Below are 42,810 nucleotides of genomic sequence, written 5' to 3'. Positions count from 1 at the left end.
GACGGCGGCGTACGCCTCGTCCATGGACAGGGGGGCGTCGCGGACGCCGATCAGCCGGATGACGGCGGCGGGGCTGTCGTGGCTCACGTCCCGCAGATTACCTTTCCGGTGCGCCGCCGGGTTCGTCCGGTTCGAAGGTCGCGACGAGGGCGTCCGGGATGGAGCGGACGAGGTCGGGCCCGGTCAGCACCTCGTTCTCGCTGTCGTGGCTGCGCATCCGGACGGCGGAGGCCCGCGTGCCGTCGCGGAGCACGCCGACCACCATGCGGACGTCCTCGCGCGCCGGGTGGCTTCCGATGAACTCCTGCGCCTCGGCGGCGTCCTCGGGGATGTCGGCCTCCACGTCGGAGGGGAGGATGACGCGTTCGATGACGAGCGCGCAGCCGTCCACGGCGTCCGGCCAGACGATCGCGGCGAGGGCCTTTTCGAGGTCGTCCGGCTCGGGGAGCGCCTCCTGCTCGACGGGGACGAGGGCGTCGGCGTCGGCGGGGAGCTGGTCGGCGATGCCCGGCTCGGCTCGGCGCAGCTCGCCGCTCCGGACGAGCGCGTACAGCCGGGGGGCGGCGTCCCAGCCCGCCTGGGCCGAGTGGCGTTCGAGGTCGCGTACGACTTCTTCCAGAAGACTCACGCGCCCATCTTTCCCCCTTTGGGCTCGGGGACATGCGGGAACCCCCGCCCCAGTCGGTAAGTTGCTTCTACAGCACCGGCGGCCGGCCGGTGGGGGCGAAGTTCTCGATCGGAGGGGCCAGTGACCTTCCGGACTCCCGGATTCGGGCGCCGGCTCGGTACCGGACGGACGCGGCTGCTGCTGCCGGCGCTGGTGGCGCTCGCCGTGCTGCTCGTCGCGTTCATGGTCTTCACGGCCGTCTACACGAACGTGCTGTGGTACGACTCCATCGGCTTCTCCGAGGTCTACACGACCCAGTTGCAGGCGAAGGTGGTGCTGTTCTTCGGCGCCGGCCTGCTGATGACGCTGGTGGTCGGCGCGAACGTGGCGGTCGCGTACCGGCTGCGTCCCGCGTACCGGCCGCTGTCGGTGGAGCAGCAGGGGCTGGAGCGGTACCGCGCGGTGATCGACCCGCGCCGCAGGCTCATCTCCTGGACGCTGCTCGGCCTGCTCGGCATCCTGACGGGCTCGTCCGTGGCCGGCCAGTGGCCGGTGTGGCTGGCCTTCCTGAACCGGACGCCCTTCCACGTGAAGGACCCGCAGTTCCACAAGGACGTGTCGTTCTACGTCTTCACGTACCCGTTCCTGCGGCTCGTGCTGGGCGTGGTGTTCGCCACGGTGATCCTGTCCATCCTCGCCTCCGTGATGGTGCACTACCTGTACGGCGGGCTGCGGCTGCAGGGGCCGGGCGACAAGGCGAGCCCGCCCGCGCGGGCGCACCTGTCCGTGCTGTTCGGGGTGTTCATCCTGCTGAAGGCCGTCGCCTACTGGTTCGACCGGTACGGGCTGGTGCACTCCGAGCGGGGGGTGACGACCGGCGCGTCCTACACCGACGTGAACGCCCTGCTTCCGGCCAAGACCATCCTCATGATCATCGCGTTGCTGTGCGCGGCGATGTTCTTCAGCAACCTGCTGCGGCGCGGGATGATGCTGCCCGGCGTCGGGTTCACGCTCCTCGTCCTGTCGGCGATCCTGCTCGGCGGCGTGTACCCGCTGCTGATCCAGCAGTTCCAGGTGAAGCCGGACGAGCTGGCCAAGGAACGCGACTACATCCAGCGCAACATCGAGTTCACCCGCAAGGCGTACGGCGTGGACGGGGCGCGGGTCGTCCCGTACGGGACGCAGCCGGTGGCCGACAAGAAGGCCCTCCAGAAGGAGGCCGACGAGCTGGGCGGGGTGCGCGTCCTCGACCCGGCCGTGGTGGGCGAGACGTACCAGCAGCTCCAGCGGATCCGCCCGTTCTACCGGTTCCCCGACACCCTGGACGTCGACCGCTACCAGGTGGACGGCAAGCCCGTCGACACGATCGTCGCGCTGCGGGAGCTGTCCGGGGCGCCCGCCGGGCAGCGGAGCTGGGTGAAGGACCACATGGTCTACACCCACGGCTACGGATTCGTGTCCGCCTACGGCGACCGGTTCGACGCGGGACGGGTGCCCGACTTCATCACCAAGAACATGCCCGCCGACCAGGCCCAGAAGATCAGGGTCGGGAAGCCGGAGATCTACTTCGGGGAGCGCTCGCCGCGCTACTCGGTGGTCGGCGGACGCGGCCAGCAGGAGCTGAACTACCCCGACAACAACGAGTCGGGCCAGCAGAGCAGCACCTACGACGGCGAGGGCGGCGTCCCGATCGACTCGTTCCTCAACAAGCTGCTGTACTCGGCGAAGTTCCAGGACAAGAACCTCCTGCTGTCCGGCGCGATCAACAAGAACGCCAAGATCATGTACGACCGGTCGCCGCGGGAGCGGGTGCAGAAGGCCGCGCCCTGGCTCACCCTCGACGGCGACCCGTACCCGGCCGTCGTGAACGGCCGCATCCTGTGGATCGTGGACGGCTACACGACGTCCAACGGCTACCCGTACGCGGAGGAGACGAGCCTCGGCGAGGCGACCCGCGACACGATCACCGACACCCGGTCGGCGGTGGCGCGGCAGGCCGACGACCACATCAACTACATGCGGAACTCCGTCAAGGCCACCGTGGACGCCTACGACGGCAGCGTCCACCTCTACCAGTGGGACGAGAACGACCCGATCACCAAGACGTGGATGAAGGTGTTCGACCACACCGTCCAGCCGCGGTCGTCGATCCCGCCGGAGCTTGAGGCGCACTTCCGCTACCCGCAGGACCTGTTCAAAGTGCAGCGGAAGATCCTCACCAAGTACCACGTCACCGACCCGTCGGCGTTCTACAACGGCGAGGGCTTCTGGGAGGTGCCGGAGGACCCGTCCGCCAAGGACAAGCGGCAGCCGCCCTACTACCAGAGCCTGCGGATGCCGGGCCGGGCCGCCGAGTCGTTCTCGCTGACCACGGTGTTCAACCCGCGCGGCAACGCCCAGCTCGCCGCGTTCATGGCGGTCGGGTCGACGCCGGGGCAGGACTACGGGCAGATCGAGATCCTGCAGATGCCGCGGAACGCGCAGCCGGCCGGGCCGGGGCAGGTGCAGAACTCGTTCGAGACCGACGCCAAGGTGAAGAACGACCTGTTCGCGCTGAGACAGGGCGGGACGAAGACCGTCCCCGGCAACCTGCTGACGATCCCGTTCGGCGGGAGCCTGCTGTACGTCGAGCCGATGTACACGAAGGCGGCGGGCGGCAAGGAGCAGCAGCCGTACCCGATCCTCGGCAAGATCCTCGTCCGGTTCGGGGAGAGCATCGCCGCCGCCGACACCCTGGACGACGCGCTCGAACAGGTCCTCGGCGGCGCGGGCGTCGGTCCGCCGCCGCCGACGACGACCGCGCCGGGCGGGCAGCTCAGCGCGCAGGCGCAGAAGGCGATCAACGACCTGCGGACGGCCGTCCAGGACTACGAGAACGCGCAGAAGAAGGGCGACTACCCGGGCATGGGCGACGCCTGGAAGCGGATCAAGGACGCGCAGGCCGCGCTGGCGGCGGCGAGCGAGGCCAAGCCGTCCGCGCCCGCGACGCCGCCGGGCAGCCCGTCGCCGAGCCCCTCGGGGACGCCGTCCACGACGCCGTCCCCGAGCTAGGCCGGGCCACCGCGGGCTCAGCGGCGGCGCTTGCGGGCGCGGCGGATCGCGGCGGCGGCGCCGATCGCGGCGACGGTCGCGCCCGCCGCGGTCGCCATGGTGGCCTCCTTGCCGCCGACGCGGCGCCCGACGACGGCGTGCCGTCCGGCGGTCTCGTCCATCACGGCGCGGAGGGCGGCGGCGTTGTCGTACATCGGCTTCCACCCGGCGGCCCGCAGCCGCGCGCAGTCGACGACCCACGGGTAGGCGACGTAGTGGAGGTCGGTGGCGGGCGCGGGCGTCATGCCGAGCCGGTGGAGGCGCTGCGCCATCCCGAACGTGAGCGCGGCGGGCAGCTCGAAGCTGCGCTTGCCGGTGATCTCGGTGACCTCCTCGGGGCCGAGCCAGCCCTCGCAGCCGACCGCGAGCGGCCCGGTGAGCTCCTCGACGACCACGACCTCCAGGGCGGACGCGAGGTCTTCGAGGTGACAGAACTGCCAGCCGGGGGTGCTGCCCTTGACCGTCAGCAGCCGGGGCGCCTCGAAGTGCCGGGTGACGACGGTGTCGACGCCGGGCCCGGCGAGCGCCGCCGGACGGACGACGGTGACGTCCAGCCCGGGGTGCGTGACGGGCGCGGTCGCGGCCAGCTCCTCGATCTCCAGGTGGTCGCCCGCGATGCTGGTGCTGGCCTCGGCGAGGAGCGGGGAGTCCTCGGGCAGCGGCACCTCGTTGCCGGGCTCGGCCCCGTACACCATCGCGGACGTGACGAGCACGACCCGGCGGACCCGGGCCGCGGCCGCGGCGGTGACGACCGTCTGCGCCCCGCGGACGTTGTGGGTGCGGCGCTCGCGGGGGTCCACGTCCGGGGAGTGCTCGACGTCCAGGTTGACGATCACGTCGACGTCCGACAGCCGGTTGGACAGCAGCGGGTCGCGGATGTCGACGACACGCCAGGTGACGCCGGGCACGTCGCCGCGGTGCGCGTCGATGGCGACGATCTTGCGGATCTCCTCCCGTTCGGCGAGCCGGGCGGCGAGCAGCCGTCCCGCCCCGGTGGCCGCGCCGGTGACGGCGACGACCGGGCCCTTGCTACGCCGAGGGCGAACCTTGCCCGTTGCCACGGGGGTGCCCCCTTCCTTGTGTACGCGACCTTGCCCAGACCGGCTAACGTTGCGGATATGAGCCCATCATGCATCCCAGGGGCGAACCGATGAGCAACACTCCCTTCGGCTTCAACCGTCCAGGCGACGGCGACGACGACGACCGTTCCCAGGACCCATTCAAGGGCATGGGCGGCGACATGGCGCAGTTCGCCGACATGCTGCACCGGTTCGCCGACATGATCGGCGGCCAGGGTGCGGCCGGCGCCGCGGGCGGCGGCCCCCTGAACTGGGATCTGGCCAAGAACATCGCGCGGCACAGCGTGGTGGAGCAGGGCGACCCGTCGGTCGTCGACACCGAGCGCCGCCAGGTCGAGGAGGCGCTGCGCCTCGCCGACCTGTGGCTCGACGGCGCCACGACGCTGCCCGCGGGCATCCGGACGCCGCAGGCGTGGAGCCGCTCGGAGTGGATCGAGCAGACGCTCCCGGTGTGGGCGAAGGTCTGCGACCCGATCGCGGCCCGGATGGTCGAGTCCATGGGCGGGGCGCTCGGCGCCGGCGAGATCCCGGCGGACGTGCAGGCGATGGCCGGTCCGCTGATCGGGATGGTCAAGCAGATGGCGGGCGCGATGGTCGGCGGCCAGGCCGGGCAGGCGCTCGGCGCGCTGGCCCGCGAGGTGACCGGCTCCGCCGACGTCGGCCTGCCGCTCGCCCCGGACGGGGTGGGCGCGCTGCTGCCCGCGGGCGTCGAGGCGTTCGGCTCCGGGCTTGAGGTGTCCGGCGACGAGGTCCGGCTCTACCTGGCGCTGCGCGAGGCCGCGCACCAGCGGCTGTTCACGCACGTCCCGTGGCTGCGGTCGCACCTGCTCGGCGCGGTCGAGGAGTACGCGCGCGGCATCACGGTCGACCTGTCGGGCATCGAACAGGCCGTCCAGGGGCTCGACCTGTCGAACCCGGAGGCGCTGCAGGAGGCGCTCGGCAACGAGATCCAGCTCCAGCCGGAGGAGACGCCGCGGCAGAAGGCGGCGCTCGCCCGCCTGGAGACGGCGCTCGCGCTGGTCGAGGGCTGGGTCGACACGGTGGTGAACGAGGCCGCTAAGGAGCGGCTGCCCGGCGCGGTGAAGCTGGCCGAGGCGGTCCGGCGGCGGCGCGCGACCGGCGGCCCCGCCGAGCGGACGTTCGCGACGCTGGTCGGCCTGGAGCTGCGGCCCCGGCGGCTGCGCGAGGCCGCCACCCTGTGGCGGACGCTCACCGAGGTGCGCGGCGCCCAGGGCCGCGACGCCATCTGGGACCACCCCGACCTGCTCCCGACGTCCGACGACCTCGACGACCCGGAGGGGTTCGTCCACGGCCGCGACGAGCTTGAGGGCCTGTCCGACCTCGACCTGTCGAAGCTCACCAGGCCGGAAGACAAGCCGGACGACAAGCCCGACGATGAGCCCGGGGAGAAGCCCGACGACAAGGGCGAGGGCGACGGCGACGGCGGGCCCCGCGCATGAGCCGCCCGCGCGAGTCGCGCGTGTCGCACGTGCACGGCTGCGGGTACGCGCCGGGGTCGTCGGCGAACGCCGTCCGGCGGCGGGTCGCCCGCGCGAGCCTGTGCTGGCACCGCCCGGTCGACCAGGAGCGGCGGCGCCGCCATCCGGCCAACTCCCGGTATCCGCGCGTGGGCCGCACGTGACGCGGAGCGTCCTGCACGACGACGCCGTGCGGGTCCTGTCGTCGTGGACGGCGCCCGACTCCGGCCAGGAGAAGGCCCGCCTGGAGTTCCTCCGCCACCTGGAGGAGCATCCGGCGGACGGCCTGTGGCGGGAGTGCGCGGCCGGGCACATCACGGCCAGCGCCGCGGTGCTCGACCCGTCCAGGTCGCGCGTCCTGCTGACCCTGCACGCCAAGTTCAAGGCGTGGTTCCAGCTCGGCGGGCACTGCGAGCCGCGCGACGCGACGCTCGCGGGCGCGGCGCTGCGGGAGGCGACCGAGGAGTCCGGGATCGGCGGGCTGCGGCTGGTGCCGGGGCCCGTGCGGCTCGATCGGCACGCGGTCCGCTGCGAGGGCCGGGAGACCTGGCACCTGGACGTCCAGTACACGGTGATCGCCCCGGACGGCGCCCCGCACACGGTCAGCGACGAGTCCGAGGCGCTCGGCTGGTTCCCCGTGGACGAACTCCCCGAACCCACCGACGACGCCGTCCGGCGCCTCGTGGCGCGGGCGCGGGACGCGGGCTACGAGCCGACCGGATGACCATCCAGCAGCGCCGCGCGGGCGCGGGCGGCGGGCTACGAGCCGAGCGGGTGACCTTCGAGCAGCGCCCGGGTGTTCTCCCAGCCTTCCAGCCCCGGGTCGAGGAACCGCAGGTCGGCGGTTGTGCGGAGGCGGTGCCAGGGCGGTCCCTGCGGGACGAGCCCGGGCCGCGGCGCGGCGGCGCGCAGCCGGGCCAGCGCGTCCGGGGTGTCGAGGTCGACAGCGGTCTCCGTGCCGTCGAGGGCGGCGGCGAGCCAGCCGGGCAGCGGCAGCCGCGCGGCGAGGGCGACGAGCCCGCCGCCGGGGCGGGCCGCGCAGGCCGCGGACGGCGCGCTCCCGAGGGCGCGGAACAGCTTGCCGATCAGCAGCGGCGGCAGGTCGGGGGCGTCCGGCGCGACGAGCGCGGCGGTCTCGGCGCCGAGCGCGTGCAGCGCGGCGAACGCGCCCGCGAGCGTCGGCTCCCGGACGATCGGGGTGCCCGGCCAGGTCACGGCCTCCGCGTCCGGCTGGTCCGGCGGGTCGAGGACGAGGGCGGGCGTCACGAGTTCGAGCCCGGCGACGACCTCGTAGGCGTCTTCGAGCAGGGCGAGCCGGAACTCGTCCGGGTCGACGCCCGCGGGCACGGCGGAACCGCGGTCGGGCTGCGAACGGTCGGGCCTGGAGAGGACGGCGGCGAAGCGGGCCAGGGTCACCCGGCGGCCTCGTGCGGGAAGTCGTCCCCGTGCCGGACCCCCTCGGCGGCGATCTCGTCGTCCAGGGTGTCGGCCTCCAGCGGCAGGTGCGCGGCGGCGGCGACGCCCTCCAGGTAGCCGCGGGCGCGGTCGGCCTTCGGATAGTTGCCGACCAGCTCCCAGAAGTCGGCGCCGTGCCCCGGGATGAGCAGGTGCGCCAGCTCGTGGACGAGCACGTAGTCGACCACCCAGGACGGCATGCCGCGCAGCCGGGTGGACAGCCTGATCGTGCCGTCGTCGGGGGTGCACGATCCCCAGCGGGCGCGCTGGTTTGCGACCCAGCGGACGCTGACGGGGTCGGCGCGTCCGGCGAGGTAGCGCCTGGACAGGTCCCGGGCGCGCGACTGGAGGTCGGCGTCGGTGGGACGGCGGCGGCGCTCCCGCTCCTCAAGCCGCTCCAGGATGGTCGCGATCCACTGTTCCTCTTCGGCCTTGCTGAGCCTGGACGGAACCATCACCACCACCTTGTCGCCGTCGCGGTAGGCGGACACGGTTCGCCTGCGCCTGGCGCTGCGGCGGACCTCAACGTTAGGGGGCACGCCTGAACCGTACTCGAAATTTTGCCGCCCCCAAAGGGGGTGTTTGACGTCGGCGCAGGTCAGAGCCTCTGTTTTTACGAACCTCAGCGGTTTACCACAATGGTCCGCGGCGTGCCGCCCGGCGTTCACCCGGCCGGTGAAGGGGGGTTACTCGCCGGTGAAGCGTGGGGCGCGCCCCTCCCGTTGCGCCGCGAGCCCCTCCAGCATGTCCTTGGACGCCATCGTGACGGGCTGGGCGAGCGACTCCCAGCGCAGCGCCGACTCCTGGTCGGGGTGCCCGCCGCCGGCGAGCGCGACCTTGGTGAGCCGGGTCGCGATCGGCGCCTGCGCGGCCACCCGGTGGGCGACGGCGAGGGCCTCGTCGAGCACCTTCCCGTCCTCGACGGCGCGGTTGACGAGGCCGTGCCGCTCCGCCTCGGCGCCGGTGACGACCCGTCCGGCGAGCAGCATCTCGCGGGCGAGCGGCAGCCCGGCCACCTCGGGGAGCAGCCAGGTCGCGGCCATGCCGGGGTGCAGGCCGAGCGCGGTGAACGGCGCGAGGAGCTTCGCCCCGGCCGCCGCGTACCGAAGGTCGCAGGCGAGCGCGAGGCACAGCCCGGCGCCGACGGCGTGCCCGTTGACGGCGGCGATCGTCGGGACCTCCAGCTCGCGGATCGCGAGCCACGTCCGGTAGAAGGCGAGCATCCGGTCGCGCAGCGCGGGGACGGGGACCGCGTTCGCGTCGGCGAGCCAGGGCAGGTCGCCGCCGGAGCTGAACGCGCTTCCGGCGCCGGTCAGCACGACGCACCGCACGTCCCGGTCAGTGCGGAGACCGTCCATGGCCGCCGTCCAGGCGGCGGTCATCGCGTCCGACATCGCGTTGCGGCGGGACGGGTCGTTCAGCGTCAGGACGACGACCCCGCCGGGGCGGCGCTCGGTGCGCAGGACGTCCGCGATCTCCTCGGGCATGGCGGCACCGTATCGGACGGGCCCCGTCCCGCCGCGCCCGGACCGCCGCCCGGACGGCGTGAGAAAGCGCACACTTACCACATCCGGGCAGGTCATGGTGCCGGTCCCGGCCAAGAGCGGGCGATTGTTGCGGATCGTTGTGGCGGGACACACAGCCGATCACCGAGAATGGTCCGCGTGAGCGATCTTCCCCGCCGCGCGGTGACGCGGTCAGCAAAGCTGGCGTCCCTCCCCATCGGCTTCGCGGGGCGCACCGCGCTCGGCATGGGGAAGCGCACGTTCGGCCGGCCCGCCGAGGCCGTCGCGATGGAGATCCAGACCCGCACCGCCGAGCAGCTGTTCAAGGTGCTCGGCGAGCTCAAGGGCGGGGCGATGAAGCTCGGCCAGATGCTGTCGATCTTCGAGGCGGCGCTGCCGCCGGAGATCGCCGGGCCGTACCGCGCCACGCTCACCCGGTTGCAGGAGGCCGCTCCCCCGCTGCCCGCCGCGACCGTCCACAAGGTGCTCGCCGAGTTCCTCGGGGACGACTGGCGCGACTACTTCGACTCGTTCGACGACGAGCCCGCCGCCGCCGCGTCCATCGGGCAGGTGCACCGGGCCGTGTGGCACGACGGCCGGGCCGTCGCGGTGAAGGTCCAGTACCCGGGCGCGGGCAAGGCGCTGATCAGCGACTTCAACCAGCTCGCGCGGCTCGGCCGCCTGTTCGGCGTCCTGATGCCCGGGCTGGACGTCAAGTCGATGCTCGCCGAACTGAAGGAACGGGTCGTCGAGGAGCTCGACTACACGATCGAGGCCGAGTCCCAGACCGTCTTCCGGGACGCCTACGACAACGACCCCGACTTCCTCATCCCGGAGGTCGTCGCGCAGTCCGGCAATATCCTGATCACCGAGTGGATGGACGGCACCCCGCTCTCGAAGATCATCAGCGACGGCGACCAGGAGACGCGGAACCACGCGGCGCTGCTGTACTGCCGTTTCCTGCTGTCCGGTCCGAAGCGGTGCGGAATGCTGCACGGCGACCCCCATCCCGGCAATTTCCGGCTGCTGGCGGACGGGCGGCTCGGCGTCCTCGACTTCGGCGCCGTCGACCGCATTCCCGGCGGCTTCCAGCGGCGGCTCGGCCTGCTGCTGCGCATCGGCACGATGGCCGACATCGCCGAGATCGAGGAGGCCCTCCGCCGGGAGGACTTCATCCGCGAGGGCGTGGACGTCGACGCCGACTCGCTCCAGGCCTTCCTCGCCCCGATCACCGAGCCGTTCATCACGGAGACGTTCAGGTTCAGCCGGGAATGGCTGCGCGACATGGCCGCGCGGGTCACGGACCTGCGGCCGTCGAACGTCGTCCGGCAGCTCAACCTGCCGCCGGAATACGTCATCATCCACCGGGTCCTGTCGGCCGGGACGGGCGTGCTGTGCCAGCTCGAATGCGAGATCCCGGCGCGCGGGGAATCCCTGAAATGGGTCCCCGGATTCGCGGACGACTCCGCCGCGGAAGGCATCGACGAAGCGGCCGGGGACGAGGACGGCGAACTCGTCACCGGCTGAATTCCGGCTGATTTCTTCTTGCGAAAGCTCAGCGGGGCCCCGCGTGTTGATGAGACGCGCGGGGCCCCGCTTCTCGCGCGTCCGGCGAGTGGGCCGCCGGACGCGCTCCATCCGCCCGCGGGGAGGCGCACCCGTCCGCCAAACCATCCAAGAAGGGCGGAGGTGAGTGGGGGCCTGCGACCCACCGGGCATTCTCGTCAGTGCTGGTCAATTCATGAATGGCGGTCAGTTCGTCGGTGCTGGCCAGTTCATCGGTGCTGGCCAGTTCATCGGTGGCGGTCAGTTCTCCCAGTGCTGGTGCCGGGTTTCCGGCACCTGCGCGTACGTGTCGCCGACCGGGGTCGGCGCGAGCAGCACGCGGCGGACGCGGGACGCCCGCGTCCGCGCGTCGCGGCGCGCCCGCCGCAGCGCGTGGACGCGGACGGCCAGTTCGTCCGGCCGGAGGCGCGGCGCCGCGGTGGGCGCCGCGCCCTCGGCGCCGGGCCGGTGGAGCGTGGTGGGCATGTCGCCTCACACGGTCAGCTCGTCGGGCCGCGGGTGCTTGCGCGGACGGCCGCGCGGCCGCTTGCGCGGCACGATCACACCGCGGACGAACAGCTCGCCGCCCCAGACGCCCCAGGGCTCCTTGCGCTCAAGCGCACCGGCGAGGCACTCGCGGCGGAGCGGGCACTCCTGGCACAGGGCCTTGGCGAGCTCGACGTCGGCGGGAGACTCGGCGAAGAACAGCTCCGGGTCGGTCCGGCACGGAAGAGTGAGGTCCTCCTCGCTTACTGCGAGAGCCCCCTGCATCACAGTCACCCTTGTTCCTCTCGTTGGATCTCAACGGGCGTTTCGGTGGGTTGTCTGGGCAAATAAGAAGGCCGCGGATCCGATGTCTGGATCCGCGGCCTGGGGGCTTGCCGGTGTTCTAAACCGGTGGCCTCCAGGGGTACGGACCCGACACGTCACCCGTGACGGTGACGCCCACGTGGGCCGTGGCCGGAGCCTGGACGGACATGCCGCCGAGAAGGTGTTCGGAGACACTCCGCCCCTGGCCGTCCTGGAATCGCTGATCGACGCGCAGCTCACACGAATTGGCGCCGCCGACCTCGGCCCCGCGCAGCTCCATGCCACGCAGTTTCAGGTCGCTCGGCTTCAGCTCGCGCTGCTGGACGTCACGCATGGCGCGCTGGTCACGCGGTCGCAGGCCGACCGCGTCCGAATACGCGACCGAGGCGGCGGGGACGCCGGGAATCGAGGCGCCAGGCCATGCGGTCCAGGACGACGCGGATTTCATCAACGTGTTGCTCACCGGACTGCACACCACCTTCCTGGCTCCTCGGGCCGCACCGGGGGACGCTTGGTCCTCGCCGACGGGCCTGTTCATTGCTCGCGTTAGAGCGTACGGGGCTTCCGCCAAATCAATCAAGATATTTTTGACCTGCGGTTCTGTGGCTCGGTTCACCCCGCGCCTAGCCCGAGACGCGGATCAGTCCCTCCTGCATCACCGACACGACCAGGTCCCCCGCGCGGGTGAACACCTGGCCGCGGGCGAGGCCGCGCGCGCCGCCCGCGAACGGGGAGTCCTGGTAGTAGAGCAGCCAGTCGTCGGCGCGGAACGGGCGGTGGAACCACATCGCGTGGTCGAGGCTGGCGCCCATCGTCCGCTTGTCGCCCCAGGCGAGGCCGTGGTTGAGCAGGACGGTGTCGAGCAGCGTCATGTCGGAGGCGTAGGTCATCAGGCACACGTGCAGGAGCGGGTCGTCCGGGAGGTCGCCGTCGACCTTCAGCCACACCTTCGACTCGGGGCTGATGAGCGCCGGGTCCTTCGCGGCCTCCCAGGTCAGCGGGGTCGCGTGCCGGATGTCGAAGGGCCGCCGGGCGATGAACTCGCGCGCGCCGACCTCGCCGAACTGCGGGGTCAGCCGGGTGAGGCCGTCCGGGAGCGTCTCGGGGTCGGGGGCCTCCGGCATCGGCGCCTGGTGGGCCGGGCCGTCCTCGACGATCTGGAACGACGCCGACAGCGTGAAGATCGCCTTGCCGTGCTGGACGGCGGTGACCCGCCGCGTCGTGAAGGAGCGGCCGTCGCGGACCCGGTCGACGGTGTAGACGATCGGGACGAGCGGGTCGCCCGGCCGGATGAAGTACGCGTGCAGCGAGTGCACGGGGCGGTTGACGGGGACGGTCCGCCCGGCGGCGACCAGCGCCTGCCCGGCGACCTGCCCGCCGAAGACGCGCTGCCGCCGCTCGTCGGACGTCCGGCCGCGGAAGATGTCGTTCTCGATCTGTTCGAGGTCGAGCAGGTCGAGCAACGCCTTCAGGGAGTCCTTCACACCGGCAAGTCTCCCGCATCACCCCGTGTGGTCAGGATCACGCCCCGCATGATCTCCTCCCGGCGTGATCATGGGCCACGGCATCCCCTCCCGCGTGACTCCGTCTGGCGGCATGAGGTCCCACGGCACCTCACCTCTCGCGGGTCCCTCACCCCCTGATCTCACGCCTCTTGATCTCACGCCTCCTGATCTCACGCCCCCTGATCTCACGCCCCCTGATCTCACGCCCCTGATCTCACGCCCCCTGATCTCGTCGCATGGGCTTAGGGGCCGCACAGGCTCAGCACCGCCTCGCCGTACCGGTCGAGCTTGACCTTGCCGACGCCGGGGATGCGGGCGAGGTCTTCGAGGGAGTCGGGGCCGTGTTCGGCGATCGCCTGGAGGGTGGCGTCGGTGAAGACGACGTAGGCGGGGACCTTCTGCTCGGCCGACACCCGGGCGCGCCATTCCTTGAGCGCGATCAGCAGCTCCTCGTTCAGCTCGGACGGGCAGTCCTCGCAGCGGCCGAGCTTGCGTTCGACGGCGGCGGTCAGCGGCCGCCCGCACACCCGGCATGGCTGCGGGCCCCGCGCCGGACGGCGGTTCGACCGGTCGGCGCGGGCCGGGGTGTGGGTGGTGGCCTTGCCGGTCAGGCCGTCCAGGAAACGGGACGGGCGGCGCCGCCGCGCCCCGCCCGGCGACCGGGACAGCGCCCATGACAGCGACAGGTGGACGCGCGCCCGCGTGACCCCGACGTACAGCAGCCGCCGCTCCTCCTCGATCTGGGCGGGCGTCTCGGCGTAGACGATCGGCAAAGTGCCCTCGACGAGCCCGACGAGGAACACCGCGTCCCATTCCAGGCCCTTCGCGGCGTGCAGCGACGCGAGCGTGACGCCCTCCAGCGGCGGCGCGTGCTGCGCGGCGGCGCGCTCCTCCAGCTCGGCGACGAAGTCGGGCAGGGCGGCCTTCGGGTTGTCGGCGGCCATGTCCTCGGCGAGCTGGGCGAGCGCGGCGAGCGACTCCCAGCGCGCGCGGGCCGCGCCCGCGCCCTCGGGCGCGCGGTCGGAGAACCCGGCGCCGGACAGCACGTGCCGGACGGTGTGGATCAGCCCCGTCCCGTCGGTCTCGGCGTCGGCGCCGACCCGGGTGGCGGCGCGCAGCATGATCACGGCCTGTTTGACCTCGGGCCGCTCGAAGAACCGCTCCGCGCCGCGCAGGACGTACGGGACGCCCGCCGCCGCCAGCGCCGACTCGTACGCCTCCGACTGCGCGTTCACCCGGTAGAGGATCGCGATCTCGCGCGCCGGGACGCCCTCGTCGATCAGCTTGCGGGCCCGGCGGGCGGCGTCGTCGGCCTCGGCGATCTCGTCGTCGTACTCGTTGAACACCGGCTCGGGGCCCGCCTCGCGCTGCGCGATCAGCTCCAGGCCGTGCCGCGCGCCGCGGGCCTGCCCGATCACGCCGTTCGCGAGCCGGACGACCTGCGGCGTCGACCGGTAGTCGCGGACGAGCCGGACGACCTTCGCGGCCGGGTGCTCGCGGGTGAAGTCGAGCAGGTGGGACGGCGACGCGCCGGTGAAGGAGTAGATCGTCTGGTTCGGGTCGCCGACGACGCACAGGTCGTCGCGGTCGCCGAGCCAGGTGTCGAGCAGGAGCTTCTGCAGGGGGTTGACGTCCTGGAACTCGTCGACGACGAAGTACCGGTACTGCTCGCGGACCTGGTTCGCGACCTCGCGGTGCTCGGTGAGGACGGCCGCGGTCAGCTCCAACATTCCCTCGAAGTCGAGCAGGTTGCGCTCGCGTCTGAGCTGCTCGTACATGGCGTAGAGGCGCGCGACGTCGACGACGTCGGTGGACGGTTTGCGCCCCGCCTTGACGACGGCGGCGGGGTAGTCCTCGGGGCGGTTCTGGGTGACCTTCGCCCATTCGATCTCGCTCGCGACGTCGCGCAGCTCCGTCCGGCCGAGGGACAGCCGGCACGCCTTGGCCGCGTCCGCGACCACCGCGATCTTCGACTCGATGATCTTTGGCGGTTCGCCGCCGACGACGCGCGGCCAGAAGTAGCTGAGCTGGCGCAGCGCCGCCGCGTGGAAGGTGCGCGCCTGCACCCCCGGCGCGCCGAGCTGCCGGAGCCTGCTGCGCAGCTCGCCCGCCGCGCGTGTGGTGAACGTCACGGCGAGCACCCGCTGCGGCGTGACGACGCCGGTCAGCGTCGCGTACGCGATGCGGTGCGTGATGGCCCTGGTCTTGCCCGTCCCGGCGCCCGCGAGGACGCACACCGGACCCTGCACCGCCTCGGCGACCTCCCGCTGTTCGGGGTCGAGTCCCTCCAGCACCGCCTCAGTCGACATGCCCCCATACTCGCAGCCCGTCCCACCGGCATCACCCAACTCCGCCGCCTGTGGATAACCGCCGCCCCCCCGACGACCGCAGGAATGCGGGCGACCTGTCTACTGTTCTCGGGAGGGCCGACCGTAGTGACGAGCATCGTAGTGACGAGCAGAGACGAGCGAGGGAGACGACGCAGCGATGGCGACGCCGACGACCGACCGGACCGAGGGTCAGGCCGGCCAGCTCACCATGTACACGACGACCTGGTGCGGGTTCTGCCGGCGGCTGAAGCGCCAGCTCGCCCGGGACGGCATCGAGATGGTGGAGGTCGACATCGAGCGCGACCCCGACGCGGCGCAGTTCGTCATGAGCGTCAACGGCGGGAACCAGACCGTCCCGACCGTGGTGTTCCCGGACGGCACCGCCGTGACCAATCCCAGCGCCAAGGCCGTCAAGGCGAAGCTCGCCTCCCTGGCCTGAGCCCTGCCCGAGCCCTGCCCGACTCTGGCCTACCCAGCCCTACCCGGACCTAGAAGGCGGGCATGTTGGGCAGTTCGCCGCCGTACCAGCGCATGATGAGCTGGGCGGCGATGGACAGCGGGCCCGGCGCGACGAGCTCGCCCGCGTCGATGGCGGCGCGCAGTTCCGCGCGGGTGTACCAGGCGGCGTCGAGGATCTCCTCCGGGTCGGGACGGAGCGGCACGTCGCCGTCCGTCCGCGCCATGAAGCCGAGCATGAGGCTCCGCGGCAGCGGCCACGGCTGGCTGCCGAGGTAGCGGACGTCCCGGACGGGCAGCCCGACCTCCTCCTCCACCTCCCGCGCGACCGCCTGTTCGAGGGACTCGCCGGGCTCGACGAACCCGGCGAGGATCGAGCGGCGGTCGGCGGGCCACTGCGGGCCGCGGGCGAGCAGGATCCGGTCGGCCTCGTCCGTCACCAGCATGATCACGGCCGGGTCGACGCGAGGGAAGTGCTGCGAGCCGTCGGCGGGGCAGACCCGGACGTGCCCGGCGGACTCCACCCGCGTCTCGGCGCCGCAGCGCGGGCAGTGACGGTTGTCGCGGTGCCAGTGCTCCAGCGCGACGACGTGCGTGAGCAGGCCGGAGTCGCGGTCGCCGAGGAGCGCGCCGACGCGCCGCAGCCCGGCGGGCTCCGCGCCCTCGATGGCGGGCAGGGGGCCGGGGGTCCCGAAGTAGGCGGTCCCGGCGTCGTCCACGCCGAGGAGCCACCGGTCGCCGTCCGGCGCCCGCCCCGGCGGGACGAAGACGAGCGCCGGGCTGGGCCCGAACGTCACGAGCACCCGGCCGTCCTGGACGACGACGACCCGCGTCTTGGGGTCCTTCCAGGCGGTGTCCAGCCAGGCGTCGTCGCGGCGCTTCAGCGCCACCCGGTCGAGCGTGCCGCGCGCGAGCGCGAGCCATTCCAGCGGCCCGTCCGTCACCGTGAACTCCTCCCCCGGGGCCCGTCCAGCACGGCCCTCTCCTGCAGGACTTTCTAGCGCAGGGCGACGGCGAGTTCTTCCCAAAGGTAGGCGGCGGCCTCCGCGCCCTTGAGGAGGAGCGGGATCTCGACCTTCTCGTTGGTGGCGTGGATGCGGTCGCCGTTCAACCCGACCGCGACGAAGACGAGCGGCGCCTCCAGGACGTCGGCGAGGTCGGCCTCCGGTCCGCTGCCGCCTTCGCGGGTGAACAGGACCTCGGTGCCGAAGGCGCGTTCCATCGCGCGCCGCGCGGCCTTGACGCTGGGAGAGTCGATCGGCGAGAAGCACGGACGGACGCCGCCGGGCTGAAGGTGCACCTCTGCCTCGACCCCAGGCGGGGTGTGCTCCTCGACCCACGACTGGAACGCCTGCTGGACTTTGCGCGGATCCTGTCCGGCGACGAGCCGGAACGAGACTTTGGCGTGCGCCTCGTGCGGGACGATGGTCTTGCCGCCCGGTCCGGTGTGCCCGCCCCACATGCCGTTGATCTCGGCGGTGGGCCGCGCCCAGATGCGTTCCAGGGTGGTGTAGCCCTTTTCGCCGTGGGCGGCGCGGCTGTCACCGGCGCTCTGGAGCCACTCGTCCTCGTCGAACGGGAGGCGTGCGAACAGGTCGCGTTCCTCGTCCGTCAGTGGGACGACGTCGTCGTAGAAGCCGGGAAGGGTGACGCGTCCGTCGGCGTCGTGCAGCGCGGACATCAGCACCGCCATCGCCTGGAGCGGGTTCGGCACGGCCCCGCCGAACGACCCGGAATGGAGGTCGTGCGAAGGCCCGCGCAGCGTGACCTCCGCTTCGGTGAGCCCGCGCATGCCCGTGCACATGGACGGGACGTCCGCCGCCCACATCGTCGTGTCGCTGATGACCACGGCGTCGCAGACGAGGCGGTCGCGGTGCGCGTGCAGGAGGTCGGCGAAGTGCACCGACCCCGACTCCTCCTCGCCCTCGACCAGCAGCTTGATCGTGACGGGCGGGGCCGTGCGGCCGGACGCGGCGAGCCCCGCGCGCAGGCCCAGCGTGTGGAAGAACACCTGGCCCTTGTCGTCGGACGCGCCCCGGCCGATGAGGCGGTCGCCCTTCTCGACGGGTTTGAACGGGTCGGTATCCCATTCGTCCAGCGGTTCCACCGGCTGGACGTCGTGGTGCCCGTAGACGACGACCGCGGGGGCGTCGGAATCCTCGGCGGGCCACTCGGCGTAGACGGCGGGGTGCCCTGGAGTCTCCCAGACCTCGACGGTCGGGAAGCCCTGCCCGCGCAGGTGCCCGGCGAGCCACTCCGCCGAGCGCCGCACGTCGCCGGCGTAGGCGGGGTCACCCGAGATGGACGGGATCGCCAGCCACTCCCTGAGGTCGGCGACGAACCGGTCCCTGCGGGCCTGGATGTAGGCCACTACCTCGTTCACCTGCATGCCCCTTCGCATGTCGTACTGTCGGGCCGGGCGCCTTCACCTGGGGCTCCCGGACGCGTCGCGCCGCCTGGATCGCAGACGGGCGGAAACTCACAGTAAGGGATGCCGTTGCCGGGTTCTCGGCCGCCGTCGCCTGGTTCATGGGAGCGATTTTGATCCTCATCGATCCGCCGCTTTGGCCGGCGCGCGGCCGGGTGTGGTCGCACATGGTGAGCGACGTCTCGTATGAGGAGTTGCATGCGTTCGCCGCGGAACTCGGGATGCCGCCGCGGGCGTTCGAGCGTGACCACTACGACGTCCCGTCCGAACTTTACGAGAGCGCGCTCCGGCAGGGGGCGAAACCGGTGGGCTGCCAGGAATTGCTCCAGCGTTTGACGGCGGCGGGCTTGCGCCGCCGCAAGGTTTCGCGTCCAAGAGTCAGGGGGTGAGCGGGGTCAGGCGTTGAGGAGCATCAGTTCCGTTCGGATGTTGGCGCGCGCGTGTTCCTCGTAACGCTCCCTGGCGATGGGCGTGTGGAAGAGCTTGGGGAGGGCCAGTAGGCCGTTGAGCACTTCGGCCCTTCCCGCTTTGAAGAACTCGTCGGGGACGAACGCGTACTCCTCGCGGACGGCAGCCGCGTAGGCGGCGTACCGGTCGGGGTCCGCTCCGAGGATGGCGAGGTCGGCGTCGCACAGGACTTGGCCGTCCGGATCGTCGTCCTCCGGGGCGTGCGACGCGGTCAGCTCGACCAGACGGACGACCCGCTCGACGTCGGGTTCGGGGAGGTCGGTGTCGGCGAGCATGCGCGCGGCGAGGCGGGCGCTGCGCTCCTCGTTGTCGGCGCGTTCCGGGTCGTAGACCGCGTCGTGGAACCAGGCCGCGAGGCGGACGGCGTCCGGGTTCGCCGCGTGGGCCGCCAGTTCGTCCACGAGGTCGAGGACGGCGGTCAAGTGCTCGCGCGTGTGGTAGCGGCGGTGGGGTTCGCCGTAGCGCCCGTCCAGTTCCGCGCCGATGTGGCGGGTGTGGGGTCCCGCCAGCGCCACCCACCGTTCGACAAGGTCCATGGCCCCATCCTGGCGGGCCGGGACACGCGATGTCGCCGTTCTTGCCCCCGCGTTCCCGCCCCGCCACTATGGTGACAGCGAGTTAGGCAAGCCTTACCTCACTGAGCGGCTTGGCCACGGCTCGCCGTACAGGCTTGTCCTGGACCTGGCTCGTCCCACGAACTGGAAAGGCCGCTTGTGGCCGCCTCGCTCTATCTCGTCGCCGGGAAGGCGACCGATTCGGTGACGCACGGGTTCCTGCCCGCCGCCGCCCGCCTGGGTTTGGACGTGACGTTGCTCACCGACCGTCCGTCCGTCCATTCCGGGGCGCACGGCGGGCCGGTCGTCGAATGCGACGTCGCCGATTTCCGGGAGATCGTCGCCGCCGTCGGGGACGAGCCCGCGGCCCTGTTCTCCAACAGCGACTTCCTCCAGGCGCCCACCGCGCTGGCCGCCGCGTATTTCGGGCTCCCGGCCAAGGACTGGCGGGCGGCGACGCGGGCGAAGAACAAGGCGCTTATGCGGCGGCACCTAGCCCCAGTCGACCTGGTCTTCTCGGCGGACGCCCGCCATGTGCCCGACACCGCTCCATATCCGCTCGTCGTGAAGCCTCGCGAGGGCGTCGCCAGCGAGGACGTGTTCCTCGTCCAGGACGCTCTGGAATTGTCCACGCGCGTTGAAGAGATTTCCGCGCGGCGGGACGATCCGCTAGTGGCCGAGGAGTATCTGCCAGGACGGCTCCACACGCTGGAAACACTCGGCGACGGGCGGGAGCTGCGCGTCCTGGGTTCGTTCCGCACGACGGTCTCGCCGCCGCCGTTCTTCGTCGAAGAGCGCCTTGAGTGGACGGAGCCGCCCCCAGAGACACCGCAAGTCCTGGCGCAGCTCGACGCGCTGGGAATCGGGTTCGGGGCTTGCCACACGGAGTTCGTCGTCCACGAGGGGCGGGCCCGCGTCATCGAGGTCAACTACCGCTTGATCGGTGACCACTGCGACTTCCTGTTGGCCGACCTGCTCGGCGTCCCCTTGTTCGAGCAGATCCTCAGGGTCCATATGGGCGAGCCTCTCGCGGATTTCGAGAGTCCTCGGGGGCGGCACGCGATCGCCGAGCCGGTCATCGCCGAACGCTCCGGCACGCTCACGTCCGCCCCAGGGCCATTGCACCTGGACGACGGCCCCGTGCGCCTTTCCTACCGCCCGCAACGCGCGGTGGGCGATTCCGTCGCCGTCACCCGCACCAACCGCGACTACTTGGGGACGGTCAGAGCGATCGGGCCCGGCCCGGACGAGGTGAACGCCGCACTGGCACGCTTCCGCGCCGCCCACGACTGGACGATCGCGTGACCCCCGACGCGGACGGCGCGGAGGGTCGGCTCGCCGCGCGCATCCTCGACGCGCTCTTACGGGAGAACTACGCGGGCCTACGCGACCGCCTGCGAGACAGGACGCTGGAACTGCCGGGACGCAGCGTGCGGCTGCTTGAGGCGCGTCCCGCGTTCCTGTCCGAACTCGTCGTTGACCCGGCGCAGAACCTGCGGCTGGGCGACGTCTTCGCGGCCGTCCGCGTGCTGGCGGACCCGCGCGACGACACGGCCGCGTTCGAGCGCGAATGCCGGGAGGCGCTGGCGACGGTCAGGCTGCACGGCGACGCGCGGCCGGCGGTGCTGCGGCGGCTGGCGCGGATGCCGGACGGGCTGAGGAGGGGCCCGGGGGCGTTCTACGAGACGCTCGCGGCCTACGGGGGGCATCCGGTGCATCCGGCCGGGGGGAGCCGCGCGGGGCTGTCCATGGCGGATCTGAGCCGTTACGCGCCGGAGTTCGCGCCCGCGTTCCCGCTGCGGTGGGCGGCGGTGCGGGGGGCCGAGCTCGCGGGGACGCTCCCCGGCTGGTGGCCTGACGCGTCCGACGTGGGGCTGGCCTCGGCGGACGCGCTGTTCCCCGTCCATCCGCTCGCGGTCACGCAGGTGCGCGGGCACCCGCGGGCCGCCCTCGCGCCCGAGCCGTACTTGCAGGTCATGCCCACGCTGTCGATGCGGACGGTGGTGGCCGCGCCGCTCGCCCACCTGAAGACGCCGCTGCCGACCAGCACGCTGGGACGGCGCAACCGCCGCACGATCATGCCGGGGACGCTGCCGGACGGAGCGCTCGTCGAACGCGTCCTGCGCCGCGTCCTCGCCCGGGAACCCACGCTGCCCGTCCTCCTCGCCGACGAACAGACATACGGGCACGCGCAAGACCCGCTGCTCGCCTATCTCGTGAGGTATTTCCCGGCCGAGACGGCGCGCGCGCACATCGTGCCGATAGCGGCGCTGCTTACCGAGTCCCCAGACAACGGTTACGTGATCGAACGCTGGGACGTGAAGTCTCTCTTCAGCGATTACCTGTCGGCCTTGTTCTCGTGGAACGTCACCCTGTTCCGATACGGGATCGCGCTAGAGGCGCACCAGCAAAACGTGGCGCTCGTCCTGGACGACGACACACCCCCTCGTCTCCTCATCAAGGACAACGACGGCGCGCTCATCAACGCGTCCCGGCTCCGCGAGCGGCTCCCCCCATCGCCCGGAACCGATCCCCGCGACCTCATCGACCAGCGGATGACGACGACCGACGACGAGGCGCTCGCCCGCGTCTTCGTCACCATCACGCTGCACCTGTGCGCGGCGGCGCCCGCCCTGGGCCTGGCCGAGCGCGGCCTGCTCCCCTGGCGCGACGGCCGCGGCCTGATCCGCGAGCACCTGGACGCCGCCCTCGGACCGGACCAGACGTTCCTGCGCTCCCGCACGCTGGACGCCGAAACGCTGCCGGGCAAGGCGATGGTCACCGCCGGAACCCTCGTCGACAAGGCGCGGACCGGCGCGGCCGACATCAACAAGCACTACGGCCCGCCAGGCCCCAACTACCTACTGGACGAGACGTGCCGCTGACCCAACTGACCCAACTCACCCAACTCACCCAACTCACCCAGGCCGCCCAGGCTGAGGACACCACCTCGACCGCACTGCTCAACTGCCTCGTCCGGGAGGTGTGCACGCCGGAGCAGCAGGTGTGGCAGGACGGTGCGCGGCTGGTCGTCCGGTTGCCGCGAGCGGGCGTGCTGCTGCGTACCGGGCTGAGCCGTCCCCCCTCCGGGGCGACCTACCGGCTCGTTCCACCGTTCGAGGAGCGTCGCGGGGACGAATGGATCCCCGCCCCCTGGGACAGGCTCGCGAACCTGGTCGCCGGTGAGCTGGAATTGGCGACCGGACACCCGAACCCCGAATTCCTCAACCAGGTGCGCGACAGCCACAACGCCCTGGCCGCCATCCTCACCGCACGCGCCAAACGCCACACGGAATCGGCCTACATCGACTCGGCCTACATCGACTCGGAGCAGTCCTTGGTGGCGGGTCACCGGTTTCACCCTTCTCCCAAGGCGCGCCAGGGATCGCCGACCGACTGGTTGCGATACGCGCCGGAGACCAGAGCGCGCTTCCGCCCGCGTTGGCTGGGCGTACCGGCACACCTCATCGCCGAGGAGGGCGACCCAGAGGAGTTCAAGAGGCTGGAGGCGTACGGGCCCGGCGCTCCCGCGGGTTATGGGCTGCTTCCCGTCCACCCGTGGCAGTTCACGCTGCTGACGGGCAACGACATGTTGCGCAGGGCCTTGGCGGACGGCTCGCTCCTGGACCTCGGGGCGTCCGATGTGGAGGCGGTGCCCACGTCGTCCGTCCGCACGGCGTATCTGCCGGACGCCGACGTGTTCTGCAAGTTCAGCCTGGACGTGCGCATCACCAACTGCGTCCGCAAGAACGCCTGGTACGAACTGTCCAGCGCAATGACGCTCAACGAGTTGCTGCCGCCCCTGTTCGAGAAGCTGAATTCCACGCTGCTCGCAGAGCCCGCCTACCGCACCATCGCGTTCGCCGACCGCCGCCTGTATGAGGGCCTGGGCGTAATCCTGCGCCAAGGGGTCAGAGCCCTCCCCGGCACACCGCTGCTCGCGGGCGCCTTGGCCGACCCCTACAGCACGTTCCTCTCCGACCTGCCCGCTCTGGAGACGCCGGACGGCGCACAAGCGTGGTGGGACGCCTACGTGAGGCACGTGGCTCCACCCGTACTCGGCGCCTACCTGGACCATGGCGTCGTCCTGGAACCGCACCTCCAGAACGTCCTCATCTGCGTCGACCACGACGGCATGCCCATCCATGCCGCATTCCGTGACCTGGAGGGCACGAAGCTGACCGCAGGCCGTTGGAACCTGAGCCACATGCCACCCCGCGTCGCCGAAAGCCTCACCTACGCGCCCGTCCAGGGATGGAACCGCGTCATCTACTGCCTCCTCGTCAACCACCTCACCGAGATAGCGGCGGCAGTCGCGGACCTGCACCCACCCCTACAAGACGACCTGTGGCCAACGGCGAGAAAACACTTCGCCGCCTACAACGACCATCCGCAGATCAGGGCGCTGCTGGCCGGAGTGCCGCTGCCCGCCAAGGCGAACCTCCGCACCCGCTGGTCCCGGACGGCCGACCGTGGCGCGACCTACGTCCCCGTCCCCAACCCGCTCGCCGCGCCCAGACCGCTATGAACGAACACGCCATCAACCTGGACGGCTACCCGGCCTACCTCTACGACCTGTCCGGCCTCGAAGCCCACATCAGGCAGATCCGCGCCGCTCTCGACGGCACGGAACTGTTCTACGCGGCCAAGGCCAACCCGGACGCCGAAATCCTCCGCACGCTCGCGCCACACGTGGACGGCATCGAGGTCGCGTCCGGTGGCGAACTGGCCCACGTCCAACAAACCCTGCCCGGCACCCGCATCGCCTTCGGCGGGCCTGGCAAGACGGACGAAGAACTGTCCCAGGCCATCAAAGTCAACCGGATCCACGTCGAAAGTCCGAGCGAACTGGCCCGCCTTGCCGCGCTGGGGCCAGCCGACATCCTTCTCCGCGCGAACCTCCCGCTAAGCACCCCGAACGCCGCCCTTGCCATGAGCGGCCCCTTCGGCATGGACGAAGACGCGCTCACCCAGTGCGCCCACCTCCTGGCGCGCAACCCTCACCTCACTCTGCGGGGCGTCCACGCACACCTGGCCTCCGGCCTGGACGCACCCACCATGCTCGACCTGGCGCACCAAATAGCGGATTGGGCACTCCCCTGGCTGGCATCCCTAGGAGTGGACGACCCCGAGTTGAACGTGGGCGGCGGCATGGCCGTCGACTACACATCCCCCGAGAGCCGCTTCGACTGGGACCTCTATGGGACGGGCCTGAACCGCATTCCCGCCACCGTCCGGATAGAGCCAGGACGCGCGATCACCGCCTACCACGGCTGGTACGTCACCGACGTCCTGGACGTGAAGACGACCCATGGCGACACCTACGTGATCCTGCGCGGCGGCACCCACCACCTGAGAACACCTGTGACCAAGGGACACAACCAGCCGTTCACGGTCCTCACCGCAAGCGGCCCGGAGAGCCCAGCCACGCTCGTGGGCCAGTTGTGTACACCGAAGGACGTCTTCGCCCGCGACGTGCCCGTCCCGCCCCTCTCCCGTGGTGACATCATCGCCTTCACCATGGCTGGGGCCTACGCCTGGAACATCTCCCACCACGATTTCCTGATGCACCCCAAGCCCGCGTTCCACTACCTCCGCTGACCAGGAGCGCCCGATCCCGCACCGACGTATCGACGTGCCGACGTATCGACGTGATGCGAAACGTCGATGCCGACCTATACTCGCCTTCATGGCAGAGAACGCCGGTTCAGTCGACCTCGACCTGGTCACGGCGCTGCGTGCGCTCGCGAACCCGGTACGTCTGCAACTGCTGTCCTGGCTGCGCGACCCCGAACGCCACTTCACCCAGCAGCCCATCGCGGACCCGCTCGAAGTCGGGGTGTGCGTGAGCCACCTCCAGGAGAAGGCGGGCCTGGCCCAGTCGACCGTGTCGGCGTACATGGCCGAACTGCAGCGGGCAGGGCTGGTCCGAGCGACGCGCGTGGGCAAGTGGACCCACTACAAGCGCGACGAAGAGCGCATCGCCCAACTCGTCGCGACCCTCGGCCGGACGCTCTGACCCCACGCCCCACCCCCCACCTCGACCACTTTGACAGTCATATCGAAGATCTGCGATATTTCGATTCGTAGATGGGCGATGACACGCGAAGGGGCGATCCGATGGGCGCGTTCGACGATCTCGGCACGTTCGGGCTCTACAGCTTCGAGTTCGAGCAGTTGCCCGCGGCGAGGATCCGGGAGTCGGTGCAGGAGTTGGAGGAGCAGGGCTGGCGGTCGTTCTGGTTCCCGGAGGTGGGCGGACGCGAGGCGTTCACGCTCGCGAGCCTCATCCTCTCGTCCACCGAACGGATACGGGCGGTCAACGCCATCGCGCAGATCTGGGCGCGGGACGCGCGTTCCGCACGCGCAGGCAGTGCCCTCCTGGCGGACGCCTATCCGGGACGGCACGTGCTCGGTTTGGGGTACGGCGGGAAGAAGCGACCGGGGGTCAAACCGTTGGCCGCCATGCGCGAATACCTCGATGCGATGGACGCCCCAGACGCACCCAGTGCCGAGACCCCGATCCGAAGAATCCTGGCCGCGTATGGGCCGAAAATGCTGGAGTTGTCCCGGGACCGGGCCGCGGGGGCGCACACCTACCACGTCACCGTCGCGCACACGGCACAGGCCCGGGAGACCCTAGGGCCGGACGCGTTTCTCGGTGTGGAACACCCGGTGCTGTTCGAGTCGGACGCGGCTGAGGCACGGGCGAAGGCCCGAGAGCACCTGCATCCCTACCTGAACACGCCGTTCAACGTCGAGAAGTTCCGCCGCCTGGGCTACACCGAGGACGAGATCGCGCACGGCGCCGACCGCCTCGTCGACGACCTGGTCTTCTGGGGCGACCTGGACACCATCGTGAAGAAACTCCGCGACCACGTCGACGCGGGCGCGGACCACGTCACCGTCCAGGTGATCGGGACCGACCCAGGCGATTCCATGCCCCACTGGCAACGCCTCGGCGAGGCGCTCCTCTAACCTCTGGCTGCCCTCCAGCGAGCCTCTAGCCCCCACGCTTAATTCTCTAGTGGACGCTCATCGTGGGGTGCCTTGCCAGCGCCAGGACGTCAGGCGTGGGCGCCCTGGGAGTTCCGCGCGGCCCGTCGCCCATAGCAGCGTCTGCCACGGGTCGGTGTCGCGTGGAGCGTCCGGGAAAAGGCGGGCGAGGACGCGGGAGCACAATTCGGCGGGCGGTTCCCAGACCAGATTCAGACCGTCCGCCACATCGCGCGTGTGGACGAGGGTCTCGACCATTCCCATCGCGGCGAACCCTTCGGGGTCAGACGCGCCGAACACGTGGTGGGCGCGGACGTCGGGCGGTGTGCTGCGCACCATGGCGACGAGCAGGCCGCCGCATGCGTCCAGTACTTGGAGAAGTCCGGCGGGCCCTGATTTCCGGTCGGCGTGGATGACGTTCGCTGGACCACCGGGCCTACGGCTCTCCCACACGAACGGCACTTCACCGTCCATGGGCGGGGTCTGCGGGCCCAACTGTGCGGCGTACGCGAAAAGGTCGTCGCTCAGGTGTTCCACGGTTTCCCAGCAGGTCCATTCAAGGGCTCCGGCTTTGGTGTCCCATGCCCGCTCGGACGGCGCTTGCCGCATGGTGGCAACGGCAAGGCGAACGGACGTTTGAAGGTCGTCCGCAGTGACTGCATCAGCCGAGCGCTTCATGCCCTCGACACTATCCAGCCCCGGCTCACCGCCGGTCGGGGCGGACGATGTACCAGGCTCCTGCTGGGGTGACCCAGATGAGGAGGCCGGGCCAGAGTTGATGCAGTTTCCAGCCACGGGTCTGTTTGAGGCGGTGGTGACGCCTGCAGAGCGGGGCGAGATTGCAGCGGCAGGTGATCCCGGGCCGCCAAGGCGTGGTGTGGTCGAGGTCGCAGCGATGCGACGGCTGATTGCAGGTCGGAAACACGCACGTGGAATGGCGGGCCTGAATCTCACGCCGAAGCGCGGCCGGAGCCCGATAACCCGGATGACCGTGCGTATCATCGCCGCTTCGACAGAACGTGTCACGTCGCGCACCGAGACGACGCTCAAGGCGGGCTACCGCATGGGCGACGGCCATGGACCGAGCGTGGGCCGGGGCACGGTCACACACCTGGCCAAGCTGCCGATCGGCCATTCCCGCCAATTCACCAATGACCGCGTCGACATCGCCGTCCACCTCCTCCGCTGGCTCCGACACAGGCCCAACGCTTGGCGGAGCCTGGGAGATGAGCGCCTGAACGGCATCGGGCAGAGGGTGGCCGTTAAGGAGCTGAGTCGCCAGGTCGGCACGGATGCATTGCAGCGGACGGGTGTCGCCGTCGGCCCGGATTCCACGCGCGGCCGCAGAGATCTTGTTGTAGATGGCATGGGCGTCCTCGGGCGGCAGGTCGCACAAACCCAGATCAGCGGTTCCGGCCGGACTCTCCCACAGTTCGAGCCGCCGCTGCCGAATCGCCTCGCGACGCCGTTCCTCGACACATTGCGGAGCCAGCCGCTCGGTGAGCCGTTTGATACGGCGACGCAGCTGCCCGCTGGTCTGCTCGGACGCCTTCTCCAGCGCCGCCGCCTGGACACGACCGACGACCTCATCAGGAAGATTCTCCGTACCATCGGAGATGGCGCGAGCCCTGGTCAAGTCGATGTATCCGGCTTCCAAAGCGGCCAAGGTCTCCGCGAGCGGCCCGGTGAGACGTTCGGCGAGATGCACCAAAATAGCGGCGGCATTACCAGTGACGGTCAACGCAGCGGCAACTTCTTCGGCGACCGCTTCATGTGCCGACAACCCCCGGTACCCCTCCGGAGGGTCGTCCTCACCACGACGACGGGCAAGCTCAGCAATGGCAGCCAATTCTCGGGCCTGCGCCAACGAGGTCTGCCGCCGAGCAGCGACCGCAACCTGGAGAAGCTCAGAATCGGTCAGCCCACTCAACCGACCCGACTCACCAACAAGGCTAACAGCCACCCGTCCTCCAATGTCATCTCCAATTATAAGAGAAGAGAGGAGTGATTAATTGGGCAATTCAGACAGGCCACATTACTCTCACTACAGCAGAACCCCGCACCCACCCGAAAGAAAATCACCCACCTCAAGCCAACAACCGCAACCAACGTGACAGCAACCGGCAACAACCCGCAGCCGACCACCCACCTTCGGAAGGCACCTCAGCCACGCACCAACAGCAACCACACCAAATCCGATAAAAACCACGCGCACGCCGGAAAGAAAAGCACCAGACCTCAGCCACCGCTAGCAGCCGCAATATTCAGCAGAACACGGGGTAAGCAAACACACGAGCCGCCCGCCCACCCGCCCCAAGAGGAGAGAGTGTTGCGCCCCCTAACCCAGCTCCGCGACCTGACCGCCCTCGGACTACACGCGACCAGAGCGATCCGCGACACAGGCGTAATGCACCCCGTCCGTCCAGACAGGGCGGCCCGCCTCCTCTTCACCTACGCCCGCTACGGCCCGACCCCCGCCACGCTAGGCGCCATGTCCGCCCTACGGTTCCCCACCCGAACAGCACTGATCGACGAACAAGGCGCACTCACCTACGCGGAACTGGAGCACAGGGCAGCATCCCTGGCCACCAAACTCCAACCCCTCACCACCCAGAAGATCGGAATCCTCTGCCGCAACCATCGGGGCTTCGTGGAGACGGTCCTGGCCGCGTCCCGCCTGGGCAATGACGTCGTCCTCCTCAACACAGACTTCGCCCCCACCCAACTAGGACAAGTAACCGAACGCGAAGGAATCGACCTCCTAGTCCACGACGACGAGTTCACAGAAACCATCCAAAAGTCCGGCTACAAACACCAAACAATCCAACCCCAAACAACAGAGACACCACCACCCCGCCCAGTTCACCCCGCCAAACCCAGCAAGATAATCGTGATGACCTCCGGCACGACCGGAACCCCGAAAGGCGCCAGCCACGACCTCTCCATAAGATCGGTTCTCCCGGCCGCGCTTAGCCACGTCAACCGAGTCCCCGTCCGCTCAGGCGCGCCGATCGTGGTCGCTCCCCCGCTGTTCCACATCCTCGGCTTCGCCTACACCACGGTCGCACTGGGCATGGGCATGCCGCTGATCCTCACCAAGCGTTTCGACGCCCGCGAAACCCTGGAGACCATCGAGAAACACCAAGCGGAAACACTGGTAGCCGTCCCCGTAATGCTCCAGCGCATCCTGGACGAGAAGAAGCCCCGCCCCGAAACCCTCCGCACAGTGGTATGCGGCGGCGCGGCCCTCCACCCGCACCTCTCCACCGCCTTCATGGACCATTTCGGCGACGTCCTCGTCAACGTCTACGGCGCGACCGAGACGGGCTGGGCCACCATCGCCACCCCCGACGACCTGCGAAAAGCGCCCGGCACGGTAGGCAGACCGTCCTACCGCCTGACCATCAGGATCCTGGACGAGAACAACCGGGAACTCCCACCGGGCGAGACCGGCGAGATCTACACCAGCGGCGGCCTACGCTTCGCGGGATACACAAACGACGGCGACAAGCACAAAGCCCAACACGACAACCTGACGAGCACCGGCGACTTGGGCCATTTCGACGACGAGGGACGCCTTTTCATCGACGGCCGCGCCGACGACATGATCGTCTCCGGCGGGGAGAACGTCTTCCCGGGCGAGGTCGAAGCCCTCCTGGACGCTCACCCCGACATCGCGGAAGTGTCCGTGACCGGCGTCGAGGACAAGGACTTCGGCCACCGCCTGGCCGCCCACATAGTCCGGAAGCCGAGCTCAACCCTCACCGAGGACGAGATCAAAGCCCACGTCAAAGAGCATCTGGCCAGGTACAAGGTCCCGAGGGACGTCCACTTCGTCGACGAACTCCCCCGCACCAGCACGGGCAAGGTCAAACCCCGAGCCCTGAAAGACTGACCCGCCCACCCCCACCGCCCCGAATCAGGCGGCGCCGCGGTTCTTGGCGGCCATGCAGATGCGGGCGAGGTCGTTGAGGGCGTCGGCGCGGCGCTCGTCCAGCGACCGGCGGTCGCCGGGCGCGGCTTCCGCGAGCGTGTCGATGACCAGGGAGAACACCGGCCATTCGGCGGGGCCGATGACGCCCTGGAAGTCGACGCCGTCCTCAAGGTCGTCCACGTCGAGGTTGCGGGCGAAGGTGGCGAGGGCGGCCTCGGCGGCGACGACGCCGATGCGCATCGCCAGCGCGGCGGGCTCGCGGTCGAGGGAACGCACAGTGCTAGAACCCATGTTCGACAGCCTAGAACAAACGAACGACACCCGTCGAACATTTGGTCGAACTCGTTACCGAAAAGCACCCCGCACTCAGACCACCCCGACAAGCCTCGACTAATCGGCGATGGCCTGCTGGAAGACGTAGGAGTGCGTGAAATGCAGGACGCCGTCCACCTCGCTGGGACGCATGCCCGTCGCCGGGCCGCCCGCCAGCTCGTCGCGCAGCTCCCGCCTGATTCCGTCCGCGACGTCCGCGGGCGTCTGGGAGAGCTCAAGCCAGGGGTCGAGCGGCCGCGCGTATTCGAACCGTTCGACCCGCTTGACCTGCGCTCCGGCCTCCGTGAGCAGCTCGGCGATCCGCGCCTCGGTGAGCGAGGCGCCATGGGAGGGGTCGCGCAGCCGCTCGATCCGATCGGGATCGCCCGCGACCCCGTCCGGGCGCACGAGATCGGCGACGATCAAGGCGGCGCCGGGCCGACTCACGCGAACCATCTCCCGGACGACGCTCTCCGGGTCGGCGACCTGATGCAGGGAGAACCGGGTGACGACGAGCGTGAACGACCGGTCGACGTAGGGCAGCGCGGTGGCGTCCCCATGCGTGAACGTCACATTCGTCAGCCCCGCCTGGTCGGCGTCGCGTTTGCCTTCGGCGAGCATCGCGGGGGTGAGGTCGAGGGCCGTCACGTGCCGGACGCGCCGCGCGATCGCGCGGGACACGAGCCCGGTCCCCGCGGCGACCTCCAGGACCACGTCCTCCAGGTCGAGTTCGGGTTCCATGAACCGGACGAGCCGGTCCAGATGACGGGTGAACGCGACGTTCAGCCGGGGATCGGCGAATCCGGGCGCCTGCTTGGAGAACTCCTGTACGACCTTCTCGTCATGCGTGACCGCCACGTCGCCTCCCTCGAACGGTTGCCCGGATCATCCCCGAAACCACGCACGGTGAACAGGGGTGAGTGAGACTCATCACCGGAAACCCGGAGGAATCAGGCGGTGGGCACGCCGTCCAGCAGCGCGGCGAGCCCCTCCGCATCCAGGAGATCGGCGGGGCGGACGGTCACATTGGCCTTGACGTAGTGGAACGCGGCGCTGACCCGCTCGACCTCGACCCCGGTCAGTTCGGCCCAGGCGAGCCGGTAGGCGGCCAGCTGGACGGCGGCGAACCGGGCCTCGTCCCCGGCGGGCGGCGCCCCGGTCTTCCAGTCGACGATCTCGTACCCGTCGCCGGTCCGGAAGACGGCGTCCATGCGTCCGCGGATCAGCCGGTCGCCGATGATCGTCTCGAACGGCACCTCGATGTCGAGCGGCTCCCGCGCGGCCCATTCCGACTCCTCGAACCGGGCCTGGAGATGGGCGAGCTGCGCGTCGTCGGCGGCGCCCTCGTCGGCGGCGCCGGGCATCTCGTCGGGGTCGATCAGCCGCTGCTGGCCCCACCTGCCCTCCAGCCACGCGTGGAAGGCGGTGCCGCGCCGCGCGTACGGCGCGGGCGGACGCGGCATCGGACGGCGGATCTGCCGCGCCAGCCCCGCCGGGTCGCGTGCGAGCGCCACCAGCGACGAGACCGAAAGATGGGCGGGCAACTGGACCTGCATGCCGTCTCCGCCGCGTCCCCGGTCGCGTTCGGCGAGGAGGAGTTCGACGTCCCGCGCCCAGGCCGTCATCCGGGCGCGATCGGTGACGGAGAGGCCGCTGATTCCGGCCCAGTGGCGCGTCCGCCCGGCCATTTCGTCCTCGACCATGCGGGCCGCCTCGACGACGGCCTCATACCGTTCCCGCGCGGCGATGTCGGACCATCCGCGTTCGCCGGGCGCGACGGGCCAGTGCGCTTCGTCGGGGTCGTTCAGCAGCGGGTTGGCGTCGCCCTCCTCGGGCGCGTCGGCCCATATCCCGACGACGCCCTCGCCCGTCATGCAGACGAACCGCACCTCTTCCAGGAATGGCGAGGGCCCGAGCGGACGTCCCGAGGCCCCCCACCAATATCCGGTCGCGATGAGGAGGCTCGAAGCGCGCGTGACCGCGACATAGGCGAGCCGCCTTTCCTCCCGCAGGTCGCGTTCGGAGCACGCCTGGTCGAACGCGGCGAGGTCGTCCTTCTCCAGGCCGGTCAGGGACGGCAGGTCGGCGCGGTCGCCGCGCAGCATGAACGGCAGGACGCGCGGATTCGCCGTCCAGCGGGTGGCGTTCTGCGGCGGCGACGGGAATATCGAGCCCTTGGCGGGCGCGCCGTTCTTCTGCGGCACGGAGGACAGGCCGGGGACGATGACGACCGGCCATTCCAGCCCCTTGGACGCGTGCACGGTGAGCAGTTTCACGCTGTTGGTCTCGCCGACGCGTCCGGCCTCCAGGCCGAACTCCTCCGTCTCGGCGGCCTTGAGGTAGGCGAGGAACGCGCCGAGCGTGGGGTCTTCGGCGTCCCCGGCGAACGTGGCGGCGGCGTCGATGAAGGCGTCGAGGTCGGCGCGGGCGGTGACGGGGTCGAGGCCGGACCGCGCGGCGACCTCGATGTCGAGGCCGAGGGCCCGTTCGACCTCGGTGACCAGGTCGGGCAGCGGCAGCCCGACCTGGGCGCGCAGGCCGCGCAGCTCGTCGCGGAGCCGCCGGAGGCGGCCGAAGCCCTCGGGCGAGTAGGCGTCCGGCGGTCCGAGGTCGTCGAGCGCGTCGACGAGGCTGCCGGTCTCCTGGTTCAGCTCGCTGACGAGCTGCCGGAGCGGGTCTTCAGGCGCCCCATCAACGACGTCTTCGACGACGTCGGGAGTCGCCTCCGGCGGGGCGGCGGGTTCGGGCGGGGTGACGTCGCGGGCCGCGTCCTGGGCGAGGACGCGGGCGCGCCGTCCGAGCGCGACGAGGTCGCGCGGGCCGAGCCGCCAGCGCGGCCCGGTGAGGAGCCGGGCGAGCGACGCCCCGGCGGACGGGTCGTGCATGACGCGCAGGGTGGCGACGACGTCCTGCACTTCGGGGACGGTGAGCAGCCCGCCGAGCCCGACGACCTCCACCGGAATGCCGCGCCCCTCCAGTGCCCGCCGGATGAGCGGGAACTGCGACCGTTTCCGAGCGAGCACGGCGATATCGGAATAGAGCAGCTCCGATTCCGACCATCCGCCGTCGGGCGCGAGTCCGGAGCCGTCGGCCATGAGCCCGGCGATGCGCGCGGCGATCCGTTCGGCCTCGTCCTCGACGGTGTCGAACAGCGCGCATTCGACGCGTCCGCGCCCTTCCCGGCCCGCGCCCGGGACGAGCCGGGGAACGGCCCGGGTCTCGGCGCGCAATTCCTCCTGGATCTTGGCCGCCGCCTCCAGGATGTGCTCGCCGTTCCGGAACGACCGGCTGAGCTGGACGACCGGCGCGGGCACCGGACGCCCGCCCCCCACGCCCGGCTGCGCGGGAAAGTCGTAGGCGAACCGCAGCAGGTTCCCGGCGCTCGCGCCGCGCCACCCGTAAATGGACTGGCACGGGTCGCCCACGGCCGTCACCGCGTGGCCGTCCGCGAACAGCGATTTGAGCAGGACGAGCTGCGCCTGCGACGTGTCCTGGTATTCGTCCAGCAGGACGACCGAGAAGCGCGAGCGCTCGATCATCCCGACCTCGGGATGCTTGTAGGCGATCCGCGCCGAGAGGGCCATCTGGTCGCCGTGGTCGATGACCTCCCGGTCGGCCTTGGCCCGCCCGTACGCCTCGATGAGCGGCATGAGCTGCTCGCGGACGGCCTGTTTCGCGAGGATGTCGCGCTGCGGTTTCAGCGGTTTCTTGAGCGCGGCGAAACGCTCGTCCAGCCAGGAGCCGACCTTGCGGACGTCGTCGGCGGTCCGCAGATGTTCGGAGAGGTCACCGGACAGTTCCATGACGGCCTTGGTGACGGTGTCGGGCTGCCATTCGATCTGGTCCATCGGGCCGTTGTAGGAGTCGACGACGCGCGAGCAGATCTGCCAGGCGACGGCCGGTGAGATGAGCCGCATCGTCGGTTCGAGCGCCTCGCGCAGCGCGTGGTCGCCGAAGAGCCGAGCCGCGTAGGAATGGTAGGTCGACACCATCGGCTCGCCGTCGAAGAGCGCCTCGCCGCCGAGCCGTTCCAGCTCGTCGCCGGGCAGCACCTCGCGGAGCCGGTCGAGCCGTTTGCGCACGCGGGCGCCGAGCTCGGCGGCGGCCTTGCGGGTGAAGGTCAGCCCGAGGACGCGCTCGGGCCGCACGAACCCGTTCGCGACCAGCCACACCACCCGCGCGGCCATCGTCTCGCTCTTGCCCGACCCGGCCCCGGCGATGACCGCCATCGGGGCCATCGGCGCCTCGATCACCCGCGCCTGCTCGTCCGTCGGCTCCGGGATCTCCAGCAGCCGGGCGAGCTCTCCCGGCGTGATCACCTAGCTCCCCCCGAGCCACTCTCGCCTGCTACTCGCCTACTCGCCAACCTGCCCGCCCTCGTCATGGACGGGGCAGCAGGAGCGTACGGGACAGGTGCGACACTTGTCGTTCGCCCGCGCCTGGAAGACGTCGCTCGCCATGCCGCTCGCGACGATCTCGACCAGCTTCTTGGGCCATTCCGGGTCGGAGTCCTCCGACGGCGCGGGCTGTTCCTGCTCGCGCGCCTTCGCGGCGAACGCCGCCTTGCCGACCTGCACGAGCTTCGCGCCGCCCGGCTCGATCAGCCCGTGCCGCTCGAACGCGCCGAGCATGACCGCGTACTGGTAGACGCCGAGCTGCGGGTGCCGGGCCAGGTCGTCCTTGGGGACGGCCGTGGACGACGTCTTGATGTCGATGATGACGGCGCGCCCCTGCTCGTCGCGCTCGGCGCGGTCGATGCGGCCCTTGATGACGACGCGGCCCAGGTCGACCTTGAAGGACTCTTCGAGCGCGACGACCTCGTTGGGGTTCTCCCGGTGCCAGGTGAGGAACTTGTCCACCATCCGGGTGGCCTGCTCGCGCTGCTTCTCGGAATACCAGGCGCTGCGGAATTCGAGGTCGTTCCAGATCTCGTTGAGCCGTTCGGCGACGTGGACCTCGTCTATCCCGTCGTCCGCGCCCGCCATCTCGGCGACGGCGTGGACGACCTTGCCCATCGTGCTGTACTCGTTCGGGCCGCCGTCCTGCGCGCCGACCGCCGAGGCGAGCAGCCAGCGCAGGCCGCAGGTCGTGAACGCCTCGACCTGGGACGGGGAGATCGTGATCGGCTCGTCCTCGGCGAACGCGGGGCCCGCGTCGGACAGCGCGGTGATCGCGTACCAGTTCTCCGGTTTCGCGCCGCGCACGCCCGCGCGCGCGAGCCGCGCCAGGTGCCCGGCGGCGGCGCGGCGCAGCGGCTCCGGCCGGGCCGGGTCGGACACGACCGAGCGCAGGTCGGCGACCAGCGCGGACAGCGACAGCCACCGCGTCTTCTCATCCAGCTGGGACTGCTCGATCGCGCCGGGGAGCAGCTCGTTGAGGAACCGGGACGGGCGTTCCTCGGTGTCGTCGCCGCCGACCGCGGTGACGACGAGCCGCTTGCGGGCTCGGGTGACGGCGACGTAGAAGAGGCGGCGCTCCTCGTCCAGCATCTTGGCGGCCATGGACGCGCCCGCCGCGGCGTCGCCGTCCGGCTCGGCCCCGGCGGCGTGCTCGACCAGTTCCTCGACGCCGAGGAGCGAGCCGCGCAGCCGCACGTCGGGCCAGACGCCCTCCTGGACCCCGGCGACGATGACCACGTCCCATTCCAGGCCCTTGGCGCGGTGCGCGGTGAGGATGCGGACGGCCTCGCCCTGCGGCGCCTGCTCGGCGAGGGTGTCCCCGGCGATCTCCTGGGCCGCGATGGTGTCGACGAACAGGTCGGCGCCCGCCTGGGGCAGCCGGTCGACGAACCGGGCGGCGTGGTCGAACAGGGCGACGACGGCGTCGAGGTCGCGGTCGGCGGCGGCGCCGCGCGTCCCGCCCTTGGCGCTCTGCTCCAGCAGGACGTCCGCCTGCCCGCTCTCCTTCCACACGGCCCAGAGGACGTCCTCGGCGGTGCCGCCGTCGTGGACGCCGCGCCGCGCCACGTCGATGAGGTGCGCGACCCGCTCGGCCGGGGCCCGCACCCGTTCGTGGACGAGAACCAGCTCGCGCGGGTCGTTCACCGCCGCGACGAGGAGTTCCCCGAGCGGGCGCTGCCCGCCCGACAGTTCCTCCGAATCCCGCAGGGCCCGCTTCAGGCGGCGCATGGCGAGCGCGTCGGCGCCGCCCAGCGGCCCGGTCAGGAGGTCTTCGGCGACGACCTCGTCCAGGAAGCCCTTCTTGAGCGCCGCGTTGAGCAGGATCAGGAACGGGCGGACGGCGGGCTCACCGATCAGCGGAACCTCGTCGCCCGCCACGACCACCGGCACACCGGCCTGGGCCAGCGCGCGGCGCAGCACCGGGACCTGCCGCACCGCGCTCCGCACGAGCACCGCCATCCGCGACCACGGGACGCCGTCGAGCAGATGCGCGCGCCGCAGTTCGTCGGCGACCAGGGCCGATTCCTGGCTTTCGGAGTCGGCGATGACGGCGCGCACTTCGCCGTCGTCCAGTTCGTCCAGGGGGCGGAGGGCGCGGTGTTCGGCGGCGCCCGCCCCGCCGGCGGGAAGGCGGCGCGCGATCCGCCGCGACGCGGCGAGGATCTGCGGGCCCATGCGGCGGCAGGTGCGCAGCGCCACGACGGGCGCGGGGTCGCCGTCCAGGGTGCGGAAACGGTCGGGGAACTCCTGGATGCCGCGCACGTCCGCGCCCCGGAAACCGTAGATGGACTGGTCCGGGTCGCCGACGACGATGAGGTCGCGTCCGGCTCCGGCGAGGTGCTGGAGTAGGGCTTCCTGCGCGGGGTCGGTGTCCTGGTATTCGTCCACGAACACGATGTCGTAGGCGTCCTGCTCGCGGAAGCGGACCTCTTCGTCGGTGAGCATCCCGGCGGCGAGGTGGATCAGCTCGCCGTAGTCGTAGGTGGGGACGGGGTCGAGCAGGAAACGGTTCACATACCGGTCCATGAACTGGCCGATGGCGGGCCAGTCGTCGCGGCCGCGCAGGCGTCCGAGGGCGGCGAGGTCCTCCGCGCCGTAGGCCCGTTCGACCGCCCGCAGGGTGAAGTCGCGGAGCTCCTCGGCGAAACCGCGCGTCGCCAGGGCGGCGCGCAGCCGTTCCGGCCAGTCGCGGGCGCCGTCCGCCAGCTCGCCTTCGAGGAGCCGCCGCACCTCCAGCAGTTGCTCGGGCCCGGACAGCAGGCGCGGCGCGGGCTCCTCGTTCAGGACGGCGTCCCGGCGGAGCAGCGCGTAGGCGTAGCTGTGGAAGGTGAGCGCGAGGGGTGTCCGCGTCGTCCGGCGCAGCCGCCCGGTGATCCGCTCGCGCAGCTCGCCCGCCGCCTTGCGGCTGAACGTCAGGACGAGCACCCGCTCCGGGTCGGTCCCGCGGTTCTCGATGCGGTCGACGACGGCCTCGACGATCGTCGTCGTCTTCCCGGTGCCGGGCCCGGCGAGCACGAGCATCGGCCCGCCGGCATGCTCGACCACCCGCCGCTGCTGGTCGTCGAGCACGGGCGGGACGGCCCGCGCGGGACCCGCGCGGCGCACGAGACGGTAGGAAGCGGGCGGCACAACAGTTCATTGGAACAGATCACCGAGGCGGTTCTGACCACATCGCACTCATGTCGCCCAAGAAACCACCGAGCTCACACGGAAGCTCACCCGGAAGCTCACCCGGCGATCTTCTCCTGGAAGGCGCGGAGGGCGGCGGCGCCGACGGCCTTGTCCTGGTCGCCGTTGCCGCCGCTGACGCCGACCGCGCCGACGACCTCGCCGTCGTGCACGATCGGGAACCCGCCGACGAAGACCGCGAACTTGCCGGGGTGCATGTGCGCGATGCCGAACGCCTCGTTGCCGGGGAGGGCGGGGCCGTCCGGCGGCTCGTTGAAGCGGTGCGTGTCGCGCTGGTGGCCCGCCGCCGTGAACGCCTTCGCGATGGCGATCTCGACGCCGGTGAGCCGCGCGCCCGTCATCCGGTGGACGGCGATCGGGTGCGCGCCGTCGTCGGCGACGCAGATCGTCTGCCGGACCCCGATCCGGCGGGCCTCCTCCTCGGCCGCCGCCAGCATGACCAGGGCGTCTTCGAGCGTGAGCCGGTGAACGGTGTGCACGGGGCCTCCCGTCGTCCCCGGTCCTCGCCGGGGTATTGCCGGAAACTGATCGGTGCCGCAGGATGTGGAGGACGGTCTTTTCCCTAGCCAGGCCGTCCGTCCGGATCTCCTCTATCCCGTCAGTCTCGAAGGCCGCGGCCGTCGGGGCTATGGACACCCTGCCGAACGAACCGGACGGGATGTGGGCACATGGCACATCACCCTGCGACTCCATCCGCGACTCCATCCGCGACTGGGACCGCGACGATCCCCGACGGGCACCTGCCGGTCGGCACCCTGCTGGCCGAGCCGCTGCTGCGCGACACGCTGGTCGCCGGGCGGGCGGGGCTCGGGCGCGGCGTCGGCTGGTGCCTGCCGCTGTCGGAGACCCGCCGCTACCCCGACCCGGCGACCGGGGAGACGGGCCCGGGGCCCGACCTGTCCGGCGTCGCCGTCCACCTGCCGGTGACGGCGCTGGCGCCGCCGGACACGGCCGCCGCCGTCGTCGACGGGCTCGCCCGCCGGGACGCGGCCGCCCTGCTCGCCTGGCGCCCGCCCGGCGTGGACGGCGCCGACGGCGTCGACGGCGGCCTGGACGCGGCGGCCCGCGCCGCCGACGCGGCGGGCGTCCCGCTGCTGGCGCTGCCCGCCGAGGCCGACTACCGGGCGGTGAGCAGGCTGATCGGGCAGAAGGCCCTCGCGCAGGCCGCGCACATCCTGGAGTACGGGACGCGCGTCCACCGCACCCTGGCGGAGGTGCTGTCGCGCGGGCCGGGCGTCCCGGCGATGGCGCACGCGGTCGTCGGGCTGTCCCGCTGCTCGGTGCTGATCTGCGACGTGGACGGCGAGCGGCTCGCCTGGGCGGCGGCGCCGGACGCCGCTCCCCCGGACCCGGACGACGTCCTGCGCGCGCTCCCGGACGAGGACCCGCGCGTCCCGGGCGCGCAGGCGCGCGCGGCGGCGGCCGAGTTCACGCTCGGCCCGGCCGGGTCGCCGGTGCACGCGCTCGTCGCGCCCGTCCTGGTCGGCGGCGAGGTGTTCGGACGCCTCGTGCTGATCGAGCGGGACTGCCCGCCCGACCCGCACGACCTGGCGCAGCACCGGGTCGTCGCCGAGCACGGCGCGACGCTCGTCGGGTCGGAGATGCTGCGGCAGCGGTCGGTGCGGGCGGCGGAGGAGCGGGCCCGCGGCGACTTCGTGGAGGCGCTGGTCCACGGCCGGTTCGCCGACTCCTACGAGCTGGGCGCGCGGGCGCGGCACCACGGCTTCGACGTCGCCGGGCACTTCACCGTGCACGTGGTGGCGGCGGCGTCGCTGCTGCCCGTGTGCCGCGACTACCTGCGCCGGACGGTCACCGCGACCCGCACCGCGCAGAACCTCGAACCGCGCGGCTGCACGCTGACCGCGGCGATCGGCTCGACGATCGTGGTGATCCGGCAGACGTCCGGGCCGTCGGACCCGCTGCGGCAGCGCGAGCAGGCGTCCCGGTTCGCCGAGCGGCTGCACCGGGCGCTGCGCCCCCAGCTCGGCGACGACCTGCGGGTCACCTACGGGCGGTCGGGGCAGGGCGCGGCCGGGGTCGCGGCGGGCTACCACGAGGCGCGGCTCGCGATGGGCCTCGCCTGGCACACCGCCGCCGAGCCCGTCTGCGGCTACGACGACCTGCGGGTGTTCGCCGCGCTGAAGGACGTGGCGGGCAGCGCGGAGGCGACGGCGTTCGCGCGCGAGACGCTCGCGCCGCTGCGCCGGGCGAACGGCGGCGACCTGGAGCGGATCGTCCTCGCCTACATCAGGACGTCGGGGAACCTGAACGCGGCGGCGCGCGAGCTGGGCATGCACCGCAACACGATGCTGTACAAGCTGGACCGCGCGTCCCGCGCCCTGCGCATGGACATCCGGTCGGCGGACGCGCAGTTCATGTTCTGGCTGGCGCACCACATCGACACGCTGACGACGGTGAGCGGCGGCCTCGCCGACGAACTGGCCCCGCCCGCGTCCGCGCCGCGCTAGGCGGGGTCGGGTCCGGCGAGGGACGACAGCAGGCCGAGGGCGGCGATGGCGGCGCACACCGCGAACATCGTCCCGTACGCCGGGGCCTGGTCGAGGACGACGCCGACCCAGGCGGCGCCGAGCGCGGACCCGCCGAAGCGCAGCAGGTTGAACAGGCCGAGCCCGGCGCCGCGCCGCCCGGCGCGGGAGCGGGTCGCGCCGGTCGCGGCCGGGGTCTGCACGAACGCGACGCCCGCGCCGGTCAGCGCGAGGGCGGCGAGCAGCCAGGGGACCGTCCCGGACGCGGCGATGACGCACCCGACGAGCGCCTGGCCCGCGACGAGGACGGCGAGCCCGCCGCGCAGCACCGCGCGGGGCGACAGCCGTTCCATGAGGACGCCCGTCACCGGCCCGAGCACCGACATCGTGACGGGCAGGCTCAGCAGGACGGCGCCCGCCGCGAGCGTCGTCGCGTCCCGCTCGGTGGTCAGGTAGACGGGGACGGCGAGCAGCGTCGCGCCGAGGCAGAACATCTGCGCGAGCACGCTGAGGCAGGAGCGCAGGTAGCGGGTCTCGAGCAGGAGGCGGGGCGGCAGGAACGCGTCCGGGCGGCCGCGCGCGAACGCGACGTAGCCGACGGCGGCGAGCAGCCCGGCGAGCGTCCCGGACCACACGACGGGCGAGGCCGCGCCGAGCGTCGCCGCGGCGGACGTGGCGCCGAGCCCGAGCCCGGCGGCGAGGGTGAGCAGCGCCGCGCCGCGCCAGTCGAGCGGGACGCGGCGCCCCCGCCCCGCCGGGACGGACCGGACGGCGAGCGCCGCCGCGGCCGCGCACAGCGGCACGACCGGCCAGAACACCGCGTGCCAGCCGAACCACGTGGCGAGCCCGCCGCCGAGCGTCGGCCCGGCGGCCTGCCCGACGCCGTTGGCCGCCGCCCACAGCCCGAGCGCCCGGCCGCGCCGCGCGCCGTCGAACAGCGCGGAGATCAGCGCCATGACGGCGGGCAGCACCGCCGCCGTCGCCGCGCCCTGGACGGCGCGCAGCGCGACGAGCGTCGCGAGGTCGCCCGCGAACGCGGCGCCCGCCGAGGCGGCGCCGAGCAGCGCCATCGCGGCGACGAACACCCGGCGGGCCCCGCACCGGTCGCCGAGCCACCCGGACACCGGCAGCAGCACGGCGAACGTGAGCGTGAACGCGACGACGACGAGGGTCCCGGCGGAGATCGGGGCGTCCAGGTCCCGCATGATCAGGGTCAGCGGGACGTTGACGATCGTGTTGGCGACGGTGCCGGTGAACGTCCCGAGCAGCAGCGGGAAGAGCGCCGCCCAGTGCTCGGACGACCGCTCAGGGCTGGCCAACAGGACGCCGCCGCCGGGGCCCGCCGCCCGCCGCGTCCTCCGGCGGGACGTGCACGAGGATCTGCCCGTCCTCCTCCTTCGCCGGGAACACCTTGACCGGCCTGGTCGCGGGCGGCGTGACCGGCTCGCCGGTCGCGAAGTCGAAGACGCTGCCGTGGCAGGAGCACAGCAGGCCGTCCTCGGTCGCCCGGCCGGACGACAGCAGGCAGTCGAGGTGGGTGCAGTAGTTGGACATGGCGTGTACTTCACCGTCCCAGCGGGCGACGGCGATCTCCGCGCCGTCCACGTAGAAGCGGCGGACGACGCCCTCGGGCACCTGCCCGGACCGGGCCACGCGCCGGTATTCCATGGGTCGCTCCTCAGTTCAGCGCGTCTCAGTCTCGGTTCGGGGGGTCAGCTCAGCGAGTCGAAGAGGTCGGTGAGGTCGGCGTCCTCGTCGCGCAGGACGTCCGGGTCGACGACCGCGCCGCCCGCGATCAACTGCCGGGCGACGGCGAGGTCGCCGCCGCGGTCGACGGTGAACGCGGCGCGCAGGACGCCGTCGCGGGTGAGGTAGAAGGCGATGAAGTCGAAGTCCTCGACGCGGCCCCGGACGACGAGCCGGTCGGTGCCCTCGCCGTGCCCGGTGTGCTGGAGGCCGTGCCCGAACTGGTCGGACCAGAACCAGGGCGGCGCGTCGTTCGCCGAGTCCAGGCCGAGGATGTTCTTGGCGGCGGTCATGCCCTGCGCGTTGGCGTTGTCGAAGTGCTCGGCGCGGGCGTGCCCGCCGAGGCGCGGCCGCCACTGGCGGGCGACGTCGCCCGCTGCGTAGACGCCGCCGAGGGCCGTCCGGCAGTGCGCGTCGACCGGGATGCCGCCCGCCGT

General features: G+C 71.5%; 38 protein-coding genes. 15 read left to right on the top strand and 23 right to left on the bottom strand.

Features of this window, described 5'->3' with window-relative positions; translation table 11 throughout:
- Positions 1–97 precede the first annotated feature (97 nt).
- Positions 98–628 carry a PPA1309 family protein gene (locus ACH01S_RS15545; RefSeq protein ID WP_067891501.1) on the bottom strand — a complete coding sequence of 177 codons (531 nt, stop codon included), beginning with the start codon at positions 626–628 and terminating at the stop codon, positions 98–100.
- A gap of 120 nt (positions 629–748) precedes the next feature.
- On the opposite strand from ACH01S_RS15545, the gene ACH01S_RS15540 reads away from it, so the two are divergent.
- Positions 749–3,658, top strand: a complete 2,910-nt coding sequence (locus ACH01S_RS15540; protein ID WP_067891498.1) for a UPF0182 family membrane protein — start codon at positions 749–751, stop codon at positions 3,656–3,658.
- A 17-nt stretch (positions 3,659–3,675) separates the two neighbouring features.
- On the opposite strand, the gene ACH01S_RS15535 is transcribed toward ACH01S_RS15540, so the two are convergent.
- On the bottom strand, positions 3,676–4,758 hold the full coding sequence (locus ACH01S_RS15535) for an NAD-dependent epimerase/dehydratase family protein (RefSeq protein WP_067891495.1): 1,083 nt from the start codon (positions 4,756–4,758) through the stop codon (positions 3,676–3,678).
- Between the two features lie 89 nt (positions 4,759–4,847).
- Here ACH01S_RS15535 and ACH01S_RS15530 point away from each other — a divergent pair, with 89 nt between their 5' ends.
- The 3 genes from ACH01S_RS15530 to ACH01S_RS15520 are packed head-to-tail and all read left to right on the top strand — an operon-like array spanning position 4,848 to position 6,978.
- Positions 4,848–6,236, top strand: a complete 1,389-nt coding sequence (locus ACH01S_RS15530) for a zinc-dependent metalloprotease (RefSeq protein WP_067891493.1) — start codon at positions 4,848–4,850, stop codon at positions 6,234–6,236.
- Positions 6,233–6,418 (top strand): hypothetical protein, encoded by a 186-nt coding sequence (locus tag ACH01S_RS45970; RefSeq protein WP_067891490.1) that lies wholly within the window; start codon positions 6,233–6,235, stop codon positions 6,416–6,418. Before ACH01S_RS15530 ends, ACH01S_RS45970 begins: the two co-directional genes overlap by 4 nt.
- A complete protein-coding gene (locus ACH01S_RS15520) occupies positions 6,415–6,978 on the top strand; it encodes an NUDIX hydrolase (RefSeq protein ID WP_246236650.1) in 564 nt (187 codons plus the stop codon). Before ACH01S_RS45970 ends, ACH01S_RS15520 begins: the two co-directional genes overlap by 4 nt.
- 35 nt (positions 6,979–7,013) lie before the next feature.
- On the opposite strand, the gene ACH01S_RS15515 is transcribed toward ACH01S_RS15520, so the two are convergent.
- The 3 genes from ACH01S_RS15515 to ACH01S_RS15505 form a co-directional block, all read right to left on the bottom strand.
- Complete coding sequence (locus ACH01S_RS15515) at positions 7,014–7,670, bottom strand: glycosyltransferase family protein (protein ID WP_083980721.1); 657 nt, start codon at positions 7,668–7,670, stop codon at positions 7,014–7,016.
- Entirely contained in the window at positions 7,667–8,200 is a 534-nt protein-coding gene (locus ACH01S_RS15510; RefSeq protein ID WP_067891487.1) for a M48 metallopeptidase family protein, read from the bottom strand. The genes ACH01S_RS15515 and ACH01S_RS15510 overlap by 4 nt, the downstream gene beginning before the upstream one ends.
- Before the next feature lie 195 nt (positions 8,201–8,395).
- Positions 8,396–9,196 carry an enoyl-CoA hydratase/isomerase family protein gene (locus ACH01S_RS15505; RefSeq protein WP_067891484.1) on the bottom strand — a complete coding sequence of 267 codons (801 nt, stop codon included), beginning with the start codon at positions 9,194–9,196 and terminating at the stop codon, positions 8,396–8,398.
- A 177-nt stretch (positions 9,197–9,373) separates the two neighbouring features.
- Between ACH01S_RS15505 and ACH01S_RS15500 the strand changes: the two genes are divergently transcribed.
- Positions 9,374–10,741, top strand: a complete 1,368-nt coding sequence (locus tag ACH01S_RS15500) for an ABC1 kinase family protein (RefSeq protein WP_246236646.1) — start codon at positions 9,374–9,376, stop codon at positions 10,739–10,741.
- A gap of 279 nt (positions 10,742–11,020) precedes the next feature.
- Here the strand turns inward: ACH01S_RS15500 and ACH01S_RS15495 are convergent, their stop codons facing one another.
- The 5 genes from ACH01S_RS15495 to ACH01S_RS15475 form a co-directional block, all read right to left on the bottom strand.
- Positions 11,021–11,245, bottom strand: a complete 225-nt coding sequence (locus ACH01S_RS15495; protein WP_067891478.1) for a hypothetical protein — start codon at positions 11,243–11,245, stop codon at positions 11,021–11,023.
- Between the two features lie 6 nt (positions 11,246–11,251).
- The gene (locus tag ACH01S_RS15490; RefSeq protein ID WP_067891475.1) at positions 11,252–11,530 is read right to left on the bottom strand and encodes a WhiB family transcriptional regulator; all 279 of its coding nucleotides are present in this window, start codon (positions 11,528–11,530) and stop codon (positions 11,252–11,254) included.
- 118 nt (positions 11,531–11,648) lie between these two features.
- Positions 11,649–12,032, bottom strand: a complete 384-nt coding sequence (locus ACH01S_RS15485) for a hypothetical protein (RefSeq protein WP_067891472.1) — start codon at positions 12,030–12,032, stop codon at positions 11,649–11,651.
- 160 nt (positions 12,033–12,192) lie between these two features.
- The gene (tesB, locus tag ACH01S_RS15480) at positions 12,193–13,053 is read right to left on the bottom strand and encodes an acyl-CoA thioesterase II (RefSeq protein ID WP_067891469.1); all 861 of its coding nucleotides are present in this window, start codon (positions 13,051–13,053) and stop codon (positions 12,193–12,195) included.
- Positions 13,054–13,316: 263 nt separating this feature from the next.
- On the bottom strand, positions 13,317–15,383 hold the full coding sequence (locus tag ACH01S_RS15475) for an ATP-dependent DNA helicase UvrD2 (protein ID WP_067891466.1): 2,067 nt from the start codon (positions 15,381–15,383) through the stop codon (positions 13,317–13,319).
- A gap of 178 nt (positions 15,384–15,561) precedes the next feature.
- Between ACH01S_RS15475 and ACH01S_RS15470 the strand changes: the two genes are divergently transcribed.
- Positions 15,562–15,843 carry a mycoredoxin gene (locus tag ACH01S_RS15470; protein ID WP_067891463.1) on the top strand — a complete coding sequence of 94 codons (282 nt, stop codon included), beginning with the start codon at positions 15,562–15,564 and terminating at the stop codon, positions 15,841–15,843.
- 49 nt (positions 15,844–15,892) lie between these two features.
- Here ACH01S_RS15470 and nudC read toward each other — a convergent pair whose 3' ends face one another.
- On the bottom strand, positions 15,893–16,804 hold the full coding sequence (gene nudC / locus ACH01S_RS15465; RefSeq protein ID WP_083980720.1) for an NAD(+) diphosphatase: 912 nt from the start codon (positions 16,802–16,804) through the stop codon (positions 15,893–15,895).
- Between the two features lie 53 nt (positions 16,805–16,857).
- A complete protein-coding gene (locus tag ACH01S_RS15460) occupies positions 16,858–18,243 on the bottom strand; it encodes a dipeptidase (protein WP_246236645.1) in 1,386 nt (461 codons plus the stop codon).
- A gap of 158 nt (positions 18,244–18,401) precedes the next feature.
- On the opposite strand from ACH01S_RS15460, the gene ACH01S_RS15455 reads away from it, so the two are divergent.
- Positions 18,402–18,677: a DUF4031 domain-containing protein gene (locus ACH01S_RS15455; protein ID WP_370671573.1), complete on the top strand. Its 276-nt coding sequence runs from the start codon at positions 18,402–18,404 to the stop codon at positions 18,675–18,677.
- Positions 18,678–18,683: 6 nt separating this feature from the next.
- Here ACH01S_RS15455 and ACH01S_RS15450 read toward each other — a convergent pair whose 3' ends face one another.
- Positions 18,684–19,292 (bottom strand): HD domain-containing protein, encoded by a 609-nt coding sequence (locus ACH01S_RS15450; protein WP_067891458.1) that lies wholly within the window; start codon positions 19,290–19,292, stop codon positions 18,684–18,686.
- 177 nt (positions 19,293–19,469) lie between these two features.
- Here ACH01S_RS15450 and ACH01S_RS15445 point away from each other — a divergent pair, with 177 nt between their 5' ends.
- The 6 genes from ACH01S_RS15445 (at position 19,470) to ACH01S_RS15420 (ending at position 26,288) form a co-directional block, all read left to right on the top strand.
- Positions 19,470–20,615, top strand: a complete 1,146-nt coding sequence (locus ACH01S_RS15445) for an ATP-grasp domain-containing protein (RefSeq protein ID WP_067891455.1) — start codon at positions 19,470–19,472, stop codon at positions 20,613–20,615.
- Entirely contained in the window at positions 20,612–22,195 is a 1,584-nt protein-coding gene (locus tag ACH01S_RS15440; protein ID WP_067891451.1) for an IucA/IucC family protein, read from the top strand. The genes ACH01S_RS15445 and ACH01S_RS15440 overlap by 4 nt, the downstream gene beginning before the upstream one ends.
- Entirely contained in the window at positions 22,186–23,838 is a 1,653-nt protein-coding gene (locus ACH01S_RS15435; protein ID WP_246236644.1) for an IucA/IucC family protein, read from the top strand. The genes ACH01S_RS15440 and ACH01S_RS15435 overlap by 10 nt, the downstream gene beginning before the upstream one ends.
- Positions 23,835–24,911 (top strand): type III PLP-dependent enzyme, encoded by a 1,077-nt coding sequence (locus ACH01S_RS15430; protein ID WP_067891448.1) that lies wholly within the window; start codon positions 23,835–23,837, stop codon positions 24,909–24,911. The genes ACH01S_RS15435 and ACH01S_RS15430 overlap by 4 nt, the downstream gene beginning before the upstream one ends.
- 88 nt (positions 24,912–24,999) lie before the next feature.
- Positions 25,000–25,329, top strand: a complete 330-nt coding sequence (locus ACH01S_RS15425) for an ArsR/SmtB family transcription factor (RefSeq protein ID WP_067891445.1) — start codon at positions 25,000–25,002, stop codon at positions 25,327–25,329.
- A gap of 101 nt (positions 25,330–25,430) precedes the next feature.
- Positions 25,431–26,288, top strand: a complete 858-nt coding sequence (locus ACH01S_RS15420; RefSeq protein WP_067891441.1) for a TIGR03620 family F420-dependent LLM class oxidoreductase — start codon at positions 25,431–25,433, stop codon at positions 26,286–26,288.
- Positions 26,289–26,345: 57 nt separating this feature from the next.
- Here the strand turns inward: ACH01S_RS15420 and ACH01S_RS15415 are convergent, their stop codons facing one another.
- A complete protein-coding gene (locus tag ACH01S_RS15415; RefSeq protein ID WP_067891438.1) occupies positions 26,346–26,984 on the bottom strand; it encodes a maleylpyruvate isomerase N-terminal domain-containing protein in 639 nt (212 codons plus the stop codon).
- Between the two features lie 25 nt (positions 26,985–27,009).
- Complete coding sequence (locus ACH01S_RS46770) at positions 27,010–28,269, bottom strand: HNH endonuclease signature motif containing protein (protein ID WP_370671572.1); 1,260 nt, start codon at positions 28,267–28,269, stop codon at positions 27,010–27,012.
- 528 nt (positions 28,270–28,797) lie between these two features.
- Here ACH01S_RS46770 and ACH01S_RS15405 point away from each other — a divergent pair.
- On the top strand, positions 28,798–30,201 hold the full coding sequence (locus ACH01S_RS15405) for an AMP-binding protein (RefSeq protein WP_246236642.1): 1,404 nt from the start codon (positions 28,798–28,800) through the stop codon (positions 30,199–30,201).
- Positions 30,202–30,225: 24 nt separating this feature from the next.
- Here ACH01S_RS15405 and ACH01S_RS15400 read toward each other — a convergent pair whose 3' ends face one another.
- From ACH01S_RS15400 to ACH01S_RS15380, 5 genes are all read right to left on the bottom strand, one after another.
- Positions 30,226–30,531: a hypothetical protein gene (locus ACH01S_RS15400; RefSeq protein WP_067891432.1), complete on the bottom strand. Its 306-nt coding sequence runs from the start codon at positions 30,529–30,531 to the stop codon at positions 30,226–30,228.
- A 99-nt stretch (positions 30,532–30,630) separates the two neighbouring features.
- The gene (locus tag ACH01S_RS15395) at positions 30,631–31,410 is read right to left on the bottom strand and encodes a class I SAM-dependent methyltransferase (protein WP_067891429.1); all 780 of its coding nucleotides are present in this window, start codon (positions 31,408–31,410) and stop codon (positions 30,631–30,633) included.
- Positions 31,411–31,502: 92 nt separating this feature from the next.
- Positions 31,503–34,871, bottom strand: a complete 3,369-nt coding sequence (locus tag ACH01S_RS15390) for an ATP-dependent helicase (RefSeq protein ID WP_067891426.1) — start codon at positions 34,869–34,871, stop codon at positions 31,503–31,505.
- Between the two features lie 36 nt (positions 34,872–34,907).
- A complete protein-coding gene (locus tag ACH01S_RS15385; protein ID WP_083980718.1) occupies positions 34,908–38,057 on the bottom strand; it encodes an ATP-dependent helicase in 3,150 nt (1,049 codons plus the stop codon).
- 122 nt (positions 38,058–38,179) lie between these two features.
- Positions 38,180–38,620, bottom strand: coding sequence for a GlcG/HbpS family heme-binding protein (locus ACH01S_RS15380; RefSeq protein ID WP_067891420.1), 441 nt, complete (start codon positions 38,618–38,620; stop codon positions 38,180–38,182).
- Between the two features lie 189 nt (positions 38,621–38,809).
- Here ACH01S_RS15380 and ACH01S_RS15375 point away from each other — a divergent pair, with 189 nt between their 5' ends.
- Positions 38,810–40,609 carry a PucR family transcriptional regulator gene (locus tag ACH01S_RS15375; protein WP_083980717.1) on the top strand — a complete coding sequence of 600 codons (1,800 nt, stop codon included), beginning with the start codon at positions 38,810–38,812 and terminating at the stop codon, positions 40,607–40,609.
- Here the strand turns inward: ACH01S_RS15375 and ACH01S_RS15370 are convergent.
- The 3 genes from ACH01S_RS15370 to ACH01S_RS15360 all read right to left on the bottom strand — a co-directional run.
- Positions 40,606–41,946 (bottom strand): MFS transporter, encoded by a 1,341-nt coding sequence (locus ACH01S_RS15370; RefSeq protein WP_169809270.1) that lies wholly within the window; start codon positions 41,944–41,946, stop codon positions 40,606–40,608. The genes ACH01S_RS15375 and ACH01S_RS15370 overlap by 4 nt on opposite strands.
- Positions 41,933–42,295 carry a Rieske (2Fe-2S) protein gene (locus ACH01S_RS15365; protein ID WP_067891417.1) on the bottom strand — a complete coding sequence of 121 codons (363 nt, stop codon included), beginning with the start codon at positions 42,293–42,295 and terminating at the stop codon, positions 41,933–41,935. The genes ACH01S_RS15370 and ACH01S_RS15365 overlap by 14 nt, the downstream gene beginning before the upstream one ends.
- A gap of 44 nt (positions 42,296–42,339) precedes the next feature.
- Positions 42,340–42,810: oxidoreductase C-terminal domain-containing protein (locus ACH01S_RS15360; protein WP_303621469.1), on the bottom strand; the 471-nt coding region annotated here is incomplete at its 5' end.

The sequence above is a fragment of the Actinomadura chibensis NBRC 106107 genome (assembly GCF_001552135.1).
GTDB classification, from domain to species: domain Bacteria; phylum Actinomycetota; class Actinomycetes; order Streptosporangiales; family Streptosporangiaceae; genus Spirillospora; species Spirillospora chibensis.
This window is presented reverse-complemented; position numbering and strand designations above follow the sequence as displayed.

Bases quoted from the DNA above. Each gene is read 5' to 3' on its own strand.
- ACH01S_RS15530 (WP_067891493.1), top strand. From the start codon at position 4,848: ATGAGCAACACTCCCTTCGGCTTCAACCGTCCAGGCGACGGCGACGAC.
- ACH01S_RS45970 (WP_067891490.1), top strand. From the start codon at position 6,233: ATGAGCCGCCCGCGCGAGTCGCGCGTGTCGCACGTGCACGGCTGCGGG.
- ACH01S_RS15505 (WP_067891484.1), bottom strand. From the start codon at position 9,196: ATGCCCGAGGAGATCGCGGACGTCCTGCGCACCGAGCGCCGCCCCGGC.
- ACH01S_RS15495 (WP_067891478.1), bottom strand. From the start codon at position 11,245: ATGCCCACCACGCTCCACCGGCCCGGCGCCGAGGGCGCGGCGCCCACC.
- ACH01S_RS15490 (WP_067891475.1), bottom strand. From the start codon at position 11,530: ATGCAGGGGGCTCTCGCAGTAAGCGAGGAGGACCTCACTCTTCCGTGC.
- ACH01S_RS15475 (WP_067891466.1), bottom strand. From the start codon at position 15,383: ATGTCGACTGAGGCGGTGCTGGAGGGACTCGACCCCGAACAGCGGGAG.
- ACH01S_RS15470 (WP_067891463.1), top strand. From the start codon at position 15,562: ATGGCGACGCCGACGACCGACCGGACCGAGGGTCAGGCCGGCCAGCTC.
- ACH01S_RS15450 (WP_067891458.1), bottom strand. From the start codon at position 19,292: ATGGACCTTGTCGAACGGTGGGTGGCGCTGGCGGGACCCCACACCCGC.
- ACH01S_RS15430 (WP_067891448.1), top strand. From the start codon at position 23,835: ATGAACGAACACGCCATCAACCTGGACGGCTACCCGGCCTACCTCTAC.
- ACH01S_RS15425 (WP_067891445.1), top strand. From the start codon at position 25,000: ATGGCAGAGAACGCCGGTTCAGTCGACCTCGACCTGGTCACGGCGCTG.
- ACH01S_RS15420 (WP_067891441.1), top strand. From the start codon at position 25,431: ATGGGCGCGTTCGACGATCTCGGCACGTTCGGGCTCTACAGCTTCGAG.
- ACH01S_RS15415 (WP_067891438.1), bottom strand. From the start codon at position 26,984: ATGAAGCGCTCGGCTGATGCAGTCACTGCGGACGACCTTCAAACGTCC.
- ACH01S_RS15405 (WP_246236642.1), top strand. From the start codon at position 28,798: ATGTCCGCCCTACGGTTCCCCACCCGAACAGCACTGATCGACGAACAA.
- ACH01S_RS15400 (WP_067891432.1), bottom strand. From the start codon at position 30,531: ATGGGTTCTAGCACTGTGCGTTCCCTCGACCGCGAGCCCGCCGCGCTG.
- ACH01S_RS15375 (WP_083980717.1), top strand. From the start codon at position 38,810: ATGGCACATCACCCTGCGACTCCATCCGCGACTCCATCCGCGACTGGG.
- ACH01S_RS15365 (WP_067891417.1), bottom strand. From the start codon at position 42,295: ATGGAATACCGGCGCGTGGCCCGGTCCGGGCAGGTGCCCGAGGGCGTC.